The organism is Nocardioides iriomotensis (assembly GCF_004168035.1).
GTDB lineage: Bacteria > Actinomycetota > Actinomycetes > Propionibacteriales > Nocardioidaceae > Nocardioides_B > Nocardioides_B iriomotensis.
The window spans coordinates 54931-110034 of record NZ_SDPU01000018.1; the positions used below are offsets into that span (position 1 = coordinate 54931).

Below are 55104 nucleotides of genomic sequence, written 5' to 3' on the forward strand. Positions count from 1 at the left end.
TCCGCCGGGTGGATCACGTAGACGAGGCCGCGCGAGCGCAGCCAGACCCGCTCGAACGCCGCGCGCGGGTAGACCGTGCGCACCTCGTCGTTGCTCGGCACCCGGTGCGACGCCGGGTCGTTGACGATCACGTCGCCGTGCTCGTCGAACCCGACGATCACCAGTAGGTGCCCGGAGGTGCGGTAGCCGGCCATCGGCAGGTCGTCCTTCTCGAACGCCACCGACGCCACGAGCGGGATCCCGGCGGCGACGTACTCCTCGGCCTCCGCGACGTCGCGCAGCCGGGTCACGAACGCCTCGGTGCCGTACAGCGCGGCGTAGGCGGTGTTGAAGGACCAGTTGCCGGCGCCGTGGTAAGCGTGGTCGAAGGTGAAGCGCACCGCGTGGTCGACGAAGCGGTCGCGGTAGCCGGGATCGACCCAGTCGTACTCCTCGGGCGACGGGCCGAGCCCCCAGGTGCCGAGCACCATCGAGATCGACGTCGGCGAGCACCAGGACTCGCCGCCGCTGGCCCACTGCGGGTACTCGCCGCGGTGCAGCTGCTGGGAGTACGGCGGGACCTCGACCTCGCGGCCGTGCCCGGTGCCGCCGGGGCGACTCGGGTCCGGGCCGGTCGTCGGGCCGCCGGAGACGACCGCGGAGACCAGCGACAGCGTCGGGCGCGCGTCGCTGCCGGCGGGGCGCAGCAGCGTGACCCGCAGCTGGTAGGCCTGCCAGCGGGTCCCGTGGGTGGCGACGAGCTCCTCGACGCGCACGCGGGTCGTCTCGTCGCGCTGGTCGCGGACGGTCGTCGGGTGGATCGCGGTGTCGGTCTCGGCCCAGCGGCCGAGGACCCACCAGCGAGACCAGCGCACGCCGTCCTGGCTGGCGCGGGCCTCGACCTCGATCCAGGAGCCGTCGGGCGTGCGGGCGTTCCACGACGGCACCAGGTCGCTGAAGGCGTGACCCGGTCGCACCTCCGGCGACAGCCACGACGACCAGGTGTAGCCGCGCGCGCTGCCGTCGCCGAACGGGTCGGTGTAGCTGCGGCAGCCGGCGTCCTCGCCGTACTCGAGCCCCTCGGGGGTGGCCAGGGTGCCGACGTGCGTGCCGGCGGCGAGCTCCGCGTCGCGCCAGACGTGCAGGGAGATCTGCGGCGTCACCATGCCGTGGAGGCACCTCGGGCGGGGAGGGGGTGCGCCTTGTCGTGCACGACGTAGCCGACGCCGCCGGAGCCGCCGGCGGGGCCGCGCTTGAGCCAGGCGTTCTCGAACTGGGCGCGGTCGTAGACCCGGCGCACGCCGTCGTTGCTCGCCGCGGCGGGGTCGTTGACCACGACGTCGCCGTCGGCGGTGAAGCCGACTACGACGAGCAGGTGGCCGTTGGTCGAGGAGATCGGGGCCCCGCTGAGCTGGCCCCGACCGAACGTGACCGACGTGATGACCGGGACGCCGGCGCGCACCAGCGTCTCGACGCCGCGCATTGACGCGAACCGGGTGACGAACGCCTTGTCGGTCAGGGTCGCGGCGTAGGCGGTGTTGAACGGCCAGTTGCCGGTGCCGTCGTAGCCGTGGTCGTAGGTCATCCGGGCGACGTGGTCGACGACCCGGTCCGGGTGGCTGCGCCCGACCCAGGCGGTCTCCGCGTCGCTCGGCAGTGCCTCGTAGTAGGCGAGCACCATCGCGAGCGAGGTGGGCGAGCACCACGCCTCGCCGCCGCCGCCGTACGCCGGGAAGTGGCCCTCGTGGACCATCTGGCTGAACGCCGGGACGGGGAGCTCGACGGGGGTGCTGCTGCGCGGGCGGCTGGTCCTCACGGACGTGGACGCGGGGATCGCGGACGCGACGGCACCGACGACGTCGACCCTCGGGGTCGCGGGCGAGCCGACCTTGCGGAGCAGCGTGACGCGCACCTGCCAGGACGTCATCGGCGTCGCCGCGACGAGCGTGTCGGTGGCGACCCGCGCAAGGTCGTCGGTCTGGCTGCCGCGGGAGGTACGCCGGAACTGCTGGTCGCCGGACGCCCAGCGTCCCAGGTCGTCCCAGCTGCTGGTGCGGCCGTCGGCGGTGCGCCCGCGGAGCTGGACCCGCAGGAGCGTGCCCTCCGGCGTCGCGGCGTCCCAGGAGGGGACGAGCTCGGTGAACGCGAACCCGGGCGTCGCCCAGGGCGACGTCCACGAGCCGCGCTGGTAGGTCGCGCGGCCGACCTTGCTGGTCGCGGTCGGGGCGTCGAGCCGGACCGTGCCCCTGGCGACGCGGACCGCCTTCGCGGTGCCGGTCGCGAGCGCGGCGCCGGCGTCCCAGGCGGCGTAGGCGACCCTGCGGCTGCCGGGAGCGGCGGCCTTCGCGTCGGCCGGCGTCGTGACGAGCGTCGCACCGGCGGCGAGGGTGAGGGCGGCGAGGGCGACCGGCAGGGCCGGCCGGAGGCGGGGAAGCACCAGCAAACTCTACGACCTCCGTCCCAGGAGTTGACTCTTTTCCCAACCGTCTCGCCACCGCGCCGGGTCGGTCGCGGCCCTCAGCCTGCCGTGGCGCGGTGCGGGGCGCCACGTTGTTGCTCGTTAGTCTTGGCGCGTGACATTGCGGCTCTACGACACGGTGACCAGGCAGGTCCGCGACTTCGTCCCGCTCGAGGCGGGCAAGGTCGGCATCTACCTGTGCGGTCTGACCGTGCAGTCCGAGCCGCACGTGGGCCACGTCCGGTCGGGCGTGAACTTCGACGTGCTGAGGCGCTGGCTCGAGTCGCGCGGCTACGACGTCACCTTCATCCGCAACATCACCGACATCGACGACAAGATCCTGGTGAAGTCGGCGGAGCAGGGCCGCCCCTGGTACAACCTCGCCTACGCCATGCGGCGCGAGCTCGACGCGGCGTACGCCGCCCTCAACGTCGAGCCGCCGACCTACGAGCCCGCCGCGACCGGCCACGTGCCCGAGATGATCGAGCTGATCCTCCGGCTGATCACCAAGGGTCACGCGTACGCCGCCGAGGACGGGTCCGGCGACGTCTACTTCGACGTCCGCTCGTGGCCGCAGTACGGCGAGCTGACCGGGCAGCGGATCGACGACATGGAGGCAGCAGAGGTAGCCGCCGATCCTCAGTCGATTGCCAGGAAGCGCGACCCGCGCGACTTCGCGCTGTGGAAGGGCTGGAAGAAGGAGACCGAGCCCGAGACCGCCGCGTGGCCCTCGCCGTGGGGGCCCGGCCGTCCCGGCTGGCACATCGAGTGCTCGGCGATGGCGCTGAAGTACCTCGGTGGCGCGTTCGACATCCACGGCGGCGGCGTCGACCTGCGGTTCCCGCACCACGAGAACGAGCAGGCGCAGTCGCGCGCGGCCGGCTTCGGCTTCGCGTCGTACTGGATGCACAACGCGTGGATCACGACGGCCGGCGAGAAGATGAGCAAGTCGCTCGGCAACTCACTGACCATCCCGTCCGTGCTGCAGCGCACCCGCGCGATCGACCTGCGGTTCTACATGGTCGCGGCGCACTACCGGTCGCACGTGGAGTTCTCCTTCGAGGCGCTCGACGAGGCCGCGCAGGGCTTCCAGCGGATCGAGCACTTCCTGGAGCGGGCGCGCGACGTGCTCGGCGAGGTCGAGCCCGGCACCTGGTGCGCGGAGTTCGAGACCGCGATGGACGACGACCTCGGCACGCCTACCGCGGTCGCCGCGATCTACGACGTGGTGCGCGCGGGCAACAAGCTGCTCGCCGCCGGGCCGTCCGACGCGCTGCGCGGGGCCGCCGCGTCGGTGCGGGCGATGCTCGCCGTCCTCGGGGTCGACCCCTTCGACGAACAATGGACCGCCGGCGGCTCGTCCGCGCGTGAGGAGAAGCTCACCACCGCGGTCGACGCGCTGGTCGCCTCGCTGCTGCAGCAGCGGCAGGAGGCCCGCGTCGCCAAGGACTTCGCGACCGCCGACGCGATCCGCGACCAGCTCAAGGGTGCCGGGATCGACCTGGAGGACACCCCCGACGGACCGAAGTGGAGCCTCGACTGATGGCGGGCAACTCGGCGCGACGTGGCGCCATCAAGAAGACCGGCAAGGGCAACCCGACCGCGGGGTCGGGCGGCCGGCGCCGCCGCGGCCTGGAGGGCAAGGGCCCGACGCCCAAGGCTAAGGACCGCGAGGGGCACAAGGCCTACAAGCAGGAGAAGCGGGCGCAGAAGTCCGCCGCCTCCCGGCCCAAGCGCACCGCGAAGACGGACTCCGAGTGGGTGGCCGGCCGCAACTCGGTGCTCGAGGCGCTGCGCGCCGGGATGCCGGTGACCACCGTGTACGTCGCCGAGGGCGCGGAGCGCGACGGCCGGCTGCGCGAGGTGTTCCGGATCGTGGCCGACCGCGGCATCTCGTTGCTCGAGGCGCCCCGCTCGGAGCTCGACCGGATGACCAGCGGCGCGGTCCACCAGGGCCTCGCCGCGCGGGTGCCGGCCTACGAGTACGCCCACCCCGACGACCTCCTCGACCGGGCGCACGAGGCCGGCGAGCCGCCGCTGATCGTCGCGCTCGACTCCGTCACCGACCCGCGCAACCTGGGCGCGGTCGTGCGCTCGGCGGCGGGCTTCGGGGCCCACGGCGTGCTGATCCCCGAACGCCGGGCCGCCGGGATGACCGCGTCGGCGTGGAAGACGTCCGCCGGGGCGGCGTCGCGCATCCCGGTCGCCCAGGCCGTGAACCTCACCCGGCAGCTGAAGGCCTACCAGGAGGCCGGCTGCATGGTCGTCGGCCTCGCCGCCGACGGTGACGTGTCGCTGCCCGACCTCGACCTGGCCGACGGCCCGCTCGTGGTCGTGGTCGGCTCCGAGGGGGACGGTCTGTCCCGGCTCGTCGCGGAGACCTGCGACCAGCTGGTGTCGATCCCGATGGTCAACTCGCTGGAGTCGCTCAACGCCGGGGTCGCCGCGTCGGTCACCCTGTACGCCGTCGCGCAGGCCCGGACCGCCTGACCGCGGTCAGCGCGCGAGCACCACGTCGAAGCGGGTGCTGCTCCAGTCGCGGCCCGGGCCCCGCCCGTCCGGGGTGGGCTCGTCGGCCGCGTGCACGTCGAACCTCCTGACCAGCGACGGGCGCACGCCGAAGACGCTGTCGCGACCGAGCAGCGGGTCGCCCTCGACGAACACGTGCGTCACCAGGTCGCGGTAGCCGTCCGCGGTCACCATCACGTGCAGGTGCGAGGCGCGCATCGGCGACCGGCCGGTGGCGTCGAGGAGCGCGCCGACCGGTCCGTCGTGCGGGATCGGGTACGGCGTGGGAGTCACCGCCCAGAAGCGGAAGCCGCCCTCGCCGTCGGTGAACAGGTGCGCGCGCCCGCTGGTCCGCCCGTCGTCGTACTGGACGTCGTAGAAGCCCTCCTCGTCCGCCTCCCACACCTCGACGCGGGCACCTGCGACGGGTCGGCCGTCGGTGTCGCGGACCGTGCCCTCGACCCAGCACGGCTGGCCGGGAGCGCCACCGGCGACGTCGCCGCCGAGCTCGATGCGGGGCGAGTCGTCGAGGAAGAACGGGCCGAGCACGGTCGCCTCGGTCGCGTCGGCGTGCTCGCTGCTGTTGACCACGACGGTCTGCATCGAGGCGCCGAGCACATCGGAGAGCAGGATGAACTCCTGGCGGTGCTCGTCGGTGATGTGGCCGACGGCGGTCAGGAAGTCGATGCCGCGCTGCCACTCCTCCTGGCTCGGGCGCACCTCGCGGAGGAACGCGTGCAGGTGCCGCACCAGCCCGGTCATGACCTCGCGCAGCCGCGGGTCGGGGGTGTCCTCGAACGACGCCAGCACGCCGGCGACGAGCTCGTCCTCGCGCGTCATGGCGCCACCCTGCTCCCTCCGGGCGGGTCCGGTCCAGAGCTCGGGCCTGAGCCGCTCGGAGCCGGGGTCAGAGCTCCCTGCGCACGACCACGCGCCGCTTGGTCGGCCTCGTGACGTCGGTGAAGCCGAGGTCGGCGAAGACCTGGTGGGCGCCGACGTAGAGCTCGTTGTCGACGACCTCGCGCCCGTCGGTGTCCAGCGGGTACGCCTCCAGCGCCCGGGCGCCGTGGGCGCGGGCGTGCTCGACGCACGCCTCCGCGAGCACGTAGGTCAGCCCGCGCTTGCGGAAGCCGCGCCGCACGACGAGGCACGTCACCGCCCAGACCGACGGGTCGCTGCGGTCCTCGTCCCGGCCTGTCCACGGCACGCGGGCCTTCGCGAGACCGGGGTACGACGAGCGTGGCTCGACGGCCGCGAAGGCGGCGGGCTCGTCGCCGACGTACAGGAGCAGGCCGGTGGTCGACGTCGCGGTGGGGTCGCCGCAGCCGGACGAGACGCGCAGCGCGGCGGCACGCTCCTCCGCGGTCGAGCGGAACACCCACTCCATGACCTTGAAGCGCTGGCAGTGGCAGGCGCCGGGGAAGTTGTAGACCGCGTCGAGGTCCTCCCACGGGGCCTCGTTGGCCGGGACGATCCGGAGGTCGTCGCTCACGCGCGCCGGGCCGGGCCGGGCTGGAGGTCGGGCTCCGGCTCGGGCTCGTCGGGGACCGCGGCCATCTCGGCGGTCGTCTCGGAGGCGGTGGTGATCGCCTCCTCGGGCCGGGTGCTGAGCACCCGTCGGAAGTAGTCGCGCGCGGTGTCGAAGATGTCGGCCTCGCGCCCGTCCTGCTCCGAGAGGTACCACCGGTGCTCGAGGACCTCGTGGTAGACCTCGGCGGGCTCGAGCCGGCCGCGCAGGTCGTCGGGGACCATCGCCGTGACCGGCTCGTAGAACTCGGTCAGCCAGCGGTGCGCGATGACGGCACGGTCCTCGCCGCCGAGCTGCGCGCTGGCGGTGAAGCCGGCGATGTCGTTGAGCAGGCGGCGGGCCTGGTTCTCCTCGACGTTGAGCCCGGTGAGGCTTTGCAGCTCGCGGCGGTGGTGGCCCGCCTCCACGACGCGGGGCTGCAGGTGCACGGTCGAGCCGTCCCAGTCGGTGACGATGTCGAGCTCGTCGACGTCGAACCCCAGCTCGTTGAGCCGTTCGATGCGCTGCTCGATCTTCCACATCTCGTCGGTGGTGAACTCCTCGGTGCCGGTGAGCTCGCCCCAGAGCGCGTCATACCGCTCCTGCAGCCGCTCGACGATCGCGAACGCGTCGATCTCCCCGGCGACCAGGCCGCCGGCCTGCAGGTCGAGCAGCTCGCCGAAGATGTTGGTCGACGCCACCTCGATGTCGTTGGCGCGCTGGCCGTCGGTCAGCTTCTCGTGCAGCTCGCCCGTCTCGGCGTCGACGAGGTAGGCGGCGAACTCGCCCGCGCTGCGCCGGAACAGCACGTTGGACAGGGACACGTCACCCCAGAAGAAGCCGGCGAGGTGCAGGCGCACGAGCAGCACGACGAGCGCGTCGACGAGCGTCGGCAGGTCGTCGGACGGCAGGCCGTGGCTGAATAGTGACCGGTAGGGAAGCGAGAAGCGCAGGTGCCGCGTCACGAGGCAGGGCTCCAACGGCTCGTCGTCGGCCGTCTCGCGACCCTCGACCACGCCGACGGGCTCGACCGTCGGCAGGCCGAGGCGCTGGAGGTCGCGCAGCAGCCGGTACTCGCCGAACGCCCAGCGCTCGCGGGTCTCCTTCACGGCGTACACGTCGGTCCCGAGCCGCACGATCCGCACGACGTGGCGGGAGATGCCGCGCGGCAAGGAGACGCAGACGTTCTCGCCCCAGTCCTCGAGCGGCAGGTGCCAGGGGAGGGTGACCAAGGCCGGGTTCGGGCGCGTGGCGACGATCCGCAGAGCCATGACGCTCAGGGTAGTGCGGACCGGGTCGTGCACTACAGTCCGCGCCATGGCTGATCTCTGGCAGACCGTGGCCGCCGAGCGCGGCGCCCTCGCCGACGACCTGGAGGGACTGACGGACGAGCAGTGGCGGACGGCCTCGCTGTGCACGGGCTGGAGCGTCCACGACGTGCTCGCCCACCAGTGCGGGACGGCGGACATGAACCCCGGCAAGTTCTTCGTGCGCTTCGCGGCGGCGGGCTTCAACTTCCCGCGGTTCGCCGACCAGCAGATCGAGCGCTACCGCGGCACCACGCCCGCCGAGACGCTGGGCACCTTCCGGCGGCTCCAGCACTCGACGTCGGCCCCGCCCGGACCGAAGACCTCCTGGCTCGGCGAGGTGCTCGTGCACAACGAGGACATCCGCCGCCCGCTCGGGATCGAGCACGAGCCGCCGGCCGACGCGGTCCGGCAGGTGATGGACTTCTACAAGGGGTCCAACACGCTCATCGGCACGAAGACCCGGATCGCCGACCTCACGCTGCGCGCGACCGACCAGGACTGGTCGCACGGCTCCGGCCCGCTCGTCGAGGGGCGGCTGATCGACGTGCTGCTCGCGGCGACCGGACGGGCGTCCGCGTGCGACCGGCTCCGCGGCGACGGCGTGACGACGCTGCGGCTGCGCTGCACCGCCTCCTGACCCGGTCAGCGCGGGCGGCGCCCGGTGGGCTCGAGGAACACCGCGCCCGGCCCGCGCCCGGCCACCTCGTCGTGCGGGTTGTTCAGCGCGCACGTCTTCAGCGACAGGCAGCCGCAGCCGATACAGCCGTCGAGCTTGTCGCGCAGCCGCTCGAGCCGCTCGATCTGGGCGTCGATGCGGGGCCGCCACGAGCGCGAGAGGCGCGCCCAGTCGGCCTTGGTCGGGGCGTGGTCGCGGGGGAGGGTGTCGAGCGCCTCGGCGATCTCGTCCAGGGTCAGCCCGACGCGTTGGGCCGAACGGATTAACGCGACCCGGCGCAGCGTCGGGCGCAGGTAGCGGCGCTGGTTGCCGCTCGTGCGCTCGGCGGAGATCAGGCCCACCTCCTCGTAGTAGCGCAGCGCCGACGGCGCGACGCCGGAGCGCGCGGAGAGCTCTCCGATGGACAGGTGGGCGACCATGATCCGATCCTAGACCTTGACCTCAAGTCAACTTGAACTTGCACCCTGGTCGGCATGACCTTGCTGACCGCGCTCGAAGCGCCGCCCGAACGCTCCTACGACGACCTGCCCCGGTTGATGTCGCTGATGACCGGCGACGAGAAGCACTCGGCCGCGGCCACCTCGACGCTCGACGTGCTGTGGGTGCTCTACGACCGCGTGCTGCGGGTCGGACCGGGAAGTGCCGACGACCCGGCCCGTGACCGGTTCTACCTGTCCAAGGGGCACGGGCCGATGGCCTACTACGCGGTGCTCACGGCGAAGGGCTTCATCCCCGAGGCGTGGCTGCCGCGCTGGGCGTCGTACGACTCCCCGCTCGGCCACCACCCCGACCGCGTCCTCGTCCCGGGCGTGGAGATCAGCAGCGGGTCGCTGGGGCACGGCTTCCCGCTCGCCGTCGGTACGGCGCTCGGCCTGCGCGCCCAGGGCCTCACCTCCCGCGTCGTGGTGCTCGTCGGCGACGCCGAGCTGGACGAGGGCAGCAACCACGAGGCCGTCGAGCTCGCCGGCGCGCTCGGCCTCGACAACCTCACCGTGGTCGTCGTCGACAACGGCTCGTCGACCCACAACCGGCCGGGCGCCATCGCCGGACGGTTCGTGCACGAGGGCTGGCACGCCGCCGTCGTCGACGGCCGCGACCACACCGCGCTGGAGCGCGCGCTGACCGCACGGATCGAGGGACGGCCCACCGTGGTCGTCGCGGAGGTGGAGGAGAAGTGGGCATGAGCGACCCCCGTCAGCGCTTCGCGCAGACCGCGGCCGACCTGGTCGAGGAGGACCTGTCCGTCGCCCTGGTCTACGCGGAGATCAGCGGCCAGTACTTCGGCGACGTCGAGAGCCGGCACCCCGACCGGGTGGTCAACGTCGGCATCCGTGAGCAGCTGCTGGTGAACGTCGGCGCCGGCCTCGCGCTCGCCGGGATGCGGCCGATCGTGCACACCTTCGGGTCCTTCCTCGTCGAGCGGGCCTTCGAGCAGATCAAGCTCGGCTTCGGCCACCAGGACGTCGGCGGCGTCCTCGTCGGCTCGGGCGGGTCGTTCGACATCGCCTCCGGCGGTCGCACGCACCAGGCGCCGGGCGACGTGCCGCTGATGGACACGCTGCCGGGATGGACCCTCCACGTGCCCGGCCACGCCGATGAGGTCGAGGACTCGCTGCGGCTGGCCGTCGCGGGCGACGGGCGTGAGTACGTCCGGGTGGTCAGCCAGCAGAACGCGCAGGCGTTCCCGGTGCGCCCCGGTCGCTTCCACGTGCTGCGGCGCGGGTCAGGCGCGACCGTGGTCGCGGTCGGGCCGACCCTCGACGCGGTGCTCGAGGCGACCCGCGGACGCGACGTGTCGGTGCTGTACGCCAACGTCGTCCGGCCGTTCGACAGCCGCACGCTGCGCGCGGTGCTGGCGTCGCCGGAGGTGGTGCTCGTCGAGCCCTACCTGGCGGGGACGTCGAGCCGGCTCGTGGCGGACGCGCTCTCCGACGTACCGCACCGGCTGCTGGCACTCGGAGTCCGCAGCGAGGAGATCCGTCGCTACGGCACGGCCCGCCAGCACGTCGCGGCGCACGGCCTGGACGCGGCGGGGATCCGCCGGTCCCTCGATGCCTTCCTGGTCGGGCGGGGGGACGGGATCGCGTCCTGACGACAAGCGACACCGTCCCCCCGACCGCGGTTTCAGGGGCGCGTCCCCCGGTCCCATGGCCTGCTGCGCGGGCCGAGGGCCAGGGGACACCCCTAGGGTCCTGCGTGAGTCCCCCGTGGGTGCGTCAGCGCTTGAACGCGTCCTTGGCCTTCTCGCCCGCCTGCTTGAGGTCGGCCTTGCTCTGCTCGGCCTTCCCCTCCTTGCGCATCGAGTCGTCCCCGGTGGCCTTGCCCAGCCCTTCCTTGGCCTTGCCGACAGCGCCTTCGGTCTTGGCTCGAGCCTTGTCGTCGGTGCCCATGTCGTGCCTCCTCAGTGCCTGGGTGGTGCTGACGCCACCGACATACCCCGACCTCCGATTTACATTCCTTCCACACCTACGATGGAGCCCACCGCCGCTTTAGCTCAGCTGGTAGAGCACTCGCCTTGTAAGCGAAAGGTCGTCAGTTCGAACCTGACAAGCGGCTCCACGGCGCGTCGGCGTGTTGCGGACGTCTCGATCTGGGTACTCCTGACGCTGGGACCGGTGCGGTCCCCGGACAGAGGAGACCACCATGCTGGGACGCAACCGCGACGCCGACACCACGACGACGACCGACGAGCGCGCCCGCTTCGACGACGTCGAGGACACCCAGGTGGTGTCCCGGGACGAGGCGGCCGGGGTCGACGAGGAGCAGGCCCGTCGCGACCGTTTCGGCGGCATCAACTGGGGTGCCGGCTTCTTCGGGTGGCTCGTGGCGATCGCCGTGAGCCTGCTCCTCGCAGGGATCATCGGTGCGGTCACCGCGGGCACCGAGGCCGAGGAGCAGCTCATCCCTGACGCGACGACGACCGAGCTCGGCCTGGCCGCGGTGCTGACCGTCGGCGTCATCCTGGCGATCGGCTACTACGCCGGCGGGTACGTCGCCGGCCGGATGTCGCGCTACGACGGCATGCGCCAGGGCCTGGCGGTCTGGCTCGTCGGGGTCGTGCTGACCGCCCTCGCGGTCGCGGCCGGGACCTTCTTCGGCGACCGGTACAACGTGCTGGCCAGCGTCGAGCTGCCGAGCGTGCCGATGTCGACCGACACCATGACGACCGCCGGCCTCGTGATGGCCGGGCTCGTCCTGCTGGTCACGCTGGTGACCGCGATGTTCGGTGGCGCCGTCGGCCGGCACTACCACGCCCGCGTGGACAAGGCCGGCTGGTAGGCCGGCCGGCCGTCAGCGGAGCCGCTCGGGCTCGAACGTCCGGGTCGGCTCGGCCAGCTCGTCCTGCGTCTGCACGATCCGCAGCTCCCGCTCGCCCGCCTCGGCGGTCGCCCGCACCACGGCGAACACCGAGGCGGTCGTGCGTGCCAGCGCCTCGGCGAGCGGGCGCCCGTCGAGCAGGTTGGCCAGGAACACCGCGGTGGTCAGGTCGCCCGCGCCCGGCGGGTTGACCGACAGCCGGGGGAACCGGGTGCGCCAGGCGCCGGACGCGTCGACGGCCACCATGTCGAGCGCGTCGTCGGGGGTGTCTTCGACGATCACGCTGGTCACCAGCACCGTGCCCGGTCCGGTCGCCCGCACCGTGTCGGCGGCCGCCAGCAGGGTCTCGGTGGTCGTGGTCGGGGTGGCGGCGAGGTAGTCGAGCTCGAAGTGGTTGGGGGTGATCACGTCGGCGGCCGGCACCACCTGGTCGCGCATGAACTCCGGGATCCCGGGGCGCACGAACATGCCGCGCCCGACGTCGCCCATGACCGGGTCGCAGCAGTAGATCGCCTCGGGGTTGGCCGTCTTGACCTTCCGCACGGCATCGAGGATGACCGCGCCGACGTCCTCGGCGCCCTGGTACCCCGACAGCACCGCCTCGCAGCGCTCGAGCGCCCCGCGGTCGCCGACGCCCTCGATCACGTCGGCGACGTCGGAGGAGGTGAGCAGGGGCCCCTTCCAGTCGCCGTAGCCGGTGTGGTTGGAGAAGTGCACCGTCATGACCGGCCAGACGACCTTGCCGAGTCGTTGCAGCGGGAACAGCGCGGCGCTGTTGCCGGCGTGGCCGTAGGCGACCAGGGACTGGATCGACAGGATGCTCACCCGGGCGATCCTGCCACTCAGCGCGCGAGCATCAGCGAGGGGTGCGGGCGGACGGCGGACAGGTAGCCGCCGCCGATCGGCCGCACCTCGAAGTGCAGGTGGCAGCCGTCGGGCGCGCCGAGCCTGCCCGCCCGCGCCACGAGCTGCCCGGCGCGGACGCGGTCGCCCGGCGCGACGTACACGCGGCTGACGTGGCCGAGCACGACGTCGACGCCCCGGTCGTGGTTGCGGATCCGGAACGCCTTGGCGCCGTACGCCGACCCGAGCGACCCGGCCGACGCCGGGGCGACGACCCAGCCGGAGAACCCGGCGTACAGCGGGGTGCCGCAGCGCATCGCGACGTCGAGGCCGTGGTGGAAGCCGCGGTCGCCGGGGCAGCGCGGCGACGGGTCGTAGTACGGCGCCCGCGTGCAGCCGAAGTTGATCATCTTGCGGTGCGCGCCGGCGTACCAGGGCGAGGTGTAGCGGTGGGTGTCCTGCACCCAGAACCGCTGCGGCTCCGCGGCCCGGGTGGTCGAGCCTGTCGAGACCGTTCGGGTGGTCGAGCCTGTCGAGACCGTTCGGGTGGTCGAGCCTGTCGAGACCACGACGAGGACCATGAGCAGCACGAGGGTGAGGGCGCGCACGCCCTCACCCTCGCACGGGGGACATGGTCAGGCGACCTGCAGCGACCTCTTGGAGAGCCCCATCCAGTAGCCGTCGACGACCTGGTCGCCGGGGGTCTCGGGGTCGGACGCGGCGCCGAGCGTGATGAACAGCGGCGTGTAGTGCTCGACCGTCGGGTGCGCGTAGGGCATGCCGGGCGCGCGGTCGCGGTAGGCGGCGAGCTCGTCGACGTCGCCGCGGGCGAGCGCCTCGGCGGCCCAGGCGTCGAACTCCGTCGACCAGGTCGGCGCGGCCGCCTCGATCCGGAACTCCTTGAGGAACGGCAGGCCGTGGGTGAGGAAGCCGGAGCCGATGATCAGCACGCCCTCGTCGCGCAGCGGGCGCAGCCGGCGGCCGAGCTCGAGCAGCTTGTCGGGGTCGTGGGTGGGCAGCGACATCTGCAGCACGGGGATGTCGCCGGCCGGGTACATGATCTTCAGCGGCACCCAGGCGCCGTGGTCGAGGCCGCGGCTGCCGTGCTGGTGGACCGGCTCGGCGTCCGGCATCATCGCCGCGACCCGCCGGGCGAGGGCGGAGGCGTCGGGGGTCTCGTAGGTCATCTCGTAGTACTTCCGCGCGAAGCCGCCGAAGTCGTAGACCAGCGGGGTGCCCGGTGCCGTCGCGGAGAGGCTCACGGGCGCGGACTCCCAGTGCGCGGAGACGATGAGGATCGCCTTCGGGCGGGGCAGGTCGGCGGCCCAGGTGCGGAGCTGGCCGCTCCAGATCGGGTCGTCGAGCAGGGGCGGGGCGCCGTGCCCGATGTACAGGGCGGGCATGCGGTCGGTGGCGGGGCTGGTCTCGGTCATCGTGGGCTCCTCGGGTCTGCTCCCAGCGTAGTCGATAAACTTGAAGCATCAAGTGTTGTTGCAGTAAGATGCGTCTCATGACCCGATGGCTCACCGAGGACGAGCTCGACGCCTGGCTGCGACTCGCCGGCGTGATGCTCAAGCTGGGGCCTGCCCTGGATTCCCAGCTGCAGCGCGACAGCGACATGACGCACTTCGACTATCTCTGCCTGGCGATGCTCTCGGAGTCCGGCGACCGCACCCGCACGATGAGCGACCTGGCCGGCAAGACCAACGCGTCGCTGTCGCGGCTCTCGCACGTCATCACCAAGCTCGAGAAGCGCGGCTACGTCTCGCGCTGCCCCTCGCCCGCGAGCCGTCGCGTGACGATGGTCCGCCTCACCGACGACGGCTGGGGCGTGCTGGTCAAGGCCGCCCCCGGTCATGTCGAGACCGTGCGCAGCCTGGTCTTCGACGGCCTCAGCGCCGACGACGTCGCCGCGCTGGAGAAGATCGCCGGCCACATCGTCGAGCGCATCGAGGCCTCCCGGCTCGACTCCACCTGCTGAGCAACGATTCGTCTGCCGAATTCGGGGTGATCTACGCGCGCGGGTCGCAGACGAACCGTTCTGCGGGCCCGGTGTACGCCGCGAGCAGCGGGCGCGGGATCGGCCCCTTGATCCGGCCGCCGGACGACCGCTCCTCCCAGGCGTGCGCAAGGATCCCGACCGAGCGGGACAGGCAGAACAGGCCACGGCTCAGCTCGGGGTCGAACCCGAGCTCGCCGTAGACGATCGCGGTGGCGCCGTCGATGTTCATCGGCACCGGGCGGCTGCGGCCCTCGGCCAGCTGCCGCTCGAGCTCGAGCGCGGCCCCGAGGTGCCGGCCCGCGACCGTACCGGCGTCGACCGCCGCGTCGACCGAGGCAACGAGCGGGTCGCGGCGCGGGTCCACGGGGTGGAACCGGTGCCCGAACCCCGGGACGTGCGCGCGGCGGGCGCGGTGGTCGGCCAGCACGTCGGCGACGGCGGCCGGGAGGTCGTCGGCCCCGGCCAGGTCGTCGAGGATCGCCAGGCACTGCTGACCGGCGCCCCCGTGCACGTCGCCGAGCAGGCCCACCCCGGTCGCGAGCGCGGTGTTGAGCCCGACCCCGCAGGTCGCGGCCATCCGCGCGGCCGCGATCGAGGGCGCCTGCGGGCCGTGGTCGACCGCGGCGACGAGCGCGTGCTCCAGCAGTGCGGACTCCTCCCGCGTGGGCAGGTCCCCGCGGAGCAGCAGCCAGGCCATGTCGACGAACGACACCGCGCCGATCAGCTGCTCGACCGGGTAGCCGCGGAGCCGGATCACGCCGGGCTCGATGTCGGAGATCCCGGTGGCCCACCAGGCGGTGACGTCGTCGATGGTCGTGGGTGTGGTCATCAGATCGCTCCCTCGGCGCGCAGCGCCTCGATGTCGGCGTCGGTCAGGCCGGCCTCGCGGAGCACCTCGTCGGTGTGCTCGCTGAGGACGGGTGGCGGTCCGGCCGCGGGCACGGCGGCCCCGTCGACGTGCGTGGGCAGGCCGAGCAGCTCGACCGGCCCGGCGGCGGAGTCGACGCGGCTGACCAGGCCGCGGTGCTTCACCTGCGGCGAGTCGAGCGCCTCGGGCACGGTGACGACGGGCGCGGCCGGCACGCCCACGTCGCGGAGCACGGCGTCCCAGTGGCTCGCGGGCTTGTCGCGCAGCGTGCGCTCGAGCTCGACCTTGAGCGCGGCGCGGTGCTCCTTGCGGTGGTCGCGGGTGTCGAAGCGCGGGTCCGCCGTGAGCTCGTCGCGTCCGATCGCCGCGCACAGGGCGAGCCACTGCTCCTGCTTGTTGGCGGCGATGTTGAGCGCGCCGTCGGCCGTCGCGAACGTGCCCGAGGGAGCCGAGGTGCGGTTCTCGTTGCCCATCGGCTGCGGGGTGCGGCCGGCGACGAGGTAGTCGGAGACGACCCAGCCCATCGTGCTCAGCGCCGCGTCGAGCATGGAGACGTCGAGGTAGGCGCCCTCGCCGGTGCGGCCCTTGCGGACGAGCGCCGAGGAGATCGCGAACGCCGCCGCGAGCCCGCCGATCGAGTCGCACACCGGGTAGCCGACCCGCAGCGGCGCGGTGTCCTCGGACCCGGTGACGCTCATGACCCCGGAGAGGCCCTGCACGACCTGGTCGTAGGCCGGCCGGTCGCTCTCCGGGCCGGTCGCGCCGAAGCCCGAGACCGCGCAGTACACCAGGCCCGGGTGCTCGCGGCGCAGCTCCTCCCAACCGAAGCCCAGGCGGGCGAGCACGCCGGGCCGGAAGTTCTCCAGCAGCACGTCGGCGGTCGCGAGCAGGCGCCGGAAGACCGCGCGGCCGCCGTCGCTCTTGAGGTTGACGGTGACCGAGCGCTTGCCGCCGTTCTGAGCGAGGAACGACGCGCCGAGGCTGCGCCGGCTGAGCTCGGGGTCGGCGCCGAGCTGGCGGGCGAGGTCGCCGGTGCCGGGGACCTCGACCTTCACCACGTCGGCGCCGAGCAGCGCGAGCTGGTACCCGGCCACCGGGCCGGCCAGCACGTTGGTGAGGTCGAGGACGCGGACCCCGTCGAGCAGCGGCGCCGTCACAGCAGTGCCTCGACCGGGCCGAGGCCGGCCTCGTCGAGGGCGTGCGCGGTCGCGACCACCGCCTCGACGTACCCGGGGATCCGCTCGCCGGTGAACCGCGACGTGGGGCCGCTCACCGACAGGGCCGCGACCACCCGGCCGTCCTCGCCGTGCAGCGGGGCGGCGACCGCCGAGGCCCCGAGCTCGCGCTCGCCGTGGGAGACGGCGTACCCGGTCTCGCGGATCGACGCGACCTGCCGGGCCAGCGTGGCGGCGTCGAGGTCGGGGTCGGCCTCGGAGAGCGTGGTGACCAGGTCGTCGGGGGCGCCGGAGAGCAGCACCTTCGCGGTGGCACCGCGGCCGAGCGGCATCGGCTCGCCGACGGCGACGACGCTGCGCACGGTGGCGGTGCCCTCCTCCTGCGCGATCGAGACCCGTTGCACGCCCTGCCGGACGTAGACGTTGACGGTCTCGCCGCAGCGCTCGACCAGCGCGCGCATCGCTGCGCGGGCCTCGGGCGAGACCTGCCACGCCCGGTCGGCGAGCCGCACCCAGCGCAGCAGCGCCGGCCCGCAGGTGTACGTCGTCTCGGCGACGCGCGCGACCAGGCCGCGGGACTCCAGCGTGGCCAGCAGCCGGACGGCCGTGGTCTTCGGCAGGCCGGCGCCCTCGACGACCTCGCGCAGCGTGCGGGTCGGGTGGTGCTCGTCGAGGAGCGCCAGCACGTCGAGCGCGCGCTGGATGCTGCGCACGCCGTCGGACGCGGGAGAGGGGCTCACGAGGTGATCCGTTCTGTGGTTCGGAGGGACCACTGTACGGATCGTAGGGCCGCCTGACGAGGGTCGGGAGCGTGACCACAAAGACCAAAAACTGTCTGATGGTCTCAATGGTCCGGATCCGAACGCGGCCTCCTAGCGTGACGGCGGTCACCAGGTCGTGGTGACGCCCTTCACAGCCCGCCCCTGTCGCGGCTGCCGGAGGTCTCGACCAACCAATCCGAGGAGGAACCGATGCGCGCTCCCCGCCGCTCGGTCGTTCGCCGTACCGTCGCCGTCGCCGCCGTGCTCGGCACCACGCTGACGCTCGCCGCCTGCAACCAGGCCGCCGGAGGCGGTGCCGCGTCCAGCGAGGAGTTCCCGTCCAAGACCGTGGACATCATGGTGCCGGCCGCCGCCGGTGGCGGCTGGGACTCGACCGCCCGCGCCATGCAGAAGGTGATCGAGGACGAGGACGTCGTCAGCGAGCCCGTCGAGGTGTTCAACGTCGAGGGCGGTGGCGGCGCCACCGGTCTCTCGCAGCTGCAGAAGGACGAGGGCGACCCGCACGCGCTGATGGTCACCGGCCTGGTGATGATCGGCGCTCTCGAGCAGGCCAGCTCGCCGGTGTCGTTCGAGGACACCACCCCGATCGCGACGCTGACCAGCGAGGCCGAGGCCTTCGTGGTGCCGTCCGACTCCCAGTACGAGTCTATCGAGGACGTCGTCGCGGCGTACGAGAAGGACCCGGCCTCGGTCACGTTCGGCGGCGGCTCCGCGGGTGGTTCCGACCAGCTCGTCGTGGCCGAGCTGATGAAGGCCGCGGGCGCCGACCCGTCGCAGATGAAGTACGTCGGCTACTCCGGCGGCGGCGAGGCCATCGCGGGCATCCTGTCCGGTGACGTGGCGGTCGGCGTCTCCGGCGTCAGCGAGTTCGAGAGCCAGATCGAGGCCGGCGACATGCGCCTGCTCGCGATCAGCACCGCCGAGACCCAGGAGGTCGCCGGCGAGGAGGCCACGACGCTGCAGGACGCCGGCTACGACATCGACTTCAGCAACTGGCGCGCCCTCGTCGCGGCCCCCGGCCTCTCCGACGACGCCAAGGAGCAGGTGACCGAGGTCGTCGACGAGCTGCACGGCACGCAGGGCTGGAAGGACGCGCTCGAGGCCAACGGGTGGGCCGACTTCTACAAGACCGGCGACGAGGCCCAGGAGTACATCGACTCCGAGGTCGACCGCGTCGCCGCGCTCTACGAGGACCTCGGGCTGTGACCGACGCAGCCGAGACCACCGAGCCGGCCCTGGGTGACCCCCAGGGCCGGCCGGCCGGTCCGTTCGCCTTCGGCGCCGGCATCGTGCTGGTCAGCGGCGTGCTGCTCAGCCAGGTGTTCGCGATCGACACCACCGAGGGCTTCTCGCCCCAGGGGCCGCGGTTCCTGCCGCTGGTGGTGCTGACGCTGATGCTCGTGCTCGGCCTCGTGTACCTCGCGCAGCAGGCGGCCGCCGTACGCCAGGGCGGCTCGCTTCCCGCCGAGCCGTTCACGCACCTTGCCGCGGCCGCGGTCCTCGTCGGGATCCTCGTGGTCTACGCCTTCGTGCTCGGCCCGGTCGGCTACGTGCCCGCGACCGCGCTGTTCTTCGTCGCCGCAGCGCGGACGATGGGGTCGCGCCACCTGACCCGCGACGTCGTCGTCGGCATCGGCCTCGCGCTCCTCGTCTACCTGTCCTTCACGCGCGCCCTCGGCGTGTTCCTGCCCCAGGGGGTGTTCCCGCTGTGAGCCAGTTCGGCGACCTGATGGGCGGCTTCGCCACCGTCCTCAGCCCCGAGATGCTGCTGTTCGCGGTCATCGGCGTCACGCTCGGCACCCTCGTCGGGGTGCTGCCGGGCATCGGCCCGGCCGTGACGATCGCGCTGCTGCTGCCGGTGACCTACGGCTTCGAGAGCCCGATCCCGGCGTTCATCATGTTCGCGGGCATCTACTACGGCGCGATGTACGGCGGGTCGACCACGTCGATCCTGCTGAACACTCCGGGCGAGTCCGCCTCCGTCGCGACGGCGATCGAGGGCCACGAGATGGCCAAGCGCGGCCACGCCCGGGCAGCGCTGGCGACCGCGGCGATCGGCTCGTTCGTCGCCGCCCTGATCTCGACCGGGCTGCTCGCGCTGGTGGCCGAGCCGGTCGGCCGGCTGGCGGTGTCGTTCCGCGCGACCGACTACTTCGCGCTGATGATCCTGGCCCTGGTGACCGTGACCGCGCTGGTGGGCAGCTCGCTCGTGCGCGGCCTGATCTCGCTGCTGCTCGGCGTGACCATCGGCTTCATCGGCCTCGACGGCATCTCCGGCCAGCCGCGGCTGACCTTCGACAGCCCGGTGCTGTTCAACGGCATCGACGAGGTGCTGCTGATCATCGGCCTCTTCGCGATCGGCGAGACGCTCTACGTCCTGGTCAAGGGCCGCACCCGTCCCGGCCAGGTCACCCCGCTCGAGCCGGTCCGCGGCGGCTTCATGTGGCTGTCGCGCGACCAGTGGCGGCGCTCGTGGGGCCCGTGGATCCGCGGCGCCGGCTTCGGCTTCCCGTTCGGCGTGCTGCCGTCCGGCGGCGCCGAGCTGCCGACGTTCCTCTCCTACTCGTGGGAGAAGAACCGCTCGCGCGGCAAGCAGGAGTTCGGGAAGGGCGCCATCGAGGGCGTCGCCGGACCGGAGGCCGCCAACAACGCGTCGTTCTCCGGCGTCCTGGTGCCGCTGCTGACCCTGGGCCTGCCGACCTCCGCGACCGCGGCGGTCATGCTGGCGGCGTTCAAGATCTTCAACCTGCAGCCCGGCCCGCAGCTGTTCGAGGAGAACAGCGACCTGGTGTGGGCGCTGATCGCGTCGCTGTTCGTCGGCAACGTGATGCTGCTGGCGCTGAACCTGCCGCTGATCCGGCTGTGGGTGAAGGTGCTGGAGATCCCACGGCCGGTGCTCTACGCGGGCATCCTGGTGTTCGCCACGCTCGGCATCTACTCGGTGTCCGGCACGGTCACCGACATCCTGATCGCCTACGGCATCGGCGTGCTCGGCTTCCTGATGCGGCAGTTCGACTTCCCCATCGCGCCGACGATCCTGGGCGCCATCCTCGGCCCCGAGCTGGAGAACCAGTTCCGCCGGGCGCTCAACGTCGGCAACGGCGACCTGACGGTGTTCGTGACTCGTCCGCTGTCGCTGGCCATCCTGCTGCTCGCGGCCGCCGCCCTGCTGCTGCCGTACGCACCGCGCATCGTTGCGCGCCTCCGGGGTAAGGACCCGGAGGAGGCCAAGAAGCTCGCCTTCGCGGACGAGGACTGAGAGGAGCGGTCGTGGACCGGGACGTGATCGTGGTCGGCTGGACGCCGACGCCGCAGGGAGAGGCCGCCGTCGAGGCCGCCGTCGCCGAGGCGGGACGGCGCGACGGCGTGCTGCACGTGGTCAACGCGAGCAGCGGCGACTCGTACGTCGACAACAAGATCGCCTCGACCGAGCAGCTCCGCGCGCTCCGCGACCGGCTCTCCGGCCAGGGCGTCGAGCACGAGGTCGTCCAGCAGGTCGGCCGCTTCGAGCCGGCCGAGGAGATCCTCGACGCGGCCGACCGGCTCGGGGCGGCGCTGGTGGTCCTCGGGATCCGGCGCCGTACCCCCGTGGGCAAGCTGCTGATGGGCTCGACCGCGCAGCGGGTGCTGCTGCAGTCGGCCTGCCCGGTGCTGTCGGTGAAGGCCTGATCAGTAGGCGCGGGCCGGAACTTCCCGGGCGACTCCTGCACTTCCAGGGCGATGCAACGGCCTGGAAGTGCAGGAGTCCCTGGTGAACCAGGGACTCCGCCGGGCCTAGACGCCCAGCCGGTCCAGCAGGTCGCCGACGCGGTCGGACTCGACCATCAGGAACCGGCCGAACGCCGAGCCGGTGAGGTAGTCGTCGGTCCAGCCGTTCGCCTGCTCGGCCTCCCGCCACGCGGAGGTGTCGTGCACCCGGTCGACGAGGTCGGCGAGCCGGTCGCGCTGGCGGGGGCTCAGGCCCGGCGGGGCGACCAGACCGCGCCAGTTGGCGAAGCCCAGCGGCACGCCGGCGTCGCGGAGGGTCGGCGCGTCGATGCCCGGCACCGGCTGGTCGCCGGTGACCGCGAGCACGCGGACGGCGCCGGCGCGGACCTGGTCGATGTTCTCCAGCACCCCGGACAGCGCCGCGTCGATGCGGCCGGTGAACAGGGCGGCGAGGGTCGGGCCGCCGCCGTCGTACACGCGGTAGCGGACCTCGCGCGGGTCGATCCCCACCGCCTCCGCGAGGAGGTGGGTGGCGAGATGGTCGGGGCCGCCGGGGAGCGAGCCGCCGCCGAACCGGAGCCGCGCCGGGTCGCGCTTCCAGGCCTTCACGAGCGAGGCGAGGTCGCGGTGCGGCGAGCCCTCGCGCACCATCACGATCTCGGGCTCGCTGAGCAGCCGCGCGACCGGCGTGACCTCGTCGAGCCCGACCGCGGCGCGGTTGGTGTGCAGGCTGCCGACCACGCCAAGGCCCATCATCATCATGAGGTCGCCGTTGCCGCGCTCGTGCACGGTGCGGGCCAGCCCGGCGCCGCCGCTGGCGCCCTCGAGGTTGAAGATCTCGGGCCGCTCGCCCAGCCCCTCGTCCTCGACGATCCCGGCCAGGATGCGGGCCGTCGTGTCGTAGCCGCCGCCCGCCGCGTTGGGCACCATGATCCGCAGCTGGTCCGGGTCGAGCGTGCCGGCGCTGGGGCTGCAGGCGGCGACGAGCGGCAGCAGGGACGTCCCCGCGGCCGCGGTCAGCACGCGTCGGCGGCTCAGCACCCGGCGAGCATAGATCGGCGGCATGCGTGAGACTTCTCGCCGTGAGACGACGACGCCTCTCCCTCGCGGGGCAGCTGCTCGCGTTGCAGGCCGTCGTCGTCCTGCTGGTGGTGCTGGGTCTGACCCCGGTGCTGCTGGTGCAGAACGACGTGGCGTTCCGCCGCACCGAGAGCCGCCGCGTGCTCGCCACCGCCGAGAACGTCGCCGACACCCGTGTGCTCGAGGCCGGTCTGGCCACGGGCACCAACGAAGGCGTGCCGGGGGAGGCGGAGCGGGCGCGCGCGACGTCCGGCTCGTCGTACGTCCTCGTCACCGACGAGAACGGCGAGGTGGTGCACTCCTCGAACCCGCGGGACGTCGGTACGACGGTCACCCGGCCCGGCCCCGGCCGCTCGTGGGTCGGCGTGGTCGACGAGGACGGCCGCAGCGCGATCGAGGCACGCGCGCCGGTGCAGGCCATCCGGGCGCGTCAGGACGTGCTGATCGGCGACGTGGTCGGCTACGTGATCATCGGCCGCGACTACCCGACGCTGTGGCAGCGGCTCGGGACGACGGCGCCCACGCTGCTGATCTACGTGCTCGTCGGCTCGCTGGTCGGGCTGGGCGGCAGCCTGCTGCTGTCCCGGCGGATCAAGCGGCAGACCCACGGCCTGGAGCCCAACGAGATCGCGGGCCTGGTCGAGCACCGCGAGGCGATGCTGCACGGCCTGCGCGAGGGCGTGGTCGGCGTCGACACCTCCGGGCGCGTGACGCTGGTGAACGACGAGGCGGTGCGGCTGCTCGCCCTCGACGGCAGCGACCCGGTCGGCCGGCCGGTCGCCGAGCTGCCGCTGCCGCCGTCGGTCACCTCGGTGCTCGCCGGCGAGACGGGCGCGAGCGACCTCGCCGTCGCGTCGGCCGGGCGGGTGCTGGTGCTCAACCAGATGCCGGTGGTGAACCAGGGGCTGCGCATCGGCTGGGTGACCACCGTGCGCGACCGGACCGAGCTCGTCGACCTCAACCGGCAGCTCGACGTGTGGCGCAGCACGACGGACACGCTGCGCTCGCAGGCGCACGAGTTCAGCAACCGGATGCACACGATCGCCGGCCTCATCGAGCTCGAGGAGTACGACGAGGTGGCGGCCTTCGTGGCCACGCAGGCCCAGGCCCGCGCGGGCTGGGCGGACCGCGTGGTCGCACGCGTCGAGGACGCCGCCGTCGCTGCGCTGCTGGTCGCCAAGGGCAGCCGGGCCACCGAGCTCGGCGTGCGGCTGGACGTCGAGGACGACGCGCGGCTGCCGGCCCTCGCCGACGACGTCTCCGCCGACCTGGTGACCGTGATCGGGAACCTCGTCGACAACGCGATGGAGGCGGTCGCGCCCACGCAGGGCTCGGTCGTGGTAGGCCTGTCGTGCGCCGGGCACGCCGTCGAGGTCCGGGTCTCCGACGACGGCCCGGGCGTGCCCGACGAGCTGGTCGAGCGGGTCTTCGCGCAGGGGTTCAGCACCAAGGCCCCCGGCGCGCAGGGCGACCCCGGCGAGCGCGGGTGGGGCCTGGCCCTCTGCCGCGTCGTGTGCGAGCGCCGCGGCGGGTCGGTCGACGTGGGCCGCGTGACGCGTGCCGGCGACCGCCGTACCGTCTTCACGGCTGTCGTGCCCACCGACCGGGAGGTGTCCTCGTGACCGCGCTGCGCGTGCTGGTCGTCGACGACGACTTCATGGTGGCGCGGGTGCACCGGAAGTTCGTCGAGCGCGTGCCCGGCTTCGAGGTCGTCGGCGAGGCGCGCACCGGGACCGAGGCGATCGACGCCGTCCGCGAGCTGCGGCCCGACCTGGTGCTGCTCGACATCTACCTGCCCGACATGACCGGGCTCGAGGTGCTGCGCTCGCTGCGCGCCGCAACCGACCCCGTCGACGTCCTCGTCGTCAGCGCCGCGCGCGACCTAGAGACGGTGCAGGAGGCGTTCCGCGGCGGGGCCGTGCAGTACCTCATCAAGCCGTTCACCGCCGAGGCGATGCGCGACCGGCTCACGGAGTTCCAGCGCCGGCACCGCTCGGTGCAGTCCGCGGTCGCCGGGTCGGGGGAGATGGCGCAGCGGGAGGTCGATGCGCTGTTCGGCGCCGCCTCCGCCGCGCGCCGGCCGTCCGACGCCGAGCTGCCCAAGGGTCTGACCGTGCAGACGTTGCAGCTCGTCGGCTCCGCGCTGAGGAGCGCGACCTCCGACGAGGGCGCGACGTTGAGCTCGGCCGAGTGCGCCGACGAGGTCGGCCTCGCCCGCGTGTCGGTGCGCAGGTACCTGGAGCACCTGGTCACCACCGGGCACGCCGAGGTGTCGCTGCGCTACGGCCGCGCCGGTCGCCCCGAGCGGCGGTACCGCTGGGTCGGCTAGGGCAGCCGCCAGTCGATCGCCGTACCGCCCTGCTGCTCCAGCAGCGCGTTGACCCGGCTGAACGGCCGCGACCCGAAGAAGCCCCGCGACGCCGACAGCGGTGACGGGTGCACGGACTCGACCCACGGCACGTCGCCGGCGGCGAGCAGCGGCTTGAGGCTCTGTGCGTCGCGGCCCCAGAGGATCGCGGCCCGCGGTCCGCCGCGCGCGACGAACGACTCGATCGCCTGCTCGGTCACCGCCTCCCAGCCGCGTCCGCGGTGGCTGGCCGGCGCACCGTGCGCGACGGTCAGCACGCGGTTGAGCAGCATCACGCCCTGCTCGAACCACGGGCTCAGGTCACCGTTCGACGGCGGCGGCACGTCGAGGTCGCTCATCAGCTCCTTGTAGATGTTGACGAGGCTCTTCGGCAGCGGCCGTACGTCGGGCGCGACGCTGAACGACAGCCCTACCGGGTGACCCGGCGTGGGATAGGGGTCCTGGCCGACGACGAGCACCTTCACGTCCGCGAGCGGGCGGCTGAACGCGCGGAGGATGTGGTCGCCGTGCGGGAGGTACGGCCGGCCCGCGGCGATCTCGTCCCTGAGGAACCGGCCCATCGCGGCGATCCGGTCGTCCACGGGAGCGAGCGCCTCGGCCCAGTCGGGGGCGACGAGCCCGCGGTCGACGAGTCCGGCCAGTGCGTTCACGGGCGGCCACGCTAGCGGACCGGCGCGGGCACTTCCCACGCGATCTGGACGCCTCCCACGTGGAATTCCGCTTGTTGAGCGTCCATAACCCCGCGTTACAGCGGGGGCTCCTCGCGGTGCCGGATCGCCAGCACCACGCCGACCGCGGCGAGCAGCGGCCCGAACGCCAGCAGCAGGATGAACACCCACTCGAACCCGTGCAGGGGCCCCAGGTGCAGCACCGGGACCGCCGGGATGCTCGTCACGCCGGGACCTCCTCGCGGTCGTCGGCAGTGGTGCCACTGGCCGTGGACTCCGAGAAGCGCCGCACGCCCCAGCCGAGCCCGATGGCCAGCGCGAGCGAGCAGACCAGGACCACGAGCCCCGCCGCGCCCCACAGCCAGCCGGGGACGTCGTCGTTGAGCTCGCGCTGGAGGATCAGCTTCTCGTCGACGGCCGGCCGGGTCGCGGCCTTCGCGGTGACCTCGGGCTCGTCGAGCACGCGGTCCGCGGGCATGTACACCGCGACGCCGGAGATGTCGCGACCGTCCTGCACCCGGACGAGCGTCTTCCACGAGCCGCCGACCGGCACCCGCTCGGGGGTCCGGTACGTCGTGGCGTCGACCCGCTCCAGGTCGACCACGCGGAGGTCGCGGGAGGCGCCGCCCTGCCAGGCGGTGACCGTCAGCCAGGCGGGTGTGCCCTGGACGGGCGGCTGGTCGAACCGCACCTCGACGCGCGCCTCCTCGTCCACACCGGAGCCGGCGCGGTCGGTGACGCTGAGCGTCGCGGTCAGGTCGTCGGGGACGGACTCGACCACGCCGTTGGTCGTGGTCGCCGCGATCGCGGCGAGGGAGCCGGCGAACAGCGCCAGCGTGGTACGGCGGGCCGGCAGATCGTGCCGGAGACCGCGGACGAGCAGGCCGCCGAGGAGGCCGCCGGCCAGACCGCCCGCGAGCGCCATCGGCAGGCCCTCGGACAGCACGTCGGTCGTCCAGGGCAACGGGAACGCGACCTGGGTCCAGGCGTACTCGGCCGCGAAGCCGACCGTGCCGATCAGGCCGCCGGCGACGGCGCCGAGGGTGAGCGGGCGGTGCGCCAGCTGGACCGCGGCGAGCTCGACGAGCACCGCCTCGGCGACGTACAGCGGGACGGTCGCCCAGAGCTCGCCGAGGCCGGGGCCGACGACGACGCTGACGCCGCCGCGCACGAGCAGGTAGAAGCCGACCGCCGCGAGCGCGCCGCCGCGGCCGATCCACAGCCGCGCGAACACCAGCGACAGGGCCGCGGCGGACGCGATGAGCAGCGGCTGCAGCACGAGCCGGAACTGCGGGACGCCGAAGTCGAACTCGGCCTGGAACACCGACAGCCCGATCAGCATGCCGCCGGCCAGGAACGCCTGGAGCACGTAGCGGTGCACCGGCCGAGGGTTGCCGGCGACGGGCGCCAGCGCGTGCCGGCCCTCCTGGAACAGGATCGCCATCGCGACCAGCGACAGGCCGGCGCCGCCGATGAGCATCAGGTGCGTCGGTCCCCAGAGCGTGACGTCCTGGCCGAAGATCCGGTGCCAGATGTCGTCGAGGGGGAAGCCGAGCAGGGCGTAGGAGCCGGCGCACGCGAGCAGCACGCCGCCGACCGGTGCCCGCCACGAGCGGGTGAGCTGGACGCCGGCCGGACCGGCCTCGTCGCCGCGGGGGAGGGCGCAGGCCAGCACGCCCGAGGCGGAGATGCCGTAGAGGCCGAACATGATCGGGTAGTGCGCCGGGTTGGCCAGCGGGCCCGCGTCGCGGCCGAACGCGATGTGCAGGGCGATGTCCCAGTACATCCCGAGCAGCGCGGTGACCAGCGACAGCATCGCGGTGAGCAGGGGCAGGATCGCCCAGCCCGCGAGGTCGCCGGTCCAGCGCTGCCGCTCGAGCCAGTCGGTCGCCGTGCCGAGGACGGTGAGCTGGCCGCGGCGGTGCGCGAGGACCAGGGCGCCGAGCGCCAGGCAGAGGATCGCCGCCGAGCCGGTGGCGATCAGCACCTGGTCGAGCGGGGCCGCGCCGGCGGGGCGGTCGGTCGTCGATCCGGCCGACGCGGCCGAGCCGGCGGCCAGCAGGACGAGCTCCGAAGAACGTGACATGTTTTTATGTAACATCATCGAATGTCACATTGGCAAGGGTTAGGGTCGGATCCGTGAGCGAGAGCACCGTCCGGAGCGAGGAGACCGGGGACAGCGTCGGCGGCTTCGTGATCGAGGAGCTCTCCCGCCGTACCGGCATCACCGTCCGGTCGCTGCGCTCGTACCAGTCCCGCAAGCTCCTCCCGCCGCCCGACGTCCGCGGGCGCACCGGCTACTACGACCAGCGCCACGTCGACCGGATCCAGCTGATCCAGGACCTGCAGAGCGAGGGCTTCAAGCTGCACAGCATCGCCCGGATGCTCGACGAGGGCGGCCGCTCCGACTCCGACCTGCTGCGGTTCACCCGGTCGGTGCGCACGATGTTCGGCGACACCGAGGGCGCGATCGTCGACGTCGCCGAGCTCGCGGAGCGGTTCGACGTCGGCGACGACCTGGCAGGTGCCGCCTCCCTGCTGGAGCGGGCGATCAAGCTCGGCCTGCTGCGGCAGGTCGACGACGAGCACTTCGAGGAGCTCGCGCCCCGGCTGATCCGGGCCGGTGAGCACGCCGTCGAGACTCTCGGCCTCACCGCCCACGAGGCGCTCGACGTGGTCGCCCAGCTGCGCAGGCACGCCGAGGGCGTCGCCAAGCTCTACCTCGACCTGTTCCTGTCCCGGGTCTGGACGCCGTTCGCCGAGGCCGGGCAGCCGCAGGAGCAGTGGCCGCAGGTGCAGGCCTCGCTGGAGGAGGTCCGGCAGCTCGCCACCGAGGCGCTCGTCGGCGCGTTCGAGGTGGTCATGGGCGAGCGGGTCGGCGAGGCCTTCGGGCGTGAGCTCGCCCGCACCGGCCGCCGGCGAGGGCGCTGACAAACGATTTGTCCTGCGGCTTTCGGGTGATTCAGGCAGGCGAACCGCAGACGAACCGGTCCGAACCGTCCGATACTGCCGACATGGGGGACCAGAGCGACCAGGCGCGCCTCGCCGCGCTGCTGCGGCTGATGGCGCTCGAGGACATCGGGCTCAGCGAGCGGCAGGAGATCGACCGCCTGCGTCGCTTCCGGCTCCCGTGGTCGGCCGGCACCGCGACGACGGCGCTCGACGTGGCGCGCTGCCGGTCGGACTTCAACGACCTGCACGTCGGGATCGCCCTCGGTGCCGCGCACCGGGTCTGCTCCGCCGGTGAGGCCGACGCCGCGCTGGTGGACGCGCTCGCCGCGACCCGCGACTGGCTCGACACCGTCGCCGTGCACCGGTGGCGGGTACCCGACATGCAGGCCCGGGTACGGCGGGTGCTCGTCGCGGCCTCGCCGCCGGCCCTGCTGGACCTCTCGCTGGTCCGCGACGGGGACGGCTGGGGCGCCCGCGCGCGCGACCTCGCCCGCGAGCTCCCCGCCGACGCGGTCGCACCGGTCGTGCGGCTCGTCGGCGACCTCGGCTCCAAGCGCCCGTCGAAGACGTGGCACGCCGCGATGGCCGACGCGGTCCACCCGGAGCCGGCCCGCGCCCTGGTGGTCGGCTGGCTGCGGCGCGCATCGGACGCCGACCGGGCGCTGCCCGGCCGGCTCTTCTGCCCGGGCAACGACGACCTCGTCCGCGCGAGCGTCTTCGCGGCGCAGCACGTGGACGACGACCGGCTGCCGTTCCTCCTCGGAGCACTCGCCCGGCGCGGGGCCGCGACCAGTGGTCTGCCGGGTGCGACCGAGGCGCTGGCGCTGAAGGTGGCGACCGCCGCGATCGACGTGCTCGGCGCACGCGACGCCAGCGCCGACCGCGCGGAGCTCCAGGCGCTCCTTGAGGACCTCACGCGGCGCGACCTCGTCGCCCGGGTCGGGCTCCTTCTCGGCGAGACCGACGCGAGCGAACGCCGCAACGAGCTGCTGCGGCGCGCGAAGGCGTCCGACGTACGACGGAAGGCCGACGCCGCGCCTCGGCGGCGACGCGCGGCGGTCGAGCAGGAGGTGCGCCGGCTCGTCGCCCCGGTCGCGCGCGAGCACGGCTTCGCCGGCAGCGGCACGCTGCTGCGGCGCCGGCACCTCGACCGGCTCGACCTGCTCGCGATCGGCATCCACGACGGCCGGCCGCGGCTGACGTTCGGCACCCGCTTCGCGGCCGCGCACCCGCCCGACGAACCGCGGCACGTGCCGATGGACAGGACCCGCGACGTGCACCTCGACGTCCGGCTCGTCGACGACTTCGTGACCGAGGGGCGAGACGGCCTGCTGGCGATGGCCGACCGCGTCACCGAGGTCGTCGTGCCGTTCCTCGACGACCTCGGCAGCTACCCCGTCGTGCGCGACCACCTGCTGCACGGCAGCCGGCTCACCGGCGAGGTGCTGGACCTCACGAGCCCCGGGTCGCCGCAGGCCGACGGGGTGCTGGGACTCCTCGCCCTCGACGCCCGCGACACCGAGACCGCGGTCGCGGCACTCGAGCGGCGCGTCGGGTTCGTCGAGGAGCGCGACCCGGACGCGGCCGAGCTGGCCTTCTGGCGCGACTGCCTCGCCCGCGCCCTGCGCTGATCCCGGCTCGCACAACGATTCGTCTGCCAATCGCCCGTGTGAATCACCCCGTAGACCGCAGACGAATCGTTGTCGTCCGTCAGGAGCGCGCGACCAGGTCCTCGAGCAGCGTCGCGGTGGCCCGCGCCCCGGTCGCGAGCGGGTGGAACGCGAGGGCGACACCCGGCTGGGTCTGCCGCCCGTTCACCCAGGGCCGGGCCGAGCAGACGTCGTGTCCGGCGGACGCGGTGTAGAGGTCGAGGTAGTCCACGCCGGCGGCGTCGGCGGCGCCACGCAGGGACGCGTCGAGCTCGCGCAGCACCCGGTCGCCGAACGACACGTCGCCGTCGGCGAACGGCAGGAGCCGCGGGCACGCCCCGTCGCTGGGGGCGATCCGCGGGTAGCCGACCAGGATGACGCGCGCGTTGGGCGCGCGCTGCTCGATGCGCCGCAGCGAGCGCTCGACGTTCCGGCCGATGTCGGGGATGCGGGACACGAGCCGCTCGCCGAGCGCCGAGGTGGCGCACGGCGCGCCGGTCGGGTCGCTGGAGCGCAGCTGCAGGCAGGTCCGGACGAGCCCGCCGAACAGGCCGAAGTCGTTGCCGCCGATGCCGACCGTCACGAGGTCCGTGCGGTCGTCGAGGACGCGCAGCTGGGGCGGCGCGCTCGCCTGCTGCACCGTCGACTGGCGCCGCACCAGGTCGCGGGTGCTGGCTCCGGAGCAGCTGACGTCGGTCAGCCGCAGCCCGAGCGCGTCCGCGAGCAGCGACGGGTAGTTGCCGTCGGAGCGGAAGCAGCCGGTCTCCAGCTCGGTCATCGGCACCAGCGGCGCGGCGGTGAACGAGTCGCCGAGCGCGACGTACCGCTGCGGCGGTGCGGCGTCGTCGAGGTTCCCGGCCTGCTCCGGTGCGGCCGCGCCGGAGAGCGGCGCGGCCGGGGTCTCCTGCGGGGCCGCGGAGCAGCCGGTCAGCGCGAGGAGGGCGACCAGGGCGGCGGTGACGAGTCGCACGGTTGTCACCTCCAGGCGGCCGGCGTCAGCGGGGGTAGCGGCCGGCCAGGTCCGCGCGCACGAGCCGGGCCCCGGCGACCAGCCGCAACAGTACGGCGGCCGTCAAAGCCTGCCCGGCCATCAGCCCGAGCAGCACCAGCACCTGCGCGGCACCCGCCTCGAGCGCGGTCCCGCCGCCGAGCAGTACGCCGATGTACGCGCCGGGCAGCGTCACCAGACCGACGGTCCGGGTCTGGTCGAGGCCCGGCGTCAGGGCCTCCTTCGCGGTCGGCTGCACCACTTCGTAGGCCGCGGCCGGGCTGTCGAGGCCGAGCGCGAGGCCGGCCTCGTAGCTGCCGAAGTGACCGGTGATCTCGTCGAACGCGCGCCGTCCGGTCAGCGTCGCGGCGGTCATCGTGTTGCCGATGACGATACCCGCGATGGGCAGCACGCCGGGCCCGTTGAACGGCACGACGCCCGACGCAAGCACCAGGACGAGCACCGGCACGGCGCCCGCGGCGACCGCGAGCATCACCCACGGCAGCGACGTCCGCGGCACGCCGAGCCGGCCCTGCGAGGTCACGGCGGCGACCAGGAACATCACGGCGACGAAGGCCAGCGACAGCCACAGCGACCGCAGCGCGACCGTGATCACCAGCGAGACGAGCGCGAGCTGCACGACGGCGCGGACGGCGGCGGTGAGGTGGTTGCGCTCGACGCCCAGCCGGCCGACGTACGACGCCGTCATCGCCAGGGCGACGAGCAGGACCAGGACGACGGCGAGCCGGAGGTCGGGCTGCGGGGTGGCCGTCGCGGCGAGGTGCACGCGGCGACGTTACCGTCGGGCCGCGGACAGGCCGCGGCTCGACGCGGAGGGGTAGCGGCGCCGGCGGTCGGTGCCGATCGCGGTGGTGGCGCGGGACTCCCGTCCGCTGTGCCGGTCGATCCACTCGTCGAGGATCCGCCAGGTGGTCGTCCGGGCCGCCCGGCCGGTGAGCATGCCGAGGTGGCCGCCGGGCACGACCTCGAACCGGAAGTCGGGCACGTTCGGCACCAGGTCCGCGACCGGCTGCACGCACGCCACCGGAGCGATGCCGTCGGAGGCGCCGCCGAACGCCAGCAGCGGCACCCGCAGGTCGGCGAGCGAGATCTCGCGGTCGTCCATGCCGACCACGCCGCCGGCGAGCTGGTTGCCCTTGAGCAGGCGGTGGTAGAGCTGCCCGAACGTGCGGCCGGGGTAGGCGATCATGTTGGCGGTGAACCGGTCGACGGCCTCGACCTGGGCGAGGAAGTCCCGGTCGTCGAGCTTGGCCGCGATCGCGACGGGCTTGGTCACCAGCTTGTTGACGCTGGACAGCTGGAACGCGCGGCGCACGAGCGGTTTGGGGGCGCCGCCCATCAGCCGGTAGGCCTGCGTGACGAGGCCGGCCCGCTCGCCGGCCAGGCCGAGGAAGGGCCGGATGGGTGCCACCAGCGGCACCTGGGTGACGTCGATCGGCGAGCCGATGGTGGCCAGCGACGCGATCGGCAGGTCCGGCTGGTCGGCCGCCGTCAGCAGCGCGAAGATCCCGCCGAGGCTCCAGCCCACGACGTGCACCGGCCGGTCGCCGGCATGCCGGCTCACCTCCCGGATCGCGCACGGCACGACCTCGTCGACCCAGTGCTCCATGCCGAGCGCGCGGTTGGCGAAGGAGACCTCGCCGTACTCCACGACGTACGTCGGGCGCCCGGCCTGCACGAGGTGCTCGACCATGGAGCAGCCGCGGCGCAGGTCGTAGCAGAGCGCGGGCGCCGCGAGCGGGGTGACGAGCAGGACCGGGTCGCCGTCCTCGTGCGGCCGGGCCCCGGTGCCGGCCGGGCGGTAGTGGTACAGCTCGCGCAGCACGCCGTCGTCGATGAGCGTGCGGGGCATCGGTCGCAGATCGGCCAGGCCGCCGTACAACATCTTGTGGGCGACGTTCGCGGCTGCGGAGACGATCTGGTCCGGGGACGGGATCAGATCCATGCGCGGAAGTTACCAGCGAGTCACCTGTGTGCGCAGCGACCTCGCTCACAGGTCCAACCGGCTCCGCATCCCCTCGAGTGCCCGGTGCGCGGCGCGGCGCACCTCCTCCGCCTCGTCGGTGAGCGCGTCCTCGACCGCCGCCACGTGCTCGACGTCGCCGGCGGCGCCGAGCGCCCGCACCGCCGCCGCCCGGACCCGGGGGAGCTCGTGCCCGGTCAGGCGTACGGCGTCGTCGCCGGCCGGCAGCTCCCGCAGCGCGCTGACCTTGAGGCACATCTCCGCCACCCGCCACGCCTGGTCGGCCAGCCCGTCGAGCACCGCCGCGGAGGCCTCGTCGTGCCACACGTAGAGCAGGCCGCGCGCCGCCCAGACCCGGGACCAGTAGGGCCGCCAGGACGGTGACCCCGCCAGGACGGCGTCGCCCGACGGCCCGCCGAGGTAGCGCAGCGTGGCCTGGTCGTCGCGCTCCTGCGGGGGTGTCGCCGCGGCGAGGAGGGAGGCGCAGCGGCGGGCGGCCTCGGCCTCGCCGAGGTGCGCGGCCAGCCGGGCGAGGCGGTCGCGCGGGGTGTCGCGCTTGTCGGGCTCGGGCAGCGCGCCGGGCACGGTCAGCGCTCGCCGGCGGGCCGCACCTGCTTGTGGTGGGAGGGGCGGACGTGGGACAGCGCGTCGAGGTACTTCGTCGCCCAGCGGGTCACGTCGTTCTCCTTGACCGTCTTGCGCATCGCCCTCATCCGCTTGGTGCGCTCGGACCGCTCGGCGCGCATGGCGGCGAGGATGACCTCCTTCATGCCGTTCATGTCGTAGGGGTTGAGCAGGAACGCCTGGCGCAGCTCGCCGGCGGCGCCCGCGAACTCCGAGAGCACGAGCGCGCCGTCGTTGTCGTAGCGCGACACGACGTACTCCTTGGCGACCAGGTTCATCCCGTCGGCCAGCGGGGTCACCACGCACACGTCCGCGGCGCGGAACAGAGCGGCCATCTCCTCGCGTGGCTGCGAGTTGTGGATGTAGTGGATCGCCGGGCGGCCGATCCGGCCGAGGTCGCCGTTGATCCGGCCGACCAGCCGGTCGATGTCATCGCGGAGGATGCGGTACTGCTCGACGCGCTCGCGCGACGGGGTGGCGACCTGCACGAAGACGGCGTCCTCGACCGAGACCTCGCCCTCCTCGATGAGCTCGCCGAAGGCGCGGAGCCGGTTGTAGATGCCCTTGGTGTAGTCGAGTCGGTCGACCCCGAGCAGGACGTGCCGGGGGTTGCCGAGCTGCTCGCGGATCTCCTTCGCGCGCTGCTCCACGGCGTCGGTGCGGGCGAGCTCCTCGAGCCCGGCGCTGTCGATGGAGATCGGGAACGCCGCCGCCTGCACCATCCGCCCGTCGGGCAGGTAGACGAGGTCGCGGTGGGTCTTGTGCCCGACCCGCTGGCGCACCAGGCGGACGAAGTTCTGCGCGTTGTTGGGCCGCTGGAAGCCGACCAGGTCGGCACCGAGCAGGCCCTCGAGCAGCTGGCGGCGCCAGGGCAGCTGCTGGAACAGCTCGGCGGGCGGGAACGGGATGTGCAGGAAGAAACCGATGCGCAGGTCGGGCCGCTGCTCGCGCAGCATCGCCGGGACGAGCTGGAGCTGGTAGTCCTGCACCCACACCGTGGCCTCCTCGGCGGCCACCTCCGCGGCGCGGTCGGCGAACCGCCGGTTGACCGCGACGTACGACTCCCACCACTCGCGGTGGAACGCGGGCTTGGCGACGACGTCGTGGTAGAGCGGCCAGAGCGTGGCGTTGGAGAAGCCCTCGTAGAACTCCTCGACCTCCTGCGCGCTGACCGGGACCGGGACGAGCGTCATCTCGTCCTCGACGAACGGCTCCACGTCGGTGTCGGTGCCTCCCGACCAGCCGATCCAGGCGCCGTCGTTGGCGCGCATCACCGGCTCGATCGCGGTGACGAGGCCGCCGGGGGAGCGCCGCCAGTCCACCGAGCCGTCGTCGTTGACCACCCGGTCCACGGGGAGCCGGTTGGCGACGACCACGAAGTCGGCCTGGTGAGCGCTCACCTCTCCAACCTAACCTGCAGACGTGCACGAGCTGATCCTGTGGTGCAGCTTCCTCGGTGCCTGGCTGCTCGTGGCCGGACCGGTCTACCAGGCGGTCCTGGAGCTGCAGGAGGAGGAGCTCGAGTTCGACCGGGTCCGCGGACTGGCCAGTGCCGTCCCCGCGCCGCCGCCGCTGTCGCGGTGGTGGTGGCTGGTGCCGCCGGCGCGGCTCCTCCTCTCGCGGCGCCGGCAGGACGTGCACCGGCGGGCGGTCGTGGATGCGCTCAGCGACGCGGACCACGAGGTGCTGGTCTCCTACATCGGGAAGGCCCGGGGCTGGCTGATCGTCGGTGCCGGGGCGTTCCTGATCGCGTGCAAGGAGACCTGGGAGCTGGTGGAGGGCCACCACTGGCCGGAGGCGTGGTGGTGGGTGCTGGTGCCGCTGATGGCCCTGCTCAGCGTCGCCTGGACGGTCGGCAACGCGGTCCGTCAGGACCGGTCGGCCGCGTAGACCACGCCGACCTGGCGTCGCACGTCGTCCATCAGCCGCATCAGGTCGACGGTCTCGTCGAGCGGCACGAGCGGGCTCTCGGTCTCGCCGTTGCGCAGGCAGCGCATCACCTCGAGCGCCTCGTTGGCCAGCCCGGAGCCGATCACCGGCGCCTCGATCGTCTCGACGTGGTCCTCGCTGGTCCAGGTCGCGGTGACCGGGTGGTGGAAGCCCTCGGGCAGGTCGAAGCGCCCGCGGTCGGTGGCGATCGACGCCGTGCACGGCGACGGCCCGACCATCGAGGCGGTCAGCGCGGCGACCGCGCCGGACGCGTAGCCGAACGACATCGCGAGGTTGAGGTCGGCGCCGGCCTCGGAGAGCGCCGCCACCGCGGCGACCTTGTCGGGATGGCCGAGGAACAGGTGCGCGAAGGTCACGGGGTAGACGCCCATGTCGAGCAGCGCACCGCCGCCGAGCGCGGGGTCGAGCAGCCGGTCGGTCGGCGGGTGGTCGACGCGGAAGCCGAGATCGGCGCGGACCTGGGTGACCGGGCCCAGCTCACCGGTGGCGAGGAGCTGCTGGATCCGCCGGATCAGCGGGTTGCAGCGCATCCACATGGCCTCCATGAAGAACAGGCCGCGCTCGCGCGCCTGGGCCACGAGGTACGCCGCGTCGTCGGCGGTGAGGGTGAGGGCCTTCTCGCACAGGACCGGCTTGCCGGCCTCGAACGCGAGCAGCACGTGCTCCTTGTGCAGCGCGTGCGGCGAGGCGACGTACACGACGTCCACGGCGGGGTCCGCGACCAGCGCCTCGTAGCCCTCGTGGGGGCGACCGCCGTGCTGCCGGGCGAACGCCTCCGCGGACTCCAGCCGCCGCGCGCCGACCGCCGCGACCTCGGCGTCCGGCAGGTGCGCCAGGTTGCCGGCGAACCCGCCCGCGATCTTCCCGGTGGCCAGGATCCCCCAGCGGACGGGACGGTCCGCCGGGAGCGGCTCGGCCCGCACGGGACCGGCCTGGACCTGGGGGTCGGGGAGGTTGACGGGCAGCGGGGTGGGTACGTTCGGGACCGGCCGCGATGCCTGGTTCGACTGCATTCGAGCATTGTGCCGCGCCGCGGCCGGGTTGAATGACATCGTTGGGATTCGTCACCTACGATGAGCGCTGTCGACACACGAGACACCACACGAGCCGGGGAGTGCCACATGGACGCCGCGAACGCCCACGAGGTCGCCGCCAGCGGAGGCGCCACCGAGGAGCTGTCCGAGCGCGACCGCGAGATCCTCAACTTCGAGCGTCAGTGGTGGAAGTACGCCGGGGCCAAGGAGCAGGCCGTCCGGGAGAAGTTCGACATGTCGTCCACGCGCTACTACCAGGTGCTCAACGCCCTGATCGACCGCCCGGAGGCGCTCGTCTTCGACCCGCTGCTCGTGCGTCGCCTGCGTCGACTGCGCGCCGCCCGCCAGCGCGCCCGTTCCGCGCGGCGTCTCGGCTTCGAGGTCTGAGCGCGCCCATGCTCGGCCGTGACGAGCGCGGCCTCGCGCTCACCTCCTCGCTCGCCCTGCTCTCGACCGTCGCGGTCGTGGCCGCCGGCATCGCCTTCTTCGCGACCTCGCCGAAGAAGGAGCCCGTCGAGACCGCGCGGCCCGTGGTGGCGTCGACGCCCGTCGAGACCCCGACGTCCACGGCTCCCGAGCCGACCGTGACGAAGGAACCGGTGAAGCCGAAGCCGCGCAAGCCGGCGGTCGAGCGCGCCAAGGTGTACGTCGAGGTCTACAACAACACCAACATCTCCGGCCTGGCCGGCCGCACGGCGACGCGGGCCTCCGACGCCGGCTGGCAGGTCGTCGGCTCCGACAACTGGGTCGGCACCATCCCGGCCAGCACGGTCTACTACCCGCCGCGGCTCAAGGCCGCCGCGCGGCTGCTGGGCAAGGACCTCGGCGTCAACCGGCTGATGCCGGCCGTCGCGCCGATGCGGCTCGACCGCCTCACGGTCATCCTCACCGGCTGAGCCCTCGAGGCCGGCCGCACGGCGCGTGCGAGGGTGGGGGCATGGACCTCCCGGAGCAGGCCCGCGCCCGGTACGACGCCCTGCTGGCGGTCGCCGACCGGACGGTCGTCGGCCTCGACTTCGACGGCACGCTCGCGCCCATCGTCGACGACCCGGCGCAGGCGCACGTGCACCCCGACGGGCCCGCGGTGCTCGCCCGGCTCGCCGCCCAGGTGCGTGCGGTCGCGATCATCACCGGCCGCCCCGCCCGGCAGGTCGTCGAGCTCGGGCGTCTCGACGACGTCGCCGACCGGCTGTCGCCGGGGGCCGAGCTGCTGGTCCGGGGGCAGTACGGCCACGAGCAGTGGGACTCCACGACCCGCGAGTTCCGCAGCCCCGACGTGCCACCCGGCCTGGCCGCCTTCGCCGACGAGCTGCCCGACCTGCTCGCCGCCGAGGACGCGGCCGATGCGTTCGTCGAGGACAAGGGCCTCGCGCTGGCCGTGCACACGCGACGGCTCGACGCACCGGCCGATGCGTTCGCGCGGCTCGAGCCGCGGCTTGCCGACGCCGCCGAGCGGCACGGGCTCGGCCTGGAGCCGGGCAAGTTCGTGCTCGAGGTGCGCTCCCCCGGCATGCACAAGGGCCACGCGCTGCGCGAGGTCGTGGCCACCACCGGGGCCGGTGGCGTCCTGTTCGGTGGTGACGACCTCGGCGACCTGGAGGCCTTCGAGGCCGCCCGGGCGTTGGGGGAGCAGGGCCTGCCGACGCTGCTGGTGTGCTCCGGCTCGGTCGAGGAGCAGGCGCTCGCCGACGTCGCCGACGTGGTCGTGCCCGGACCGCAGGGCATGCTCGACCTGCTCAGGCGGCTCGCCGCCGACGCTGCCGCGCGCTGACCGTCGGGTAGCCGCCGTCGGCCAGCCCCGCCGCGCGCTCGAACACGTTGTGCGTCCCGGCGTCACCGCCGCGGACCCACGACCAGCCCGCCGCGAGCACGTAGAGCGGCAGCAGCGGCAGGCCGAGGCACGCCGCGTACTGCCAGGTGTGCCGCTCCTCGTGCGCCAGCAGCCGCGGCCGCTCCGCCAGCCACGCGACGTCGTGCCGGGTGACCACGACGTTGCCGACCGTGAACGCCGCCGCCGCCGGCTGCGGCAGCCGGTAGCCCGTCGCGAGCAGGAGCCCGCGCGGGCCGCGGGAGAGCCGGGCACGTCCCGCCGCGGCGACGCCGACCCCGACCGCCGTACTCAGGTTGAAGGCGTTGACCGTCTCCTTCACCCGCCACCAGCGCACGCGCCGATTCTGCCGTGAGACGTCCTTGTCTCGGATGGTGGCGCCGATGTGCACATTCTGAGACGGCTCCTTACAGTGGTGCCTGCTCATCGAGAGGGGCAGAGGGACACGGCCCGACGAAGCCCCGGCAACCCGCCGAGACCTCCGGTGCACCACCAGACACGGTGCCCGGTCCGGCCCGGCCACGGTGCTAATTCCGTCCTCGTCCGAGAGCCGGGCGGGGGAAGATGAGAAGGAGGCCTCCTTGAGCACGTCAGTCATCGACCCGGCCACGACCAGCACCGGCCTCCGCGACGGGGCCTTCGGCAACGCCCGCGCGCTGTCCTGCCGCGAGTGCGGCCACGAGGTCGAGCTCGGTCCGCACTACGCCTGTCCGGAGTGCTTCGGGCCCCTCGAGGTCGCCTACGACTTCCCGACGGTGACCCGCGAGGAGATCGCCGCCGGGCCGCGCAACATCTGGCGCTACAAGGCGCTGCTCCCGGTGCCCGGCGACATCGAGGAGAGCCCCAACACCGAGCCCGGCTTCACCCGGCTGCTCAGGGCCGACAACCTGGCGGCCGAGCTCGGCCTCACCAAGCTGTGGGTGAAGGACGACTCGACCAACCCCACCAACTCCTTCAAGGACCGCGTCGTCGCCTGCGCGCTGAGCGCCGCCCGCGAGCTGCACGCGAAGGTGTTCGCCTGCCCCTCCACCGGCAACCTCGCCAACGCGGTCGCCGCGGCCGGCGCCCGGGCCGGGATCAAGACCGTCGTGTTCATCCCCAGCAACCTGGAGAAGCCCAAGCAGGTCAACTCGGCGGTGTACACCCCCAACCTCGTCGCGGTCGACGGCAACTACGACGACGTCAACAAGCTCGCCTCCGAGATCGCGGGCGAGGAGGACGGCTGGGCGTTCGTGAACGTCAACGTGCGGCCGTTCTACGCCGAGGGCTCCAAGACGCTCGGCTACGAGATCGCCGAGCAGCTCGGCTGGCGGCTGCCGGACCAGATCGTCATCCCGGTCGCGTCCGGCTCGCAGCTGACCAAGGTCGACAAGGCGTTCCAGGAGCTGATCAAGCTCGGCCTCGTCGAGGACAGGCCCTACAAGGTCTTCGGCGCCCAGGCCACCGGCTGCTCGCCCGTCTCGGTCGCCTACAAGACCGGCACCGACGCGATCCGCCCCGTGAAGCCCGACACCATCGCCAAGAGCCTGGCCATCGGCAACCCCGCCGACGGCATCTACGTCCTCGACATCTGCCGGCGCACCGGTGGCGCGGTCGAGGACATCACCGACGACGAGGTTCGTGAGGGCATCCTGCTGCTCGCCCGCACCGAGGGCGTCTTCACCGAGACCGCGGGCGGGACCACCGTCGGCGTGCTGAAGAAGCTCATCGAGACCGGCCAGCTCGACCCCGACCTCGAGACCGTCGTGATCAACACCGGCATGGGCCTCAAGACGCTCGACGCCGTCGCGGACCAGGTCGGTCCGGCCGCGACCATCGCGCCGTCGTACGACGCCTTTCGCGCCACCGGGCTCGCCTGAGCACGGCCCGTCGCCCTATCGTCGTTACCTCTCGGAACAAGGAGCCACCATGAGCGTCAGCGTTCGCATCCCGACCATCCTGCGCACCTACACCGGCGGCGAGTCGGAGGTGTCGGCCGACGGCGCGACGCTGGCCGACGTGATCGACGACCTGGAGGCGAACTTCTCCGGGATCAAGGCGCGCATCCTCGACGACCAGGGCGCCATCCGCCGGTTCGTGAACGTCTACGTCGGCAACGACGACGTCCGGTTCCTCGAGAACCTCGAGACCAAGACGCCCGAGGGCACCCAGGTCTCGGTCATCCCCGCGGTCGCCGGGGGCAGCTCCTGAGCCTGTCGCTGGGCTGAGCGCGCTCAGCGGGCCGAGGCGGCCGGACCGGTCTTCCAGGGACCGCCCGCCCACGGCGGCGGACCCTCGTGGGAGTCGTCGGCGCGCCAGGCCTTCTGCTGCTCCTTCTTCCACGCCTTCCAGGCGTCGAGGTGGGCTCGGCGCTCCTTCTGTGACTGCGGGTGCGGCTGCGGCTTGCCCGAGACCTTCGCGGCGGGCGCCTGCTCGCTGCCGGTGGCCGAGAGGGTCAGGCCGACCGGGACGGCCGTGCCGACGACGGCGGTGGCCGCGACCGCGGCGACGGTGACCAGAACACCCTTCACGCGCTCAGTGTGCGCTCGCTCCTCCGTGCGGATACCCCGAATCCAGGCAAAATTCTCCCCGCGAGGGGCCACTTCGCGCGCGACACGCCTGGAATCCTGGTGGGAATGTGGCCTCTCGGCCGTAGGAAGGACCTGTGTACGGGGACCGGGCGGAGCCTGTCGAGGCGGCGACGGCGTTCGTGCGCGCCCACTTCCCGGAGGCGTCCGCGGCGTTCGTCGGCGGCAGCGTGCTCACCGAGCACCGCACCCCGACCTCGGACCTCGACGTCACGGTGGTCCTCGACCAGGGCGTCGTGGTCGCGTCGAGCGGGCTGACCGCGCCGTACCGCGACACCCTCGAGCACGACGGCTGGGTCGTCGAGGCGTTCGTGCACGACCGGGCCAGCCTCGAGCACTACATGGCCAAGGACCTCGCCCGGCGGGTGCCGACGATGATGCGGCTGGTCGCCGACAGCGTGGTGCTCGTCGACCACGACGGCATCGCCGCGGAGCTCCGGGCGCGGGCGCGCGAGCTGCTCGACGCGGGGCCGGCGCCGTACGACGAGGCCGAGCTGGCCATGGCGCGGTACCTGCTCACCGACCTGCTCGACGACATGGCGGGCAGCGAGCAGGAGGACGAGCTGGTGTACCTCGCCAACGAGGTCGTGGTCGAGACCGCCCGGCTCGCGCTGGTGGCGGGCGGGCACTGGTCGAGCAAGGGCAAGGCGCTGGCCCGGACGCTGCGGCAGGTCGAACCCGACCTGGCCGAGCGACTGGTCAACGGGCACCGGCACGTCGTCGTGTACGGCGACACCGCGGTGCTGCACCGGGCTGCGGTCGACGTGCTGATGCGGGTCGGCGGCCCGTTGCTCGTGGGTCACCGGCTGGGTGGGGAGACCGATTCGTCCCGATAGCCTGCGGTCATGGCTGACGTGCTGCTCGCGACCTGTGCCGAGCTCCCCGAGGGCGAGCCGGGCGGGGACCTGCTCCTCGACGCCCTGGCCGAGCGCGGGGTGAGCGCCCGCTTCGCGGCCTGGGACGACCCGGCCGTCGACTGGTCGGCGGCCCGGCTGGTCATGGTCCGCAGCACCTGGGACTACGACGGCCGGCGCGACGACTTCCTGGCCTGGTGCCGCGGCGTCGGGGACCGGTTGGTCAACGACGTGCACGCGATCGCGTGGAACACCGACAAGGCCTACCTCGTCGACATGGGGCAGACCTCGCTGCCCGTCGTGCCGACCGTCGCGGTCGACGAGGAGGGGGAGATCGCTCCCGCTGTCGCCGCGTTCGCACCGGCCGTGGTGAAGCCGCGCGTCGGCGCGGGTGGCCGCGGCGTCGTGGTGTTCGACGGGCAGCCCGGCGGCCCCGAGGGACTCGACGAGTCGCACATCGAGGTCGGTCCTTGGGTCGTCCAACCCCTGGTCGACTCGGTGCGCACCGAGGGCGAGACGTCCGTGTTCGTGTTCGGCGGCGACGTGGTCTCGCAGGTGCAGAAGCGCCCTCTCGGAGACGAGATCCGCGTGCACGAGGAGTTCGGCGGCAGCTCCGTCCCGGTGCCGGTGAGCGCCGAGGCCGCCCAGCTCGCGGTCGAGACGGTGCAGGTGGCCGAGGACCTGCTCGGCGTGCCCCTGCCCTACGCCCGCGTCGACCTGATGCGCCTGGCCGACGGCCGGCTGGCGCTCAGCGAGCTCGAGCTCACCGAGCCCGGGCTCTACCTCGAGGTGGTGCCGGCCAACGCCGGGGCGTTCGCCGACCTGGTCGTGGACCTGCTCGACGCGCCCGCCTGAACCGCCGCGACGACGCCGGCCAGGTGGGCGTCCTGCCAGCCGCCGACCGCGCCCGCCACGTCGTCGTGCTCGGCCAGCTGGCGCTCGGTCAGCACGACCGACGGCACCGGCAGCGTTCCGCCGAGCTCGCCCAGCACCCAGCGCAGGTGCAGGTCGGTCATCGTCGCGTGCACCGGCGACCCCGCGACGACCACCGGGACCACGACGGTGCCCCGCAGCCCGTCGCCGGCGAGCGTGTCGAGGAAGAGCTTGAGCAGGCCGGTGAAGGAGCCCTTGTACGCCGGGGTCGCCACCACCAGGACCCGCGAGTCCGTCACGGCGACCTGGGCAGCGGCGTCGCCCGCGCGGTCGGCGAGCTCGATCAGGGCGGTGTCGTCGGCGGGCAGGTCGAGCGCGGCCCGGACGGACTCGACGACGTGCGCGCTGACCCGCGCCGTCCGTGAGCCGGGCGCAGGGTTGCCGACCAGCCCGACCACGGCCGGGTTGTCGGGGGTGGCGGCGCTGGCAGCGGGGGTGGTGCTCATGGGGGGAGGTCCTCCCTGTCGTGGAGCTCGATGTCTTAATGTCTATCCAAAGACTAGACAATTGAGGACGCACGAAAAAGGCCGGGGCGGTGAAGTCACCGCCCCGGCCGAAACCCCGTCGCACCCACGAGGTGTGATCAGGCTAATTCGGCCCCGAAAGGGGGGTCAATGGCCCGGATACACCATCCCTCATGGTCTAGACCGTGGCCCGATCGGTGGTGGTGGCGACCGCGGAGGGTCGCGAGGCGGCCTCCTGGGCTCGCCTTGCACTCGCAGGGTGCGAGTGCTAAGAATTGGTTAGCACTCTCAGGCTGAGAGTGCCACTACGAATGGACCGGACCGATGAGGTCCCGGACGTCGGCGGGAAGGGTCCGCCGGTCTCGCCGGGGCCGTCCGTCGCGGGCATCGCCCGGACCACCCCCATCAACGCGTGAGGATTCGCGGGAGCTATGCCGAAGCTTATTGCGTTCAACGAGGAGGCCCGGCGCGGCCTGGAGCGTGGCATGAACACGCTCGCCGACGCCGTCAAGGTCACTCTCGGCCCCAAGGGCCGCAACGTCGTGCTGGAGAAGAAGTGGGGCGCCCCCACGATCACCAACGACGGTGTCTCCATCGCCAAGGAGATCGAGCTCGAGGACCCCTACGAGAAGATCGGCGCCGAGCTGGTCAAGGAGGTCGCCAAGAAGACCGACGACGTTGCCGGTGACGGCACGACGACGGCCACCGTCCTGGCCCAGGCCATGGTCCGCGAGGGCCTGCGCAACGTCGCCGCCGGCGCCAACCCGATGGCGCTGAAGCGCGGCATCGAGCGCGCCGTCGAGGCCGTGTCCGAGCAGCTGCTCGGCATGGCGAAGGACGTCGAGACCAAGGAGCAGATCGCCTCCACGGCCTCGATCTCCGCTGCTGACACCTCGGTCGGCGAGATCATCGCCGAGGCGATGGACAAGGTCGGCAAGGAAGGCGTCATCACCGTCGAGGAGTCGAACACCTTCGGGCTCGACCTCGAGCTGACCGAGGGCATGCGGTTCGACAAGGGCTACATCTCGGCCTACTTCGTCACCGACGCCGAGCGGATGGAGACGGTCCTCGAGGACCCCTACATCCTGATCGCCAACCAGAAGGTCTCCAACGTCAAGGACCTGCTGCCGCTCCTCGAGAAGGTCATGCAGTCCGGCAAGCCGCTGCTGATCCTCTCCGAGGACGTGGACGGCGAGGCGCTGTCGACCCTCGTGGTCAACAAGATCCGCGGCACCTTCAAGTCCGTCGCCGTCAAGGCTCCGGGCTTCGGTGACCGCCGCAAGGCCATGCTGCAGGACATCGCGATCCTGACCGGTGGCCAGGTCATCTCCGAGGAGGTCGGCCTCAAGCTCGAGAGCACCGGCGTCGAGCTCCTGGGTCAGGCGCGCAAGGTCGTCGTGACCAAGGACGAGACCACCATCGTCGAGGGTGCGGGCGACACCGACCAGATCGCCGGTCGCGTCAACCAGATCCGCGCCGAGATCGAGAAGAGCGACTCCGACTACGACCGCGAGAAGCTGCAGGAGCGCCTGGCCAAGCTGGCCGGCGGCGTTGCGGTCATCAAGGTCGGCGCGGCCACCGAGGTCGAGCTCAAGGAGCGCAAGCACCGCATCGAGGACGCTGTTCGCAACGCGAAGGCGGCCGTCGAGGAGGGCATCGTCGCCGGCGGTGGCGTCGCCCTCGTCCAGGCCACCGACAAGGCGTTCGAGAAGCTCGAGCTCGAGGGTGACGAGGCCACCGGCGCCGCCATCGTGCGCTTCGCCTCCGAGGCCCCGCTCAAGCAGATCGCGGTCAACGCCGGTCTCGAGGGCGGCGTCGTGGCGGAGAAGGTGCGCAACCTCGAGGCCGGCCACGGTCTCAACGCTGCCACCGGCGAGTACGTCGACATGATCGCCACGGGCATCATCGACCCGGCCAAGGTGACCCGCTCGGCGCTGCAGAACGCCGCGTCGATCGCCGCGCTGTTCCTCACCACCGAGGCCGTCGTGGCCGACAAGCCGGAGAAGGCCGCCCCGATGGGCGACCCGTCCGGCGGTATGGGCGGCATGGACTTCTGAGTCCCGCCGCACCAGCGACACAGCACCACCTGGGAGCCCCTGCCGCACGGCAGGGGCTCCCGTGTGTTCGGCGTCAGGTGCCGGCGGCGGCGCGGGCGTCGACGCGGAACCCGACGTCGACGACCGTCAGCAGCACGACCGCCACCGCGAGCAGCGGGACGAGGATCGTCCAGGCGGTCGCGGGCACGCCGACCACGGCGCCGATGAGGATCAGCACGTCACCGACCACCGGGTTGCGGTCGACCAGCACCATCCCGCCGATCACGCCGGTGGTCGCGAGCGCGAGCGAGCCGAACCAGAAGCCCAGGCCGGTCAGGCCCGCGTCGAGGTGGGCGACGGTCTCCAGGGCGCAGAAGGCGGCGTAGACCAGACCGAGGAGTCCCTGGGTGCGACGGGTCCAGCGCTCGCGCCGACCCATGGGGTCAGCGTACGCCTCGGGGCCGGTACTGGATGCTGATCCGCGGGCCCACCCCCTGACTGGTCTTGAGCACGGCGTGCTCCCAGGTGCGCTGGCAGGAGCCGCCCATCACCAGCAGGTCGCCGTGGCCCATGGCGAACGAGATGGACGCCCCACCGAGCCGCGGTCGCAGCGAGAGCCGCCGGGTGTCGCCGAGGGAGACGATCGCGACCATCGTGTCCTCGGTCCTGGACCGTCCGATCGTGTCGCCGTGCCACGCCACGCTGTCGCGGCCGTCGCGGTAGTAGCACAGGCCGGAGGTCCGGAACGGCTCGCCGAGCTCGGGGGAGTAGTGCCGGCTCAGCGTCTCGCGCGCCTCGACGAGGGCGGGGTCGGGCAGCGGGTCGTCCTCGCCGTAGAAGCACAGCAGGCGCGGGACGTCGACGACCCGGTCGTACATCTGGCGGCGTTCGGCGTACCACGGCACGTCGCGCACGAGCCGGGCGAACAGCTCGTCGGCGCCGCGCAGCCAGCCCGGCCGGACGTCGACCCAGGCGCCGCGGTCGAGCGGGTGCCGCTGCACCGCCCCGGCGAGCGCGCCGACCGAGACCCGGTCGGTGGCGGGCTCGTCGAAGAGGGAGGTCTGGAAGTCGACGGTCATGGGTCCACGGTACGTCGATTCGAACACATGTTCTAGTGCCCGAGGGGAGCTGTGGACCACCATGACCCCGACGAGAACCGCCCGGACGCGTCAGGGTCGGATCAGGGCTGGACCAGGGATCGTGGGGTGCGAAATCCAGTGTCGGGAGCGATGCGTACACGAGATCGTTGTCCCCGACGACGCGCGGCCCTGGGACGGCCGCGCGACCGGGACGAGAGAGGAACCGTCGTGACCGACACGAGCACCACCCCCCAGGACCCCACCGGGGCCGACCCGAGACCGTCCGGGCCGGCCGCCCGGGTGCAGAACCTCACCAAGACCTACGGCTCGGGCCAGGCGAAGGTGGTCGCGCTGGACGACGTGACCCTGGACCTGCACCGCGGCGAGTTCACCGCCGTGATGGGCCCGTCGGGCTCGGGCAAGTCGACCCTGATGCATTGCTGCGCCGCGCTCGACACCGCGACCAGCGGCTCGGTGCTCATCGGCGACACCGACCTGTCCAGGCTGAAGGACAAGGAGCTGACCCGGCTGCGGCGGGACCAGATCGGGTTCGTCTTCCAGTCGTTCAACCTGGTGCCGACGCTGACCGCCGAGGAGAACATCCTGCTGCCGCTCTCCATCGCCGGCCGCAAGCCCGACGCCGACTGGTACCGCACGGTCATCGAGACCGTCGGCCTCCAGGACCGTCTCGACCACCGCCCCAACCAGCTCTCCGGCGGCCAGCAGCAGCGCGTCGCCGTGGCGCGTGCGCTCGCGAGCCGGCCGGCGATCGTCTTCGCCGACGAGCCGACCGGCAACCTCGACAGCCGCTCCGGCGCGGAGGTGCTCACCCTGCTGCGTCGTTCCGTGGACGAGTTCGGCCAGACCATCGTCATGGTCACCCACGACCCGGTCGCGGCGGCGTTCACCGACCGTGTGGTGTTCCTCGCCGACGGCAAGGTCGTCGACGAGATCCGCGAGCCCGACCGCGAGACGGTCCTGGACCGGATGACCCGCATGGACGCCCGCCAGCTCGACCGCCTCGCGGGGGCGCAGGCCTGATGTTCAAGGCAGCCTGGAAGTCACTGATGGGGCGCAAGCTGCGCCTCCTGATGAGCACGTTCGCGATCGTGCTCGGCGTCGCGTTCGTCGCGGGATCCCTGATCTTCACCGACACGCTGAGCCGCTCGTTCGACGCGATCTTCGCCTCCTCCGTGGGCGACGTCGTGGTGCGCCCCACGGGCACGAGCGCCGACGACGGACCGGCCACCACCCGCACCGTCCCCGCCTCCCTGGTCGACGACCTCGCCGAGGTCGACGGCGCCGCCCGCGCCGACGGCAACGTCTCCTCGTTCAGCACCTTCGTGGTGGGCGAGAACGGCAAGGTCATCGGCGGGCAGGGCGCCCCCGGCATCGGCGCCAACTGGAGCGACGCCCCGGCCGCGCACGGCCTGGAGGGCCTCGCCATCACCGAGGGTCACGCCCCGCGGAACGGCGACGAGGTCGCCCTCGACGCGGGTACGGCGGAGCGGGCCGGCTTCGAGATCGGCGACACCGTCCACCTCGTGACGTCGAGCGCCGAGGCCGTGCTCCGACCCACGCTGGTCGGGATCGCCGAGTTCGCCGACGGCGGCTCCACCAACGGCGCGACCATCACGGTCTTCGACACCACGACCGCGCAGGACCTCTTCGTCGGCGGCAAGGACGCGTTCAACGACGTCTGGGTCACCGCCGACGAGGGGGTCAGCCAGGAGGAGCTGCGCGACGACGTCGCCGCGGCGCTGCCGGCCGGGTTCGAGGCCGTCACCGGCGACACCGCCGCCGACGAGGCGGCGTCCGAGCTGGTCGAGGCGATCTCGTTCCTGAGCACGTTCCTGCTGATCTTCGCGGGCATCGCGCTGGTCGTCGGCTCGTTCCTCATCGTCAACACGTTCTCGATCCTGGTCGCCCAGCGCAGCCGCGAGCTCGCCCTGCTCCGCGCGATCGGCGCCTCGCGCCGGCAGGTGACCCGGTCGGTGATGTTCGAGGCGGTCGTGCTCGGCGCGGTCGGCTCGACGATCGGCCTGGGCCTCGGCGTGCTGCTCGCGATGGGCATCCGCGCACTGTTCGCGACGTTCGGCCTCGACCTCAGCGGCCAGGACCTGATCATCGCGGCGCGTACGCCGATCGCGGCGTACGCCGTCGGCATCCTGGTCACCGTCGTGGCGGCGTACATCCCCGCCCGTCGCTCGGCCCGGATCCCACCCGTCGCCGCCCTGCGCGACGACGTGGCGATGCCGGAGTCGGCGCTGCACTGGCGGCTCGTCGCCGGCGCCGCGCTGATCGTCGGCGGTGGCGCGGCCATGGTCGCCGGCCTCGTCAGCGACATCCCCCGACCGGGCTGGTGGGTCGGTGGCGGCATCCTCGCGGTGCTGCTCGGTGTCGCGGCCGCCAGCCCGGTGATCAGCCGGCCGGTGGTCGGGCTGGCCGCGGTGCTCTACCGGCGCATCTACGGCTCCGTCGGCACGCTCGCCGGGCAGAACGCCCTGCGCAACCCGCGGCGTACGGCGGCCACCGCCTCCGCGCTGATGATCGGGCTCGCGCTGGTCACCACGATGTCGATCCTCGGCTCGTCGGCCAAGGACAGCGTGGACAAGACCATCGAGGAGAACTTCTACGGCGACCTCGTCGTCTCCAACGTGATCGGGGTGCCGTTCTCGACGTCGATCGCCGACAAGATCGAGAAGACCGACGGCGTCGCGTCGGTGAGCCGGTTGCGCTACGCCATCGCGCAGGTCGACGGCGACGGTCAGGGCGTGATGGGCGTCGACCCGACGTCGCTGCGCGCGGCCGCCAACGTGCCGATGGTCGAGGGCGAGCTGACCGACCTCGACGACGGCAAGGTGCTGATCTCCGACAGCCGCGCGGAGGACGAGAACGTCGGCGTCGGCGACACCGTCACGATCTCCTTCCCCAACGGCAAGGAGGACCTCGAGGTCGCGGGCATCTACACCACCGACAACAACACGGTGCTGTTCTACCCGTACACGCTGACGCTCTCCACGCTCGCCGACGCGGGCTTCCAGGCGGCCGACAACTACCTGCTGATCCAGACCGAGCCCGGCGCCGACGTGGCCGCGCTCCAGCGCACCATCGAGGAGCAGACCGCCGAGCTGCCCACGGTCACGGTCAAGGACCAGCAGGGCTTCGCCGAGGAGCAGCGCGCGCCGATCGACCAGATGCTGCTGCTGATCTACGCACTGCTCGGGCTGGCCCTGGTGATCGCCGTGCTCGGCATCATCAACACGCTGGCGCTGTCGGTCATCGAACGGACCCGCGAGGTGGGCCTGCTCCGGGCGATCGGTCTCGGCCGCTCCCAGCTGCGTCGCATGATCCGGCTCGAGGCGATCGCGATCGCCGTGCTCGGTGCGGTCCTCGGTGTCGGGATGGGCCTGGTCTTCGGGCTCGCGCTGATGTCGTCGCTGGCCGACGAGGGGCTCGAGGTGATCACGGTGCCGACGCTGCAGCTGGTCGGTTACGTCCTCGCCGCCGGTTTTGTCGGAGTGCTGGCGGCCGTGTTCCCGGCACGTCGCGCGGCGCGTCTCGACGTGCTCCAGGCGATCGCCACGGAGTAGACGCGCAGGAAATCTCAGGTAAAGGCTGCTCACGGTCGCCCGTCGCGCCCCCTTTCGGCGCTCCACCACCGAGCTCAATACGGCTAAGGTGGGAACGAGTCGAGGGAGGTGCGATGGGCGACGTGGCGACTCCAGAGCGACCACGCCAGACCGTGCACAAGCACGTGCAGGTCCGGGAATACGTCCGGGGGCTGATCCAGGGTGCCGAACCGGGCAGCCCGGCACCGTCGGAGCGCGAGCTCGTCCAGCACTTCGGCGTCGCCCGGATGACGGTCCGCCAGGCCCTCGACGCCCTGGTCTCCGAAGGACTCCTCGAGCGCGTCCCCGGCCGCGGCACCTTTGTCGCCCGCGCCAAGATCGACGTGCAGGTGCGGCTGTCGAGCTACACCGAGGAGATGGGCCGGCGCGGCATGAAGGCCGGCGCGCGCACGCTGCTCGCCCGGATGGAGGCCGCCGGGCCCGGCGTCGCCCGCGCGCTGGAGATTCCCGAGGGCGCGAAGGTCGTGCACTGGCAGCGGCTCCGGCTCGCCGACTCGGCGCCGATGTGCATCGAGGACGCCTACCTCGCGGACAGCATCCTGCCGAACTTCCTCGACCAGCCGCTCCCGGAGAGCCTGTACGACGAGCTCCGCCGGCGCGACCTGCTCCCCACCTGGGGCGAGGACTCCGTCGACGCCGCCCTCTCGCGGCCCGAGGAGGCCGAGCTGCTCGGCATCCAGCCCGGGCAGCCCGTGCTGCGGATCGCTCGCCGCGCCTTCGCGGGCAGCATCGCGATCGAGGTGTCCCGCTCGACGTTCCGGGCCGACCGCTACACCCTCTGGATGCCGCTCTCGCGCCCGAACAACCCGGTCACCCGCAACCGGTGAGCCTGTGACCGCTGCTCCCGTCCCCGTCGTCGACGGTCACAACGACCTGCCCTGGACGCTGCGCGACCACTGCGCCTACGACCTCGGTGCGGTCGACATCGTCGGTGGTGAGCCGTCCGTGCACACCGACGTACCCCGCTTGGCGAAGGGTGGTGTCGTCGGCCAGTTCTGGTCCGTCTACGTGCCCGGCGACCTGCCCGGTCCCGACGCCGTCAAGGCGACCGAGGAGCAGATCGACTTCGTGCACGCCCTGGCCGCGGCGTACCCGCAGCACTTCACCGTCTGCCGTACGGCGGCCGAGACCGAGGCCGCGATGGCCGACGGCCGGGTGGCGTCGCTGATGGGCATGGAGGGCGGCCACTCGATCGACTCGTCCCTCGACACGCTGCGCTCGATGCACGAGCGCGGCGCGCGTTACATGACGCTGACCCACAACCAGAACGTCCCGTGGGCCGACTCCGCCACCGACCACCGCGTGCTCGGCGGGCTGAGCGACTTCGGCCGCGCGGTGGTGCGCGAGATGAACGCGCTCGGCATGTTCGTCGACCTCTCCCACGTCTCCGACGACGTGATGCGTCAGGCGCTCGACGAGACGACCGCGCCGGTGATCTTCAGCCACAGCTCGGCCCGCTCGGTCGCCGGACACGTGCGCAACGTCCCCGACGACGTGCTCGGCTCGCTCGCCACCAACGGCGGCGTGTGCATGGTCAGCTTCCCGTCGTTCTTCGTCAGCCAGGCCTGGGTCGACTGGTACGACGACTGCCTGGCCGTCGCACGGGAGCGCGGGCTCGACGAGCGCAGCTTCGACGACGTCGACCCGATCATGCGTGAGCGCACCGACGTCGCGCCCGCGCCGCCGACCGTCGCCGAGGTCGCCGACCACGTCGACCACGTCCGGGAGGTCGCGGGTCTCGCGCACGTCGGTATCGGCGGCGACTACGACGGCGCCTCGAACTTCCCGGCCGGGATGGAGGACGTCGGCGGCTACCCGCTGCTGTGGGACGAGCTGCGCTCGCGCGGCTACGCCGAGGCCGACCTGCACGCGATCGGGTCCCGCAACGTGCTGCGCGCGATGCACGACATGGAGTCCGTCGCACGATGAGCGTCGCCGGCCTGCTGCTCGCCGCCGGGGCCGGACGTCGCATGGGCACGCCCAAGGCGCTGGTGCGCGACCAGCGCGGCGTGCCCTTCGTCGACCGCGCGATCGGCCGGCTGCTCGACGGTGGCTGCGAGCGCGTGACCGTCGTGCTCGGGGCTGCCGCCGACGACGTGCGCGCCCTGCTCGACGTGGCCGGCTGGTGCGACGACGACGCCGTCGACGTGGTCGTCGCCGACGACTGGGCCGAGGGGATGGGCGCGTCGCTGCGCGCCGGTCTCCGCGCGCTCGACGCGGCGCCTCGCGAGGTCACCGCCGTGCTCGTGTCGCTCGTGGACCTGCCCGACGTCGACGAGGCGGTCGCCGCGCGCGTCCTCGACCGCGGTAGCGGGACGGACGTCCTCGCGCGGGCGTCGTACGACGGGACGCCGGGCCACCCTGTGCTGCTCGGTCGCGCCCACTGGGCCGGGATCGCCGACACCGCGAGCGGCGACCGGGGAGCGCGCGACTACCTGCGCGACCGCGACGTGGTCGACGTCGAGTGCGGCGACCTCGCGACGGGGCGTGACGTCGACACCCCCGACCAGATCGGACCGTGAGTACGCTCGACCTATGAGCACCGGTGCGGAGCCCGGGGGGTTCGCCTCGGCGGCGGACCTGGCCGCGCGCCTCGGCGAGAGCGGCTACCTCGCCGACGAGTCCCTGGCGACGATCGCCTTCCTGGCCCTGGAGATGCAGCGCCCCCTGCTGCTCGAGGGCGAGCCGGGCACCGGCAAGACCGCGCTGGCGGAGGCGCTGGCGGCGGCCCTCGACGCGCCGCTGGTGCGGCTGCAGTGCTACGAGGGGATCGACGCCACCCAGGCGTTGTACGACTGGGACTTCCCCCGCCAGATCCTGCACCTGCGCACGCTGGAGGCGGCCGGTGAGGCGATCGACGTCGACAAGGCCGAGTCCTCGCTGTTCGACGAGCGGTTCCTGCTCGCGCGGCCGGTGCTGCGCGCGCTGCGCGAGGCGCCCGCCGTGCTGCTGGTCGACGAGATCGACCGCGCCGACGACGAGTTCGAGGCGTTCCTGCTCGAGGTGCTCTCGACGTACCAGGTGAGCATCCCCGAGCTCGGCACCGTCACCGCCGCCCGGCCGCCGGTCGTCGTGCTGACGTCGAACCGGACCCGCGAGATCCACGACGCCCTCAAGCGGCGCTGCCTGTACCACTGGGTCGAGCACCCGAGCTTCGCGCGCGAGGTCGAGATCCTCCGCACCCGGGCGCCGGAGGTGCCGGCGCAGCTCGCCGAGCAGGTCGTCGGCGTCGTGCAGCAGCTCCGCGCCGACGAGCAGCTGCTCAAGCCGCCCGGCGTCGCCGAGACGCTCGACTGGGCCCGGGCTCTGCACCGGCTCGGCACCCGCGACCTCGACGTCGCCACCGCCGCCGCGACGCTCGGGGCCGTCGTGAAGTACCGCGAGGACGCCCAGCGCGTCCGCCAGGCCCTGGACAAGATCCTCCGCTCATGAGCACGGTGAGTGGTCTCGACCCTTCGACAGGCTCAGGACGGCGCAGGCTCGACCAGCCAGAGCGGTTGGTGCACGAGGCGGACGAGCTCCTCCTCGGTTTCACCCGCGCGCTCCGCGCCTCCGGCGTGCCCGTCACGATGGACCGGGCCCAGGCGTTCCTCGCCGCCACCGCGGTCGTCGGGCTCGGCGACCGGAAGGCGACCTACTGGGCCGGCCGGGCCACGCTCTGCGGCTGCCCCGACGACCTCGACCGCTACGACCAGGTGTTCACGGCGTGGTTCCTCGGCGACGACCAGCCGACCGGCCGCAAGCCGTCCGAGCCGCGGCCGCCGCAGACCCGCGCGGCCCTCGACGACGAGGGTGGGACCGGCGACGGCGACCCGGCCGACGACGACCCGCTGCGTGCGCGGGCCAGCGACGTGGAGGTGCTGCGGCACCGCGACATCGGCGACATGAACGCCAACGACCGGGCCCGGCTCGCGCTGCTGTTCGACCTGCTGCGGCCGCGGGCGCCACGACGCCGGGCGCACCGCCGGCAGGCCTGGCACCGCGGCGACGTCGACGCCGGGCGCACGATGCGCCGGTCCCTGCAACGGATGGGCGAGCCGGCCGAGATCGCCTGGCGCCGCCGCGCGACCAAGCCGCGCCGGGTGGTGCTGCTCGTCGACGTGTCCGGCTCGATGAGCCCGTACGCCGACGCGCTGCTGCGGCTCGCGCACCGGTTCGTGACGACGACCGGCGCCACCACCGAGGTCTTCACCGTCGGCACCCGGCTCACCCGGGTCACCCGCGCGATGCGGCTGCGCAACCCCGACCAGGCGATCGTCGCCGCCGGCCGGACCGTCCCCGACTGGTCCGGGGGCACCCGGCTCGGCGAGACGCTGCGGATCTTCCTCGACCGCTGGGGCCAGCGCGGGCTCGCGCGTGGCGCCGTCGTGGTCGTGTTCAGCGACGGCTGGGAGCGCGGCGACACCGCGCTGCTCGCCGCACAGATGCGCCGGCTGCACGACCTCGCGCACGCCGTCGTGTGGGTCAACCCGCACGTCGGGCGTCCCGGGTACCAGCCGGTGCAGCAGGGGATCGTCGCCGCCCTCGACCACGTCGACCACTTCGTCGCGGGGCACTCGTTGGCGGCGTTCGCGGAGCTGATCGAGGTGGTGGCCGATGCGTGAGGTGCTTCCCGAGCTGCTGCGGTGGTGGCGGGCCGGCGAGACGGTGGGCGTGGGGACGGTCGTCGCGACCTTCCGGTCCGCGCCCCGCCCGCCCGGCGCGTCGATGCTCGTCGGGCCGTCCGGCGAGGCGGTCGGCTCGGTGTCCGGCGGCTGCGTCGAGGGCGCGGTCTACGACCTCGGCCAGTCCGTCGTCACCGACGGCACGCCCGTCCTCCAGCGGTACGGCGTCAGCGACGACGACGCCTTCGCCGTCGGCCTCACCTGCGGCGGCATCCTCGACGTCTTCGTCGAGAAGGTGAACCAGCAGACGTTCCCCGAGCTCGGCGGCATCGCGGCGGACATCCAGGCCGGCCGCCCGGTCGCGGTCGCGACGATCGTCGAGCACCCCGACCCGGCGCGGGTCGGGCGGCGCGTCATCGTGCGTCCCGCCGACGTCGAGGGCGCCGCGCCCGTCGAGGGCTCGCTCGGTGCGGACCGGGCCGACGACGCCGTCGTCGACGACGTGCGCGGGCTGCTCGCCGCCGGCCACCACCAGACCCTCACCTACGGCCCCGAGGGCGAGCGGCGGGGCGAGGGCATGCGCGTGTTCGTGTGGGCGTTCGCGCCGCCGCCGCGGATGCTGGTGTTCGGCGCGATCGACTTCGCGGCGGCGGTCGCCCGCATCGGCGGGTTCCTC

At 72.9% G+C, this 55104-nt stretch carries 60 protein-coding genes, 1 tRNA gene and 1 riboswitch (2 of these 62 cut by a window edge); of the genes, 33 read left to right on the top strand and 28 right to left on the bottom strand.

Features of this window, described 5'->3' with window-relative positions:
- Both ETU37_RS06075 and ETU37_RS23420 read right to left on the bottom strand, forming a co-directional pair.
- On the bottom strand, positions 1–1145 hold the 5' portion of the coding sequence (locus ETU37_RS06075; RefSeq protein WP_129986353.1) for a C39 family peptidase. The gene continues 40 nt to the left of window position 1, outside the view; only the first 1145 of its 1185 coding nucleotides appear in the window; its start codon is at positions 1143–1145; its stop codon lies beyond the left edge, outside the window.
- Complete coding sequence (locus ETU37_RS23420; RefSeq protein ID WP_206053757.1) at positions 1139–2416, bottom strand: peptidase C39 family protein; 1278 nt, start codon at positions 2414–2416, stop codon at positions 1139–1141. Before ETU37_RS23420 ends, ETU37_RS06075 begins: the two co-directional genes overlap by 7 nt.
- A gap of 136 nt (positions 2417–2552) precedes the next feature.
- Here ETU37_RS23420 and cysS point away from each other — a divergent pair, with 136 nt between their 5' ends.
- Both cysS and rlmB read left to right on the top strand, forming a co-directional pair.
- Positions 2553–3980: a cysteine--tRNA ligase gene (gene cysS, locus ETU37_RS06085; RefSeq protein WP_129986355.1), complete on the top strand. Its 1428-nt coding sequence runs from the start codon at positions 2553–2555 to the stop codon at positions 3978–3980.
- A complete protein-coding gene (gene rlmB / locus ETU37_RS06090) occupies positions 3980–4927 on the top strand; it encodes a 23S rRNA (guanosine(2251)-2'-O)-methyltransferase RlmB (RefSeq protein ID WP_129986357.1) in 948 nt (315 codons plus the stop codon). Before cysS ends, rlmB begins: the two co-directional genes overlap by 1 nt.
- Before the next feature lie 6 nt (positions 4928–4933).
- Here rlmB and ETU37_RS06095 read toward each other — a convergent pair whose 3' ends face one another.
- The 3 genes from ETU37_RS06095 to ETU37_RS06105 all read right to left on the bottom strand — a co-directional run bounded on the left by ETU37_RS06095 (position 4934) and on the right by ETU37_RS06105 (position 7723).
- Positions 4934–5785, bottom strand: coding sequence for a dioxygenase family protein (locus ETU37_RS06095; RefSeq protein ID WP_129986359.1), 852 nt, complete (start codon positions 5783–5785; stop codon positions 4934–4936).
- A gap of 67 nt (positions 5786–5852) precedes the next feature.
- A complete protein-coding gene (locus tag ETU37_RS06100) occupies positions 5853–6437 on the bottom strand; it encodes a GNAT family N-acetyltransferase (RefSeq protein ID WP_129986361.1) in 585 nt (194 codons plus the stop codon).
- Entirely contained in the window at positions 6434–7723 is a 1290-nt protein-coding gene (locus tag ETU37_RS06105; RefSeq protein WP_129986363.1) for a DUF4032 domain-containing protein, read from the bottom strand. Before ETU37_RS06105 ends, ETU37_RS06100 begins: the two co-directional genes overlap by 4 nt.
- Positions 7724–7769: 46 nt before the next feature.
- On the opposite strand from ETU37_RS06105, the gene ETU37_RS06110 reads away from it, so the two are divergent.
- Positions 7770–8399, top strand: a complete 630-nt coding sequence (locus ETU37_RS06110) for a maleylpyruvate isomerase family mycothiol-dependent enzyme (RefSeq protein WP_129986365.1) — start codon at positions 7770–7772, stop codon at positions 8397–8399.
- Positions 8400–8404: 5 nt separating this feature from the next.
- Here the strand turns inward: ETU37_RS06110 and soxR are convergent, their stop codons facing one another.
- Positions 8405–8857 carry a redox-sensitive transcriptional activator SoxR gene (gene soxR / locus ETU37_RS06115; RefSeq protein WP_129986367.1) on the bottom strand — a complete coding sequence of 151 codons (453 nt, stop codon included), beginning with the start codon at positions 8855–8857 and terminating at the stop codon, positions 8405–8407.
- 54 nt (positions 8858–8911) lie between these two features.
- Here soxR and ETU37_RS06120 point away from each other — a divergent pair, with 54 nt between their 5' ends.
- Both ETU37_RS06120 and ETU37_RS06125 read left to right on the top strand, forming a co-directional pair.
- Complete coding sequence (locus ETU37_RS06120; RefSeq protein WP_129986369.1) at positions 8912–9622, top strand: 1-deoxy-D-xylulose-5-phosphate synthase N-terminal domain-containing protein; 711 nt, start codon at positions 8912–8914, stop codon at positions 9620–9622.
- Complete coding sequence (locus tag ETU37_RS06125; RefSeq protein ID WP_129986371.1) at positions 9619–10530, top strand: transketolase family protein; 912 nt, start codon at positions 9619–9621, stop codon at positions 10528–10530. Before ETU37_RS06120 ends, ETU37_RS06125 begins: the two co-directional genes overlap by 4 nt.
- Before the next feature lie 124 nt (positions 10531–10654).
- On the opposite strand, the gene ETU37_RS06130 is transcribed toward ETU37_RS06125, so the two are convergent.
- Positions 10655–10828, bottom strand: a complete 174-nt coding sequence (locus ETU37_RS06130) for a CsbD family protein (protein ID WP_129986373.1) — start codon at positions 10826–10828, stop codon at positions 10655–10657.
- 93 nt (positions 10829–10921) lie between these two features.
- Between ETU37_RS06130 and ETU37_RS06135 the strand changes: the two genes are divergently transcribed.
- A tRNA-Thr gene (locus ETU37_RS06135) sits at positions 10922–10997 on the top strand.
- A gap of 84 nt (positions 10998–11081) precedes the next feature.
- Positions 11082–11717: a hypothetical protein gene (locus ETU37_RS06140; RefSeq protein WP_129986374.1), complete on the top strand. Its 636-nt coding sequence runs from the start codon at positions 11082–11084 to the stop codon at positions 11715–11717.
- 12 nt (positions 11718–11729) lie between these two features.
- Here the strand turns inward: ETU37_RS06140 and pdxY are convergent, their stop codons facing one another.
- From pdxY to ETU37_RS06155, 3 genes are read right to left on the bottom strand one after another with little or no spacing between them, the layout of a single operon-like run.
- Positions 11730–12581 (bottom strand): pyridoxal kinase PdxY, encoded by an 852-nt coding sequence (gene pdxY / locus ETU37_RS06145; RefSeq protein WP_129986375.1) that lies wholly within the window; start codon positions 12579–12581, stop codon positions 11730–11732.
- A 17-nt stretch (positions 12582–12598) separates the two neighbouring features.
- Positions 12599–13207 carry a M23 family metallopeptidase gene (locus tag ETU37_RS06150; protein ID WP_129986376.1) on the bottom strand — a complete coding sequence of 203 codons (609 nt, stop codon included), beginning with the start codon at positions 13205–13207 and terminating at the stop codon, positions 12599–12601.
- 27 nt (positions 13208–13234) lie between these two features.
- On the bottom strand, positions 13235–14032 hold the full coding sequence (locus ETU37_RS06155) for a dioxygenase family protein (protein ID WP_240755566.1): 798 nt from the start codon (positions 14030–14032) through the stop codon (positions 13235–13237).
- 77 nt (positions 14033–14109) lie between these two features.
- Here ETU37_RS06155 and ETU37_RS06160 point away from each other — a divergent pair, with 77 nt between their 5' ends.
- Positions 14110–14580 (top strand): MarR family winged helix-turn-helix transcriptional regulator, encoded by a 471-nt coding sequence (locus tag ETU37_RS06160; protein WP_240755567.1) that lies wholly within the window; start codon positions 14110–14112, stop codon positions 14578–14580.
- Between the two features lie 31 nt (positions 14581–14611).
- On the opposite strand, the gene ETU37_RS06165 is transcribed toward ETU37_RS06160, so the two are convergent.
- Genes ETU37_RS06165 through ETU37_RS06175 form a run of 3 tightly spaced genes read right to left on the bottom strand, consistent with a single transcriptional unit; the run spans position 14612 to position 17384 of the window.
- Entirely contained in the window at positions 14612–15430 is an 819-nt protein-coding gene (locus tag ETU37_RS06165; RefSeq protein WP_129986378.1) for a citryl-CoA lyase, read from the bottom strand.
- The gene (locus ETU37_RS06170; RefSeq protein WP_129986379.1) at positions 15430–16626 is read right to left on the bottom strand and encodes a CaiB/BaiF CoA transferase family protein; all 1197 of its coding nucleotides are present in this window, start codon (positions 16624–16626) and stop codon (positions 15430–15432) included. The genes ETU37_RS06165 and ETU37_RS06170 overlap by 1 nt, the downstream gene beginning before the upstream one ends.
- Positions 16623–17384 carry an IclR family transcriptional regulator gene (locus tag ETU37_RS06175; protein ID WP_129986380.1) on the bottom strand — a complete coding sequence of 254 codons (762 nt, stop codon included), beginning with the start codon at positions 17382–17384 and terminating at the stop codon, positions 16623–16625. Before ETU37_RS06175 ends, ETU37_RS06170 begins: the two co-directional genes overlap by 4 nt.
- A 231-nt stretch (positions 17385–17615) precedes the next feature.
- Between ETU37_RS06175 and ETU37_RS06180 the strand changes: the two genes are divergently transcribed.
- The 4 genes from ETU37_RS06180 to ETU37_RS06195 are packed head-to-tail and all read left to right on the top strand — an operon-like array spanning position 17616 to position 21095.
- Entirely contained in the window at positions 17616–18632 is a 1017-nt protein-coding gene (locus ETU37_RS06180) for a Bug family tripartite tricarboxylate transporter substrate binding protein (RefSeq protein ID WP_129986381.1), read from the top strand.
- Positions 18629–19138, top strand: a complete 510-nt coding sequence (locus tag ETU37_RS06185; RefSeq protein WP_165372423.1) for a tripartite tricarboxylate transporter TctB family protein — start codon at positions 18629–18631, stop codon at positions 19136–19138. Before ETU37_RS06180 ends, ETU37_RS06185 begins: the two co-directional genes overlap by 4 nt.
- Positions 19135–20685 (top strand): tripartite tricarboxylate transporter permease, encoded by a 1551-nt coding sequence (locus ETU37_RS06190; protein WP_129986383.1) that lies wholly within the window; start codon positions 19135–19137, stop codon positions 20683–20685. The genes ETU37_RS06185 and ETU37_RS06190 overlap by 4 nt, the downstream gene beginning before the upstream one ends.
- 11 nt (positions 20686–20696) lie before the next feature.
- The gene (locus ETU37_RS06195; protein ID WP_206053758.1) at positions 20697–21095 is read left to right on the top strand and encodes a universal stress protein; all 399 of its coding nucleotides are present in this window, start codon (positions 20697–20699) and stop codon (positions 21093–21095) included.
- Positions 21096–21200: 105 nt separating this feature from the next.
- On the opposite strand, the gene ETU37_RS06200 is transcribed toward ETU37_RS06195, so the two are convergent.
- The gene (locus tag ETU37_RS06200) at positions 21201–22199 is read right to left on the bottom strand and encodes a Bug family tripartite tricarboxylate transporter substrate binding protein (RefSeq protein WP_129986384.1); all 999 of its coding nucleotides are present in this window, start codon (positions 22197–22199) and stop codon (positions 21201–21203) included.
- A gap of 17 nt (positions 22200–22216) precedes the next feature.
- Between ETU37_RS06200 and ETU37_RS06205 the strand changes: the two genes are divergently transcribed.
- Together ETU37_RS06205 and ETU37_RS06210 are read left to right on the top strand one after the other, a co-directional pair.
- Positions 22217–23836, top strand: coding sequence for a sensor histidine kinase (locus ETU37_RS06205; protein WP_165372424.1), 1620 nt, complete (start codon positions 22217–22219; stop codon positions 23834–23836).
- Positions 23833–24543, top strand: coding sequence for a response regulator (locus tag ETU37_RS06210; protein ID WP_240755568.1), 711 nt, complete (start codon positions 23833–23835; stop codon positions 24541–24543). Before ETU37_RS06205 ends, ETU37_RS06210 begins: the two co-directional genes overlap by 4 nt.
- On the opposite strand, the gene ETU37_RS06215 is transcribed toward ETU37_RS06210, so the two are convergent.
- The 3 genes from ETU37_RS06215 to ETU37_RS06220 form a co-directional block, all read right to left on the bottom strand.
- Positions 24540–25232, bottom strand: coding sequence for a uracil-DNA glycosylase (locus ETU37_RS06215; RefSeq protein ID WP_206053759.1), 693 nt, complete (start codon positions 25230–25232; stop codon positions 24540–24542). The genes ETU37_RS06210 and ETU37_RS06215 overlap by 4 nt on opposite strands.
- Before the next feature lie 95 nt (positions 25233–25327).
- Complete coding sequence (locus ETU37_RS23095; RefSeq protein ID WP_165372425.1) at positions 25328–25477, bottom strand: hypothetical protein; 150 nt, start codon at positions 25475–25477, stop codon at positions 25328–25330.
- Positions 25474–27336: a hypothetical protein gene (locus tag ETU37_RS06220; RefSeq protein ID WP_129986386.1), complete on the bottom strand. Its 1863-nt coding sequence runs from the start codon at positions 27334–27336 to the stop codon at positions 25474–25476. The genes ETU37_RS23095 and ETU37_RS06220 overlap by 4 nt, the downstream gene beginning before the upstream one ends.
- Positions 27337–27389: 53 nt before the next feature.
- Between ETU37_RS06220 and ETU37_RS06225 the strand changes: the two genes are divergently transcribed.
- Positions 27390–28181 (top strand): MerR family transcriptional regulator, encoded by a 792-nt coding sequence (locus ETU37_RS06225; protein ID WP_129986387.1) that lies wholly within the window; start codon positions 27390–27392, stop codon positions 28179–28181.
- 83 nt (positions 28182–28264) lie between these two features.
- Positions 28265–29833: a hypothetical protein gene (locus ETU37_RS06230; protein ID WP_129986388.1), complete on the top strand. Its 1569-nt coding sequence runs from the start codon at positions 28265–28267 to the stop codon at positions 29831–29833.
- A 79-nt stretch (positions 29834–29912) separates the two neighbouring features.
- On the opposite strand, the gene ETU37_RS06235 is transcribed toward ETU37_RS06230, so the two are convergent.
- From ETU37_RS06235 to ETU37_RS06255, 5 genes are read right to left on the bottom strand one after another with little or no spacing between them, the layout of a single operon-like run.
- Positions 29913–30821 (bottom strand): SGNH/GDSL hydrolase family protein, encoded by a 909-nt coding sequence (locus tag ETU37_RS06235; protein WP_129986389.1) that lies wholly within the window; start codon positions 30819–30821, stop codon positions 29913–29915.
- Between the two features lie 25 nt (positions 30822–30846).
- Positions 30847–31626 carry an ABC transporter permease gene (locus ETU37_RS06240; RefSeq protein ID WP_240755569.1) on the bottom strand — a complete coding sequence of 260 codons (780 nt, stop codon included), beginning with the start codon at positions 31624–31626 and terminating at the stop codon, positions 30847–30849.
- 9 nt (positions 31627–31635) lie between these two features.
- Positions 31636–32805, bottom strand: coding sequence for an alpha/beta fold hydrolase (locus tag ETU37_RS06245; RefSeq protein ID WP_206053760.1), 1170 nt, complete (start codon positions 32803–32805; stop codon positions 31636–31638).
- A gap of 45 nt (positions 32806–32850) precedes the next feature.
- Entirely contained in the window at positions 32851–33408 is a 558-nt protein-coding gene (locus ETU37_RS06250; RefSeq protein WP_129986390.1) for a HEAT repeat domain-containing protein, read from the bottom strand.
- Positions 33409–33410: 2 nt separating this feature from the next.
- Complete coding sequence (locus ETU37_RS06255) at positions 33411–34847, bottom strand: alpha,alpha-trehalose-phosphate synthase (UDP-forming) (protein WP_129986391.1); 1437 nt, start codon at positions 34845–34847, stop codon at positions 33411–33413.
- Positions 34848–34869: 22 nt separating this feature from the next.
- Between ETU37_RS06255 and ETU37_RS06260 the strand changes: the two genes are divergently transcribed.
- Entirely contained in the window at positions 34870–35337 is a 468-nt protein-coding gene (locus ETU37_RS06260; protein ID WP_129986392.1) for a hypothetical protein, read from the top strand.
- Here ETU37_RS06260 and ETU37_RS06265 read toward each other — a convergent pair.
- Positions 35316–36410, bottom strand: coding sequence for a Gfo/Idh/MocA family protein (locus ETU37_RS06265; RefSeq protein WP_129986393.1), 1095 nt, complete (start codon positions 36408–36410; stop codon positions 35316–35318). The two genes, ETU37_RS06260 and ETU37_RS06265, sit on opposite strands and share 22 nt — an antisense overlap.
- Before the next feature lie 108 nt (positions 36411–36518).
- Here ETU37_RS06265 and ETU37_RS06270 point away from each other — a divergent pair, with 108 nt between their 5' ends.
- The 3 genes from ETU37_RS06270 to otsB are packed head-to-tail and all read left to right on the top strand — an operon-like array spanning position 36519 to position 38202.
- A complete protein-coding gene (locus tag ETU37_RS06270; RefSeq protein WP_129986394.1) occupies positions 36519–36818 on the top strand; it encodes a DUF3263 domain-containing protein in 300 nt (99 codons plus the stop codon).
- A gap of 8 nt (positions 36819–36826) precedes the next feature.
- Positions 36827–37327 carry a LytR C-terminal domain-containing protein gene (locus tag ETU37_RS06275; protein WP_129986395.1) on the top strand — a complete coding sequence of 167 codons (501 nt, stop codon included), beginning with the start codon at positions 36827–36829 and terminating at the stop codon, positions 37325–37327.
- 41 nt (positions 37328–37368) lie between these two features.
- Complete coding sequence (gene otsB, locus ETU37_RS06280) at positions 37369–38202, top strand: trehalose-phosphatase (protein WP_129986396.1); 834 nt, start codon at positions 37369–37371, stop codon at positions 38200–38202.
- Here otsB and ETU37_RS06285 read toward each other — a convergent pair.
- Positions 38168–38596 carry a hypothetical protein gene (locus ETU37_RS06285; protein ID WP_129986397.1) on the bottom strand — a complete coding sequence of 143 codons (429 nt, stop codon included), beginning with the start codon at positions 38594–38596 and terminating at the stop codon, positions 38168–38170. The two genes, otsB and ETU37_RS06285, sit on opposite strands and share 35 nt — an antisense overlap.
- Before the next feature lie 83 nt (positions 38597–38679).
- Positions 38680–38830: riboswitch (SAM riboswitch) on the top strand.
- Positions 38831–38840: 10 nt separating this feature from the next.
- Here ETU37_RS06285 and thrC point away from each other — a divergent pair.
- Both thrC and ETU37_RS06295 read left to right on the top strand, forming a co-directional pair.
- Positions 38841–40118, top strand: coding sequence for a threonine synthase (gene thrC, locus ETU37_RS06290; protein WP_240755570.1), 1278 nt, complete (start codon positions 38841–38843; stop codon positions 40116–40118).
- Positions 40119–40167: 49 nt separating this feature from the next.
- Positions 40168–40449: a MoaD/ThiS family protein gene (locus ETU37_RS06295; RefSeq protein ID WP_129986398.1), complete on the top strand. Its 282-nt coding sequence runs from the start codon at positions 40168–40170 to the stop codon at positions 40447–40449.
- A gap of 23 nt (positions 40450–40472) precedes the next feature.
- Here ETU37_RS06295 and ETU37_RS06300 read toward each other — a convergent pair whose 3' ends face one another.
- Positions 40473–40769 carry a hypothetical protein gene (locus ETU37_RS06300; protein WP_129986399.1) on the bottom strand — a complete coding sequence of 99 codons (297 nt, stop codon included), beginning with the start codon at positions 40767–40769 and terminating at the stop codon, positions 40473–40475.
- Between the two features lie 134 nt (positions 40770–40903).
- Between ETU37_RS06300 and ETU37_RS06305 the strand changes: the two genes are divergently transcribed.
- Complete coding sequence (locus tag ETU37_RS06305) at positions 40904–41662, top strand: nucleotidyltransferase domain-containing protein (RefSeq protein ID WP_129986400.1); 759 nt, start codon at positions 40904–40906, stop codon at positions 41660–41662.
- Positions 41663–41671: 9 nt separating this feature from the next.
- A complete protein-coding gene (locus ETU37_RS06310; protein ID WP_129986401.1) occupies positions 41672–42535 on the top strand; it encodes an ATP-grasp domain-containing protein in 864 nt (287 codons plus the stop codon).
- On the opposite strand, the gene ETU37_RS06315 is transcribed toward ETU37_RS06310, so the two are convergent.
- Complete coding sequence (locus ETU37_RS06315) at positions 42460–43059, bottom strand: NADPH-dependent FMN reductase (RefSeq protein ID WP_129986402.1); 600 nt, start codon at positions 43057–43059, stop codon at positions 42460–42462. The genes ETU37_RS06310 and ETU37_RS06315 overlap by 76 nt on opposite strands.
- 449 nt (positions 43060–43508) lie before the next feature.
- Between ETU37_RS06315 and groL the strand changes: the two genes are divergently transcribed.
- Complete coding sequence (groL, locus tag ETU37_RS06320) at positions 43509–45134, top strand: chaperonin GroEL (protein WP_129986403.1); 1626 nt, start codon at positions 43509–43511, stop codon at positions 45132–45134.
- Positions 45135–45207: 73 nt separating this feature from the next.
- Here the strand turns inward: groL and ETU37_RS06325 are convergent, their stop codons facing one another.
- Together ETU37_RS06325 and ETU37_RS06330 are read right to left on the bottom strand one after the other, a co-directional pair.
- A complete protein-coding gene (locus tag ETU37_RS06325; protein WP_129986404.1) occupies positions 45208–45552 on the bottom strand; it encodes a hypothetical protein in 345 nt (114 codons plus the stop codon).
- 4 nt (positions 45553–45556) lie between these two features.
- Positions 45557–46192, bottom strand: coding sequence for an alpha-ketoglutarate-dependent dioxygenase AlkB (locus tag ETU37_RS06330; RefSeq protein WP_129986405.1), 636 nt, complete (start codon positions 46190–46192; stop codon positions 45557–45559).
- Between the two features lie 300 nt (positions 46193–46492).
- On the opposite strand from ETU37_RS06330, the gene ETU37_RS06335 reads away from it, so the two are divergent.
- From ETU37_RS06335 to ETU37_RS06370, 8 genes are all read left to right on the top strand, one after another.
- Positions 46493–47233: an ABC transporter ATP-binding protein gene (locus tag ETU37_RS06335; RefSeq protein ID WP_240755583.1), complete on the top strand. Its 741-nt coding sequence runs from the start codon at positions 46493–46495 to the stop codon at positions 47231–47233.
- The gene (locus tag ETU37_RS06340; RefSeq protein ID WP_129986407.1) at positions 47233–49785 is read left to right on the top strand and encodes an ABC transporter permease; all 2553 of its coding nucleotides are present in this window, start codon (positions 47233–47235) and stop codon (positions 49783–49785) included. Before ETU37_RS06335 ends, ETU37_RS06340 begins: the two co-directional genes overlap by 1 nt.
- A 122-nt stretch (positions 49786–49907) precedes the next feature.
- Complete coding sequence (locus ETU37_RS23830; RefSeq protein ID WP_276319672.1) at positions 49908–50651, top strand: GntR family transcriptional regulator; 744 nt, start codon at positions 49908–49910, stop codon at positions 50649–50651.
- A 4-nt stretch (positions 50652–50655) separates the two neighbouring features.
- Positions 50656–51753, top strand: coding sequence for a dipeptidase (locus ETU37_RS06350; RefSeq protein WP_129986409.1), 1098 nt, complete (start codon positions 50656–50658; stop codon positions 51751–51753).
- Positions 51750–52346, top strand: coding sequence for a nucleotidyltransferase family protein (locus ETU37_RS06355; protein ID WP_129986410.1), 597 nt, complete (start codon positions 51750–51752; stop codon positions 52344–52346). Before ETU37_RS06350 ends, ETU37_RS06355 begins: the two co-directional genes overlap by 4 nt.
- A 13-nt stretch (positions 52347–52359) precedes the next feature.
- Positions 52360–53256: an AAA family ATPase gene (locus ETU37_RS06360; protein WP_129986411.1), complete on the top strand. Its 897-nt coding sequence runs from the start codon at positions 52360–52362 to the stop codon at positions 53254–53256.
- A complete protein-coding gene (locus ETU37_RS06365) occupies positions 53253–54428 on the top strand; it encodes a vWA domain-containing protein (protein ID WP_129986412.1) in 1176 nt (391 codons plus the stop codon). The genes ETU37_RS06360 and ETU37_RS06365 overlap by 4 nt, the downstream gene beginning before the upstream one ends.
- On the top strand, positions 54421–55104 hold the 5' portion of the coding sequence (locus ETU37_RS06370; protein ID WP_129986413.1) for an XdhC family protein. It continues 450 nt past the right edge of the window; 684 of the gene's 1134 nt are visible here — the first part of the coding sequence; it begins with the start codon at positions 54421–54423; its stop codon lies beyond the right edge, outside the window. Before ETU37_RS06365 ends, ETU37_RS06370 begins: the two co-directional genes overlap by 8 nt.

Coding starts and splice junctions, on each gene's coding strand:
- ETU37_RS06220 (WP_129986386.1), bottom strand. CDS start 27,336: ATGTCACGTTCTTCGGAGCTCGTCCTGCTGGCCGCCGGCTCGGCCGCG.
- ETU37_RS06275 (WP_129986395.1), top strand. CDS start 36,827: ATGCTCGGCCGTGACGAGCGCGGCCTCGCGCTCACCTCCTCGCTCGCC.
- ETU37_RS06165 (WP_129986378.1), bottom strand. CDS start 15,430: ATGACCACACCCACGACCATCGACGACGTCACCGCCTGGTGGGCCACC.
- ETU37_RS06110 (WP_129986365.1), top strand. CDS start 7,770: ATGGCTGATCTCTGGCAGACCGTGGCCGCCGAGCGCGGCGCCCTCGCC.
- ETU37_RS06270 (WP_129986394.1), top strand. CDS start 36,519: ATGGACGCCGCGAACGCCCACGAGGTCGCCGCCAGCGGAGGCGCCACC.
- soxR (WP_129986367.1), bottom strand. CDS start 8,857: ATGGTCGCCCACCTGTCCATCGGAGAGCTCTCCGCGCGCTCCGGCGTC.
- otsB (WP_129986396.1), top strand. CDS start 37,369: ATGGACCTCCCGGAGCAGGCCCGCGCCCGGTACGACGCCCTGCTGGCG.
- ETU37_RS06130 (WP_129986373.1), bottom strand. CDS start 10,828: ATGGGCACCGACGACAAGGCTCGAGCCAAGACCGAAGGCGCTGTCGGC.
- ETU37_RS06155 (WP_240755566.1), bottom strand. CDS start 14,032: ATGACCGAGACCAGCCCCGCCACCGACCGCATGCCCGCCCTGTACATC.
- rlmB (WP_129986357.1), top strand. CDS start 3,980: ATGGCGGGCAACTCGGCGCGACGTGGCGCCATCAAGAAGACCGGCAAG.
- ETU37_RS06200 (WP_129986384.1), bottom strand. CDS start 22,199: ATGCCGCCGATCTATGCTCGCCGGGTGCTGAGCCGCCGACGCGTGCTG.
- ETU37_RS06295 (WP_129986398.1), top strand. CDS start 40,168: ATGAGCGTCAGCGTTCGCATCCCGACCATCCTGCGCACCTACACCGGC.
- ETU37_RS06245 (WP_206053760.1), bottom strand. CDS start 32,805: ATGGATCTGATCCCGTCCCCGGACCAGATCGTCTCCGCAGCCGCGAAC.
- ETU37_RS06340 (WP_129986407.1), top strand. CDS start 47,233: ATGTTCAAGGCAGCCTGGAAGTCACTGATGGGGCGCAAGCTGCGCCTC.
- ETU37_RS06140 (WP_129986374.1), top strand. CDS start 11,082: ATGCTGGGACGCAACCGCGACGCCGACACCACGACGACGACCGACGAG.
- ETU37_RS06230 (WP_129986388.1), top strand. CDS start 28,265: ATGGGGGACCAGAGCGACCAGGCGCGCCTCGCCGCGCTGCTGCGGCTG.
- groL (WP_129986403.1), top strand. CDS start 43,509: ATGCCGAAGCTTATTGCGTTCAACGAGGAGGCCCGGCGCGGCCTGGAG.
- ETU37_RS06355 (WP_129986410.1), top strand. CDS start 51,750: ATGAGCGTCGCCGGCCTGCTGCTCGCCGCCGGGGCCGGACGTCGCATG.
- ETU37_RS06125 (WP_129986371.1), top strand. CDS start 9,619: ATGAGCGACCCCCGTCAGCGCTTCGCGCAGACCGCGGCCGACCTGGTC.
- ETU37_RS06180 (WP_129986381.1), top strand. CDS start 17,616: ATGCGCGCTCCCCGCCGCTCGGTCGTTCGCCGTACCGTCGCCGTCGCC.
- ETU37_RS06120 (WP_129986369.1), top strand. CDS start 8,912: ATGACCTTGCTGACCGCGCTCGAAGCGCCGCCCGAACGCTCCTACGAC.
- ETU37_RS06325 (WP_129986404.1), bottom strand. CDS start 45,552: ATGGGTCGGCGCGAGCGCTGGACCCGTCGCACCCAGGGACTCCTCGGT.
- ETU37_RS06365 (WP_129986412.1), top strand. CDS start 53,253: ATGAGCACGGTGAGTGGTCTCGACCCTTCGACAGGCTCAGGACGGCGC.
- ETU37_RS06105 (WP_129986363.1), bottom strand. CDS start 7,723: ATGGCTCTGCGGATCGTCGCCACGCGCCCGAACCCGGCCTTGGTCACC.
- ETU37_RS06160 (WP_240755567.1), top strand. CDS start 14,110: ATGACCCGATGGCTCACCGAGGACGAGCTCGACGCCTGGCTGCGACTC.
- ETU37_RS06330 (WP_129986405.1), bottom strand. CDS start 46,192: ATGACCGTCGACTTCCAGACCTCCCTCTTCGACGAGCCCGCCACCGAC.
- ETU37_RS06310 (WP_129986401.1), top strand. CDS start 41,672: ATGGCTGACGTGCTGCTCGCGACCTGTGCCGAGCTCCCCGAGGGCGAG.
- ETU37_RS06095 (WP_129986359.1), bottom strand. CDS start 5,785: ATGACGCGCGAGGACGAGCTCGTCGCCGGCGTGCTGGCGTCGTTCGAG.
- ETU37_RS06360 (WP_129986411.1), top strand. CDS start 52,360: ATGAGCACCGGTGCGGAGCCCGGGGGGTTCGCCTCGGCGGCGGACCTG.
- ETU37_RS06315 (WP_129986402.1), bottom strand. CDS start 43,059: ATGAGCACCACCCCCGCTGCCAGCGCCGCCACCCCCGACAACCCGGCC.
- ETU37_RS06265 (WP_129986393.1), bottom strand. CDS start 36,410: ATGCAGTCGAACCAGGCATCGCGGCCGGTCCCGAACGTACCCACCCCG.